Annotated in this window: 46 protein-coding genes and 3 pseudogenes (2 of these 49 cut by a window edge); 17 read left to right on the top strand and 32 right to left on the bottom strand. The window is 68.7% G+C overall.

Annotated features, from left to right (window positions below; all coding sequences use genetic code 11):
• The 4 genes from ACE1OA_RS00775 to ACE1OA_RS00790 form a co-directional block, all read right to left on the bottom strand.
• A protein-coding gene (locus ACE1OA_RS00775; RefSeq protein WP_432752010.1) for a SpoIIE family protein phosphatase crosses the window boundary here: on the bottom strand, positions 1-1,636 show its 5' portion. Its footprint begins 566 nt before the window's first position; the window shows 1,636 of its 2,202 coding nt (coding positions 1-1,636); the start codon lies at positions 1,634-1,636; its stop codon lies beyond the left edge, outside the window.
• A 213-nt stretch (positions 1,637-1,849) separates the two neighbouring features.
• Positions 1,850-2,686 (bottom strand): oxidoreductase, encoded by an 837-nt coding sequence (locus ACE1OA_RS00780; RefSeq protein WP_386542550.1) that lies wholly within the window; start codon positions 2,684-2,686, stop codon positions 1,850-1,852.
• Positions 2,683-2,988: a hypothetical protein gene (locus tag ACE1OA_RS00785; protein WP_384867150.1), complete on the bottom strand. Its 306-nt coding sequence runs from the start codon at positions 2,986-2,988 to the stop codon at positions 2,683-2,685. The genes ACE1OA_RS00780 and ACE1OA_RS00785 overlap by 4 nt, the downstream gene beginning before the upstream one ends.
• Positions 2,989-3,205: 217 nt before the next feature.
• Positions 3,206-4,798: an MFS transporter gene (locus tag ACE1OA_RS00790; RefSeq protein ID WP_384867151.1), complete on the bottom strand. Its 1,593-nt coding sequence runs from the start codon at positions 4,796-4,798 to the stop codon at positions 3,206-3,208.
• Positions 4,799-4,865: 67 nt separating this feature from the next.
• Between ACE1OA_RS00790 and ACE1OA_RS00795 the strand changes: the two genes are divergently transcribed.
• A complete protein-coding gene (locus ACE1OA_RS00795) occupies positions 4,866-5,477 on the top strand; it encodes a TetR/AcrR family transcriptional regulator (RefSeq protein WP_432752011.1) in 612 nt (203 codons plus the stop codon).
• A gap of 97 nt (positions 5,478-5,574) precedes the next feature.
• Here ACE1OA_RS00795 and ACE1OA_RS00800 read toward each other — a convergent pair whose 3' ends face one another.
• The 3 genes from ACE1OA_RS00800 to ACE1OA_RS00810 form a co-directional block, all read right to left on the bottom strand.
• Positions 5,575-6,063 (bottom strand): TspO/MBR family protein, encoded by a 489-nt coding sequence (locus ACE1OA_RS00800; protein WP_386542549.1) that lies wholly within the window; start codon positions 6,061-6,063, stop codon positions 5,575-5,577.
• Between the two features lie 304 nt (positions 6,064-6,367).
• Positions 6,368-7,405, bottom strand: coding sequence for a MerR family transcriptional regulator (locus tag ACE1OA_RS00805; RefSeq protein WP_432752012.1), 1,038 nt, complete (start codon positions 7,403-7,405; stop codon positions 6,368-6,370).
• A gap of 26 nt (positions 7,406-7,431) precedes the next feature.
• The gene (locus ACE1OA_RS00810; RefSeq protein ID WP_386542548.1) at positions 7,432-8,040 is read right to left on the bottom strand and encodes a DUF4383 domain-containing protein; all 609 of its coding nucleotides are present in this window, start codon (positions 8,038-8,040) and stop codon (positions 7,432-7,434) included.
• A 424-nt stretch (positions 8,041-8,464) separates the two neighbouring features.
• Here ACE1OA_RS00810 and ACE1OA_RS00815 point away from each other — a divergent pair, with 424 nt between their 5' ends.
• Positions 8,465-9,793, top strand: a complete 1,329-nt coding sequence (locus ACE1OA_RS00815; RefSeq protein WP_432752013.1) for a glycosyltransferase — start codon at positions 8,465-8,467, stop codon at positions 9,791-9,793.
• A 27-nt stretch (positions 9,794-9,820) separates the two neighbouring features.
• Here ACE1OA_RS00815 and ACE1OA_RS00820 read toward each other — a convergent pair.
• Positions 9,821-10,627: pseudogene (locus tag ACE1OA_RS00820) on the bottom strand (lycopene cyclase family protein); the annotation flags it as partial.
• A 511-nt stretch (positions 10,628-11,138) separates the two neighbouring features.
• Positions 11,139-11,318, bottom strand: a complete 180-nt coding sequence (locus tag ACE1OA_RS00825; protein WP_356606251.1) for a DUF6480 family protein — start codon at positions 11,316-11,318, stop codon at positions 11,139-11,141.
• Positions 11,319-11,598: 280 nt separating this feature from the next.
• On the opposite strand from ACE1OA_RS00825, the gene ACE1OA_RS00830 reads away from it, so the two are divergent.
• From ACE1OA_RS00830 to ACE1OA_RS00855, 6 genes are all read left to right on the top strand, one after another.
• The gene (locus ACE1OA_RS00830; protein WP_432752014.1) at positions 11,599-12,594 is read left to right on the top strand and encodes an RNA polymerase sigma factor; all 996 of its coding nucleotides are present in this window, start codon (positions 11,599-11,601) and stop codon (positions 12,592-12,594) included.
• Positions 12,595-13,029: 435 nt separating this feature from the next.
• Complete coding sequence (locus ACE1OA_RS00835) at positions 13,030-15,177, top strand: MMPL family transporter (protein ID WP_432752015.1); 2,148 nt, start codon at positions 13,030-13,032, stop codon at positions 15,175-15,177.
• Positions 15,178-15,623: 446 nt separating this feature from the next.
• Positions 15,624-16,457 (top strand): DUF4397 domain-containing protein, encoded by an 834-nt coding sequence (locus tag ACE1OA_RS00840; RefSeq protein WP_384867156.1) that lies wholly within the window; start codon positions 15,624-15,626, stop codon positions 16,455-16,457.
• 100 nt (positions 16,458-16,557) lie between these two features.
• Entirely contained in the window at positions 16,558-17,250 is a 693-nt protein-coding gene (locus ACE1OA_RS00845; protein ID WP_432752016.1) for a class F sortase, read from the top strand.
• Between the two features lie 47 nt (positions 17,251-17,297).
• Positions 17,298-17,855: an RNA polymerase sigma factor gene (locus ACE1OA_RS00850; protein WP_356606259.1), complete on the top strand. Its 558-nt coding sequence runs from the start codon at positions 17,298-17,300 to the stop codon at positions 17,853-17,855.
• Positions 17,839-18,570, top strand: coding sequence for an anti-sigma factor (locus tag ACE1OA_RS00855; protein WP_384867158.1), 732 nt, complete (start codon positions 17,839-17,841; stop codon positions 18,568-18,570). The genes ACE1OA_RS00850 and ACE1OA_RS00855 overlap by 17 nt, the downstream gene beginning before the upstream one ends.
• Positions 18,571-19,497: 927 nt before the next feature.
• Here ACE1OA_RS00855 and ACE1OA_RS00860 read toward each other — a convergent pair.
• Entirely contained in the window at positions 19,498-20,136 is a 639-nt protein-coding gene (locus tag ACE1OA_RS00860; protein WP_356606263.1) for a dihydrofolate reductase family protein, read from the bottom strand.
• A 214-nt stretch (positions 20,137-20,350) separates the two neighbouring features.
• Entirely contained in the window at positions 20,351-21,232 is an 882-nt protein-coding gene (locus ACE1OA_RS00865; protein ID WP_356606265.1) for a DUF4394 domain-containing protein, read from the bottom strand.
• A 752-nt stretch (positions 21,233-21,984) separates the two neighbouring features.
• Between ACE1OA_RS00865 and ACE1OA_RS00870 the strand changes: the two are divergent.
• Both ACE1OA_RS00870 and ACE1OA_RS00875 read left to right on the top strand, forming a co-directional pair.
• Positions 21,985-22,242: pseudogene (locus ACE1OA_RS00870) on the top strand (LysR family transcriptional regulator); the annotation flags it as partial.
• 688 nt (positions 22,243-22,930) lie between these two features.
• The gene (locus ACE1OA_RS00875) at positions 22,931-23,245 is read left to right on the top strand and encodes a 4a-hydroxytetrahydrobiopterin dehydratase (protein ID WP_386542542.1); all 315 of its coding nucleotides are present in this window, start codon (positions 22,931-22,933) and stop codon (positions 23,243-23,245) included.
• Between the two features lie 512 nt (positions 23,246-23,757).
• Here ACE1OA_RS00875 and ACE1OA_RS00880 read toward each other — a convergent pair.
• From ACE1OA_RS00880 to ACE1OA_RS00920, 9 genes are all read right to left on the bottom strand, one after another.
• Complete coding sequence (locus tag ACE1OA_RS00880; RefSeq protein ID WP_432752017.1) at positions 23,758-26,418, bottom strand: hypothetical protein; 2,661 nt, start codon at positions 26,416-26,418, stop codon at positions 23,758-23,760.
• Between the two features lie 41 nt (positions 26,419-26,459).
• Positions 26,460-27,200: an N-acetylmannosamine-6-phosphate 2-epimerase gene (locus tag ACE1OA_RS00885; protein ID WP_384867162.1), complete on the bottom strand. Its 741-nt coding sequence runs from the start codon at positions 27,198-27,200 to the stop codon at positions 26,460-26,462.
• Positions 27,197-29,041, bottom strand: coding sequence for an FAD-dependent oxidoreductase (locus tag ACE1OA_RS00890; RefSeq protein WP_432752018.1), 1,845 nt, complete (start codon positions 29,039-29,041; stop codon positions 27,197-27,199). Before ACE1OA_RS00890 ends, ACE1OA_RS00885 begins: the two co-directional genes overlap by 4 nt.
• Positions 29,038-30,570, bottom strand: coding sequence for a DUF4127 family protein (locus ACE1OA_RS00895; protein ID WP_432752019.1), 1,533 nt, complete (start codon positions 30,568-30,570; stop codon positions 29,038-29,040). Before ACE1OA_RS00895 ends, ACE1OA_RS00890 begins: the two co-directional genes overlap by 4 nt.
• 49 nt (positions 30,571-30,619) lie before the next feature.
• Entirely contained in the window at positions 30,620-31,561 is a 942-nt protein-coding gene (locus ACE1OA_RS00900; RefSeq protein ID WP_432752020.1) for an ROK family protein, read from the bottom strand.
• On the bottom strand, positions 31,558-32,328 hold the full coding sequence (locus ACE1OA_RS00905) for a GntR family transcriptional regulator (protein WP_356606283.1): 771 nt from the start codon (positions 32,326-32,328) through the stop codon (positions 31,558-31,560). Before ACE1OA_RS00905 ends, ACE1OA_RS00900 begins: the two co-directional genes overlap by 4 nt.
• Positions 32,325-33,227 (bottom strand): carbohydrate ABC transporter permease, encoded by a 903-nt coding sequence (locus ACE1OA_RS00910; RefSeq protein WP_384867166.1) that lies wholly within the window; start codon positions 33,225-33,227, stop codon positions 32,325-32,327. The genes ACE1OA_RS00905 and ACE1OA_RS00910 overlap by 4 nt, the downstream gene beginning before the upstream one ends.
• Positions 33,224-34,102, bottom strand: coding sequence for a carbohydrate ABC transporter permease (locus ACE1OA_RS00915; RefSeq protein WP_356606285.1), 879 nt, complete (start codon positions 34,100-34,102; stop codon positions 33,224-33,226). Before ACE1OA_RS00915 ends, ACE1OA_RS00910 begins: the two co-directional genes overlap by 4 nt.
• Before the next feature lie 80 nt (positions 34,103-34,182).
• A complete protein-coding gene (locus ACE1OA_RS00920) occupies positions 34,183-35,493 on the bottom strand; it encodes an ABC transporter substrate-binding protein (protein WP_432752021.1) in 1,311 nt (436 codons plus the stop codon).
• 297 nt (positions 35,494-35,790) lie between these two features.
• Between ACE1OA_RS00920 and ACE1OA_RS00925 the strand changes: the two genes are divergently transcribed.
• The 3 genes from ACE1OA_RS00925 (at position 35,791) to ACE1OA_RS00935 (ending at position 40,433) form a co-directional block, all read left to right on the top strand.
• Positions 35,791-37,845, top strand: coding sequence for a glycoside hydrolase family 10 protein (locus ACE1OA_RS00925; RefSeq protein ID WP_432752022.1), 2,055 nt, complete (start codon positions 35,791-35,793; stop codon positions 37,843-37,845).
• 51 nt (positions 37,846-37,896) lie between these two features.
• The gene (locus tag ACE1OA_RS00930; RefSeq protein ID WP_432752023.1) at positions 37,897-39,165 is read left to right on the top strand and encodes a DUF3370 family protein; all 1,269 of its coding nucleotides are present in this window, start codon (positions 37,897-37,899) and stop codon (positions 39,163-39,165) included.
• Positions 39,166-39,389: 224 nt separating this feature from the next.
• A complete protein-coding gene (locus ACE1OA_RS00935; RefSeq protein WP_432752024.1) occupies positions 39,390-40,433 on the top strand; it encodes an acetylxylan esterase in 1,044 nt (347 codons plus the stop codon).
• Here ACE1OA_RS00935 and ACE1OA_RS00940 read toward each other — a convergent pair.
• A pseudogene (locus ACE1OA_RS00940) lies at positions 40,425-41,188 on the bottom strand (transposase family protein). The gene ACE1OA_RS00935 and the pseudogene ACE1OA_RS00940 overlap by 9 nt on opposite strands.
• Before the next feature lie 172 nt (positions 41,189-41,360).
• On the opposite strand from ACE1OA_RS00940, the gene ACE1OA_RS00945 reads away from it, so the two are divergent.
• Both ACE1OA_RS00945 and ACE1OA_RS00950 read left to right on the top strand, forming a co-directional pair.
• A complete protein-coding gene (locus ACE1OA_RS00945; protein WP_386542574.1) occupies positions 41,361-42,008 on the top strand; it encodes a hypothetical protein in 648 nt (215 codons plus the stop codon).
• 153 nt (positions 42,009-42,161) lie between these two features.
• Complete coding sequence (locus tag ACE1OA_RS00950; protein ID WP_384867172.1) at positions 42,162-42,287, top strand: hypothetical protein; 126 nt, start codon at positions 42,162-42,164, stop codon at positions 42,285-42,287.
• A gap of 145 nt (positions 42,288-42,432) precedes the next feature.
• On the opposite strand, the gene ACE1OA_RS00955 is transcribed toward ACE1OA_RS00950, so the two are convergent.
• Positions 42,433-42,873, bottom strand: coding sequence for a hypothetical protein (locus ACE1OA_RS00955; RefSeq protein ID WP_432752025.1), 441 nt, complete (start codon positions 42,871-42,873; stop codon positions 42,433-42,435).
• A gap of 571 nt (positions 42,874-43,444) precedes the next feature.
• Here ACE1OA_RS00955 and ACE1OA_RS00960 point away from each other — a divergent pair.
• Positions 43,445-44,185: a peptidoglycan recognition protein family protein gene (locus ACE1OA_RS00960; RefSeq protein ID WP_384867174.1), complete on the top strand. Its 741-nt coding sequence runs from the start codon at positions 43,445-43,447 to the stop codon at positions 44,183-44,185.
• 240 nt (positions 44,186-44,425) lie between these two features.
• Here ACE1OA_RS00960 and ACE1OA_RS00965 read toward each other — a convergent pair whose 3' ends face one another.
• Positions 44,426-44,857: an MMPL family transporter gene (locus tag ACE1OA_RS00965; protein WP_432754020.1), complete on the bottom strand. Its 432-nt coding sequence runs from the start codon at positions 44,855-44,857 to the stop codon at positions 44,426-44,428.
• Positions 44,858-44,867: 10 nt separating this feature from the next.
• On the opposite strand from ACE1OA_RS00965, the gene ACE1OA_RS00970 reads away from it, so the two are divergent.
• Positions 44,868-45,014, top strand: a complete 147-nt coding sequence (locus tag ACE1OA_RS00970) for a hypothetical protein (protein WP_432754129.1) — start codon at positions 44,868-44,870, stop codon at positions 45,012-45,014.
• A gap of 443 nt (positions 45,015-45,457) precedes the next feature.
• On the opposite strand, the gene ACE1OA_RS00975 is transcribed toward ACE1OA_RS00970, so the two are convergent.
• The 9 genes from ACE1OA_RS00975 to ACE1OA_RS01015 all read right to left on the bottom strand — a co-directional run.
• The gene (locus ACE1OA_RS00975) at positions 45,458-45,871 is read right to left on the bottom strand and encodes a DUF6479 family protein (protein ID WP_384867178.1); all 414 of its coding nucleotides are present in this window, start codon (positions 45,869-45,871) and stop codon (positions 45,458-45,460) included.
• A 327-nt stretch (positions 45,872-46,198) separates the two neighbouring features.
• Positions 46,199-47,506: a diaminopimelate decarboxylase gene (locus ACE1OA_RS00980; RefSeq protein WP_432752026.1), complete on the bottom strand. Its 1,308-nt coding sequence runs from the start codon at positions 47,504-47,506 to the stop codon at positions 46,199-46,201.
• Between the two features lie 186 nt (positions 47,507-47,692).
• Entirely contained in the window at positions 47,693-49,000 is a 1,308-nt protein-coding gene (gene lysA, locus ACE1OA_RS00985; protein WP_432752027.1) for a diaminopimelate decarboxylase, read from the bottom strand.
• A 25-nt stretch (positions 49,001-49,025) separates the two neighbouring features.
• Positions 49,026-50,366 (bottom strand): M20/M25/M40 family metallo-hydrolase, encoded by a 1,341-nt coding sequence (locus ACE1OA_RS00990; RefSeq protein WP_432754021.1) that lies wholly within the window; start codon positions 50,364-50,366, stop codon positions 49,026-49,028.
• Between the two features lie 217 nt (positions 50,367-50,583).
• Positions 50,584-51,438: a M55 family metallopeptidase gene (locus ACE1OA_RS00995; RefSeq protein WP_432752028.1), complete on the bottom strand. Its 855-nt coding sequence runs from the start codon at positions 51,436-51,438 to the stop codon at positions 50,584-50,586.
• Entirely contained in the window at positions 51,438-52,367 is a 930-nt protein-coding gene (locus ACE1OA_RS01000; protein WP_432752029.1) for a S66 peptidase family protein, read from the bottom strand. The genes ACE1OA_RS00995 and ACE1OA_RS01000 overlap by 1 nt, the downstream gene beginning before the upstream one ends.
• The gene (locus tag ACE1OA_RS01005) at positions 52,364-54,097 is read right to left on the bottom strand and encodes a prolyl oligopeptidase family serine peptidase (RefSeq protein ID WP_432752030.1); all 1,734 of its coding nucleotides are present in this window, start codon (positions 54,095-54,097) and stop codon (positions 52,364-52,366) included. The genes ACE1OA_RS01000 and ACE1OA_RS01005 overlap by 4 nt, the downstream gene beginning before the upstream one ends.
• A gap of 963 nt (positions 54,098-55,060) precedes the next feature.
• Entirely contained in the window at positions 55,061-56,284 is a 1,224-nt protein-coding gene (locus ACE1OA_RS01010; protein ID WP_432752031.1) for a C39 family peptidase, read from the bottom strand.
• A 134-nt stretch (positions 56,285-56,418) separates the two neighbouring features.
• A protein-coding gene (locus tag ACE1OA_RS01015; RefSeq protein ID WP_432752032.1) for an N-acetylmuramoyl-L-alanine amidase crosses the window boundary here: on the bottom strand, positions 56,419-57,671 show its 3' portion. The gene runs 742 nt beyond the window's last position; 1,253 of the gene's 1,995 nt are visible here — the last part of the coding sequence; the start codon falls outside the window, past its right edge — the gene reads right to left on this strand; the stop codon is at positions 56,419-56,421.

Here is a 57,671-nt window from a genome sequence, read left to right on the forward strand (position 1 = left end):
GCAGCGACTGCGCCGTAACGTCGAGGTCAGCCAGGAGAGTGGAGTTGTACACCAGGAGGGTGGTGCCTGCGGGCAGGACGCGCTCCATCATCTGGTAGTGGCTGATGCCCTGGCCCAGCGGGGGGCCGGCAGCAACGTGGAGCGTTTCGACGGAGCCGTCCGGGTGCATAAGGACGGGTTCTGGGTGTCCCGCGCTCGCTGCCGTGCAGAGACGGGTGATCGGGTCGTAGACGAGGTACAGACAGCTGGAGGGGGCGGGGTCCGGCGTGGGGCGCCCCGCAGTTTCGGCAGGAACTGATTGCGGGCGGCTGGCGAGGTCATGCACGCGCTCCAGAATCTCCTCGGGTGCCAGGTCGAGATCGGAGAGGACTTCGATCGCGGCGCGCAATTCGCCCATAGCCGCCGGGTCGGCGCCGCCCTGTCCGACGGACGGGCCGCCGGCAACGAGAGCGATCCTGGCGCCGGACAGCGGGATGATGTCGAACCAGGCGCCGCCAGATCCGGCGGGAAGGTAGGCGTGCGCGAGGTCAACCGCCTCAGTTCGAAGTTTCTCGTGATGAGCAAGGCGGCCGGTGAGGATGCGAGCTGCGGAGCGTTCGCGCCCGAACTGCCGCGCATTGTCCAGACACAGGGCGGAGTGCGTGGTCAACTGCTCAGCCAGGGACAGATCTACGTGGTCGAAGGGAATCGGGTTGCGCCACCGGTAGAAGCAGGCGAGCCCGAGGACGAGACCGCGGGCCCGGATGGGGACGAGCAGCATGGAGTGCGCGCCGGCGGCCAGGATCCGGGCGTCGCGCGGACGACGCGCGTCGAGCCATGATGTATCGGGAGTGAGTCGGCGGAGCAGTTTGGGCGCCAACGTCTCCAAGACAGCCCGGAAGGGCGTGGCGGGCGGATAGGTGTCCACCTCACCCACCCTGGGGACACCCTGCTGTTCGGGGCCTGCGGCAGAGCGAAATCCGGCGCGTCTCAGGGCTGCCGCTCGTTCTCGGGAGTTCGGTGTGGGGGCGTGGCCTCGTAGGACGGTGTCGTAGACATCGACCGTTACGGTGTCGGCCAGACGGGGCACAGCAAGGTCGCAGAACTCGTCGGCGGTGCGAAACACGTCCAGGGTGGTGCCCACTCTCGTGCCCGCCTCGTTCAGCAGCCGTAGGCCTGCCTCGGCCCTTGTGCGGACGGTGATGTCAGTCAGTGCGCCAGCGACTCCGAGCACCTTGCCGTCAGGCCGCTGGAGTCGGAACACAGAGGCTGAGACGACAGCCTCGGCCGCGGGCTCGGTGCGGCTGCGGACCCGAATGGGCAGCTCGAAGGCGGGACTGCCTGATTCCAGCACCCGCTGCACAGTGTGCTCGATGACGGCGCGATCGGCGATGTCGAAGGCGCCAAGGATCTCAGGCAGTGTCCGCCCGAGCATGCGGTCGACGGGGAACTCACGCATGAGGCGTGCTGCTGTGTTCACCTGGAGAAGTCGCAGTTCACCGTCGAAGACGTGGAGACCGTCGTGCGACCGGGAGAAGAGCACGTCCAAGAGCGCGTCACCCATCTCGTCGCCCGCCGAGTAGGTATGTGAACCGAGCCGATCCGCCACGACGAATGCCTCTTCGTTGAATCCGTAACCTGCGTCGAACCGATCCAACTCCTCGACTGGGACTCATGCCACCAGAGTGAGCCACCCGGGCAGCTCAATCCCTGCGTGGCTGGGTCTCGACCGGTGAAGCAAGCCGTCGTCACCGCTGACGCATCGAAAAGCCAGCGGTGCCCGTGGCGCACACAAGGTGTGGTCAGACAGCTTCAGGGGAGCGGCGCGTGGACTGGTTCCGGATCTGGAGTGCGGGTTCACAGGTGCCGTTCATCGTGGTGCGCGGAACTGCATGCGCAGATAGGCGTCGAAGAGCTTGGCTCCGAGCAGGCGGCGGGCGTGGACCAGGGTCTTGGCCGCGGGGGTGACGACGTAGCGGGTGCGGGGCCGGGTGGCGGTGGCGGCACGTTCGATGGCGGCTGCTACCGATTCGGCCGGGGCCGAGAGGAGCTTGGACCGGTAGGAGGCGGCCATCTGCTGGTCGACGGCGGTGTTGAGACGGTCGTAGGGGCCTGCGGGATGGGCCGCGTCGGAGAGAGTACAGGCGGCGGTGTCGCCAAAGGCCGTGCGGATGAGTCCCGGTTCGATCAGGCTGACCTTGATACCGAAGGGTGCCGTCTCGAAGCGCAGTGCGTCACTGAGGGCTTCGACGGCGTACTTGCTGGCGTGGTAGTAGCCGCCGCCGGGGAAGACGAGGCGGCCTCCCATGGATCCGACGTTGATGACGCGCCCCCGCCCGGCGGCGCGCATCGCGGGCAGGACCAACTGGGTGAGGCGCGCCATGCCGAAGACATTGGTCTCGAACTGGCGGCGCACACCGTCGAGGTCGGTCTCCTCGACGGTGCCGTACTGGCCGAAGCCGGCGTTATTGACCAGCACGCCGACGGAGCCGTGCTGGGACTGGATGGTGTCGACGGCTTCGGCCATGCATCGCTCGTCGTTCACGTCGAGCGCAAGGAGACGGGCACCGGCTTCCTCCAGGTCGGCGATGGTGTCGAGGCGGCGGGCCGTCGCATAGACGGTGAAGTCATCGCGGCGGGCGAGTCGCACGGCGGTCGCACGGCCGATACCGGAGGAGGTGCCGGTGATGAGAACAGGCGTGGTCATGTGACTGTCCTAACTTGAGAAGAGGCGCCTGGCGCGTTCAGTCCGGCGACGATGAGCGGGATGGCGCGGTCGAGGCGGCCTGCCGCTATGGCAGCGTCGGCAAGGCTCGCCTCGAGCCCGCAGGTGAGAGCGAGGAGGATCTCCGCGACCTCCCGGGCGTCGGTGCCCGGGTGCTCGGTCTCGATCTCGCCGGCCAGCAGAGCGACCATGCCGTCGTCGAACGCCCGGATCATGTCGACCGACAGGCGGGTGTCCGGACCCAGGAGCCCCGGCGCGTGGGCAGGACTGTCGGCCGGTGCCATGCGTGGTGCGGAGTCGTCCAGCTGGTTCGAGCCGAGGATGCGTGCGGGTGCCGACCACGGAAGAACCCCCTCAGGACGGCGCCGGCGATCAGACCGCCGAGGACCTGGCCCAGGCCCGACTGCCGAGCGGGCAGCAGCGCGGGGCGCCCAGCCGGAGCGGGCTGGAAGGTTGTGGTGCTTGTCGTCCGTCAGGGGAGACCGCCCATCAGGTGCAATCTCAGCGACGGGCCGGGGCGGCGGCCCGGATTCCCTCGGCTTCGACGCCGGTCCGGCTGGGACGCCCGGGAAGGAAAGCAGCGCCCCATACGCCGAGCAGACAGATACCGGCCGCCACGACGCAGGAGAGGTGAAAGCCCGTCATGAAGCTGTCTCGGACTGCGTCGAGCAGCTGGGCACGGTCGGATGCGGGCGCGCGTTGCGCGGTGGCCAGTGCCGCGGCCACGGATTCCTGGGCGCTGTGGAGCGCCGGGCCGGGGAGCAGGCCGAATGCGGTGTGCGGCAGGTGCCCGGCATAGAGGGAGGTGAAGATGCTTCCCAGGACTGCTACACCGAGGGTGCCGCCTGTTTCGCGGGTGGCGTCGTTGACTGCTGATCCGATGCCGGCCTTCGCAGGGGGAAGGACGCTGAGGATGGAGTCCGTCGCGGGAGCGGTGGTGAGCCCCAAGCCGAGGCCCATGAGCACCATCTGCCCGACGATGACGGAGTAGCTCATGTCGGCCGGTGAGACGGCGATCCAGCCGAAAGACGAGGCCAGGAGCGTCAGGCCCGTCATGACCGTCGCGCGCGTCCCGACGCGCACCGCAAGGGTGGCGCCGAGGAGGGACCCGATGGCGATCGTGACGGCGACCGGGAGGATCCGCACGCCGGTCGAGAGCGTTCCGTGGCCTCGGATGAGTTGGAAGTACTGCGTCACGAGAAAGATGAATCCGAACAGGGAGAAGAACGCTACGGTCACCGATCCGCTCGCCGCGGAAAAGGCCGGGGTGCGGAAGAGCGTGACGTCGATCATGGGCGCGGTTCGGTGCCTCTCGACCGCTACGAAGACGACTGCGAGCAGCGCGGAAGCGGCGAATCCGGCGATGCGCGCGGGGTCGCTCCATCCGCTCTCGGAACTCTCGATGATCGTGTAGACAAGCAGGCCGATGGCGGCCGTGGACAGGATCAGTCCAGGGATGTCGATGCGGGCCTGGCTGCGGCGGCTGGACTCCGGGACCCAGATGAGGGCGGCGAGGAAGGCGACGGCCGCGACCGGGACGAGAGCGAAGAACACCGATGGCCAGGAGAAGTGAGCGAGGAGGACTCCGCCGACGATCGGCCCTATCGCCACCCCGAGACCTGTCACGGCTCCCCAGATCCCGATGGCCTGCGCTCGCTCGCGACGCTCGGGGAAGGTGTTGGTGATGATGGACAGGGTGGTCGGGAAGATCACTGCGGCGCTCGCTCCCATGAGGAAACGCATGGCGATGAGAGCGTCGGCGGAGTCGACGAGCCCGCCGACGAGGCTGGTCAGGGCGAAGCCGGCCAGACCCGCGAGCAGTGTGGGCCGACGGCCGAAGCGGTCCCCCACGGAGCCTGCGGTGAGCACCAGGGACGCGAATGACAGGTTGTAGGCGTCGACGATCCACTGAAGCTCGCGCGTGGAGGCGCTCAACTGCCGGCTGAGCTCGGGGAGAGCGACGTTGATGATCGTGGTGTCCAGCGTGATGGCAAGGGCGGCCAGGCACACGGTTGCGAGAACCAGTCGTCGCCGTGAAGTGGAGAGGGAGGACATCTCGGCCTCCAGCCTTGTCAGAATGTTGACATCGGCCACATAGACATAAGCTAAGAATCGCACCATATGGTGACATCGTCAACATGGCTTTCCCGAGGGAGCAAGGATGGAGAAGCAGGGCTACCACCACGGAAACCTCCGCCACGCCCTCGTGGAAGCGGGGTTGTCACTCGCCCGCACGGGCGGGCCGAGGTCCGTCGTACTGCGCGCGGCGAGCCGGGCGGCAGGCGTCTCCCACAACGCCGCCTACCGGCACTTCGCGGATCACGACGCACTTCTGGCCGCGGTGTCGGATCGCTGCATGGAGGAGCTCGGCGCGCTGATGAACCTCAGACTGTCCGCCGTGACGGAGGGCGCCGAGCCCTCCCGCTCCTGGGCACGGCTCAATACGTTGGGCAGGGCCTACGTGGAGTTCGCCCGGACGGAGTCCGGCTGGTTCCAGACGGCGTTCGCCGCGACCGAGTCGCACGCCCTGCCGCTGCCGACGCCGTCCGTGACCGCCCCGCACCCCTTCCTGCTCCTGACCCAGTGCCTCGACGACCTCGTGGACGCCTCGGCAGTGCCGGCCGACAGACGACCTGGCGCCGAGTACGCGGCCTGGTCGGCGGTACACGGGTTGAGCCACCTGCTGATCGACGGACCACTCCGGGACCTCCCCGAGCAGGAGGTGCAACTCGCCCTGGACGTGACGCTCTCCGTGATCAGCCGCGGACTCTGATCACCGGTCGACCGCAGGCCCGCAGGGTGAGCGGAGCCGCACCAGGAGGGAGACGTTGACCTGACGCGCGGGCCGGCGGGGGCCGGGGCGCGTCTGATCAGGTGTTCGCCAGCCAGATGGACAGATTCAGTGCGGAGGCGAAGGCGACCCAGAGGGCGTACGGGACGAGCAGCAGAGCGGCACCCCTGCTCGTACGGGAGAAGCCGACGATGGTCACGACGACGGCTGCGAGGAGCAGGCAGATGTCGGCGAACGCGAGCCCGTATTCCCCGGCGGCGAAGAACAGCGGTGTCCACGCCAGGTTCAGTGCGAGCTGGGCCGACCACCAGGCCATCGCGACGCGCGGCGCGGACCCCGGGCTGCGCAGGACGATCCACGCCGCGACGGCGATGGTTCCGTACAACACCGTCCACACCGGGCCGAAGAGCCAACCCGGGGGTGCCCATGTGGGGCGATTCAGGTTGCCGTAGACCTCGCCGGCGTCGGCCGACGCCCATCCGCCGATGCCTGCCACGGCGTAGCAGACGACGAGCAAGCCGGCCAGCACGAGCGGACGCCTGCCGCTGTGCCGGGGTTGCTCCGTCATCGCCGGACTCATCTCCATGTTGCCGCCTCTCGTTCGCCGTCTTGCTCTCGTGCCCGGTCCGCTTGCCTTGAGGCCGCCGCATGCGCGGCACCCGTCCGAACTCGTTCCGATGGCCGGGCGCCGCTGGATGCAGAACAGTGCTGGAAGGAATCCGCGCGGCGGTCCGGACCCGACGGCAACCGCGCGAAGCGCATGGGCCGGAACTCAGGCCGACCACGTGTCCTCCTGAGGGGCCGGCTCGGTGCTGGTTCTGCTGAGGACGACGGAACCGACCAGGACGGCTACGACGATCAAGCCGCAGCCGTCACTCCCCCTGGCCGGCCATTCGCTCCGAGGTCCCACCCAGGTCACCGGTCGTGGCGTCGATCACCGCGTCATAGAGCTGAAGGAGCACCCCGCCGGCTTCCACGAGGCCGTGGGGCCGCACCAGGCCCGCAGCGAGCGGGGTGCCCGCCCAGCCGTGGCCACCGAGCAGGACAAGTGGACGCGTACGGGCCCCCTGAACCCCGAACGCGGTCCGCGCGACGTGCGACGCGAGGGCGTGATCGGCCGTGGCCCGGGTCTGCGACCACAGCACGACCGCTGCCGGGCCCACACGCCGCACAGCGGCAAGGAGGGCGTCGGCCGGCATGGCCGCACCGAACATGCGGTTCGGCACGCGCTGCTGGGCGAGGTGGGCGGTGAGAGCCTCCAACGGCAGCGCGTGCTGCTCGCCGGGAAGGCACGCGAGCAGAACGGGTGGGACTCCGGCCACGGGCGGCGGTCCGGTGCCGCTGAGTTGGCGGAGCACGGTCGAGATGTGCCACGACAGCAGGTGCTCGACTTCCACATAGCCGTCCCCCGACGACTCCCACTTGCGACCGGCCGCGTGCAGCGTCGGAACCATGGCCTCCTGCCAGGCCCGTACGAGACCGTACCGGGCGACGGCTTCCCGGAGCAGCCGATCGATGCTCGGGCTGTCCAGTCTCACAGCGGCCCGGGCGAGGCCCCTGTGTCGATGCTCCACATGCTCCAGCCGCATTCCGTTCCCCGACCCGGGACTGCGTGCCGGTTCCGGGTCGGGAACGGGAGAGGGAGTGGGGCGACCGGCGCGTGACAGAGCCACCCGAGCGGCCTCCGCGGGGGGAACCCCCGATGTGGTCATCCTGCACATGTCCTCGAGCATCGCTATGTCGCGAGGACTCCAGCGCCGATGCTTGCCGTGCTGCCGGGCCGCGGGCCTGATCCCATACCTCTGATCCCACGAGCGCAACGTGGTGGGGGTGACGCCGAGTCGGCGTGCCACGGTCCCGGTTGCCATGCCCGGCTCCGCCGGTTCGTCGGACGACTCATGGCGAGCCATGGCCTGCGCCCCTTCGTGTACGACCGTCAGGAATGGATCTCACCGGTCTGTGCGTCCGGGGTGCGCTTCGCATCTCGCGCGGGCGGTTCCCGGTGGGGGTGCGCCGGCGCCTGGGCGAGGGGGGAAGGTTCTCGTGTGATGGCCCGGCGGCGTGCCAGGGACTCCTGAGCAGCCTCCCGTGGATGACGCTGCCGCCAGTAGGGGTTGTCGTGGGGGAGTTTGCTGGAGACTCGCCCGTACATGCCGAAGGTGACGATCAAGAGCCCCATGACGAAGCTGAACATGACGTTCGTCATTCCGAAGTCCAGGAAGTTGGCGGGTCGGTCCAGCACGAACAGGTGGTAGAACCCGCTGAGGACGAACAGGGTGCCCACGATCATGTTCAGGGTGGACGCGACGTTGCCGCCGACCACGGCGCCTCCCAGGAGGGCGAGCCCCACCAGGACGGAGATGATGCTCAGCGTCGTGTTCGTCGTCATCCCCGCGATGCGGTCCCCCGAGGTGTCGAAGGGGCTGAGAGCGTTCGCGAAGCCCAGCGAGCCGAAGGCCAGGAGGATCAGCCCGCACACCGCGGCTCCCAGGCGGTAGACCAAGGCGAGATGATGATCGATGGGAAGTTCGTCCTTGAGTTTCACTGACCTTCTCCTCGCTGGACGCAGCAGGCGTGGCGACGACGCCGCTTCCTCGTGGTCGGGACGACGGTGGCGGCTCCCTGGCGGAGAGACCTGCGGACAGCCGTTTTCATCCGCTTTTCCCTTGCTCCTGTGGCAGCGGATGCAGCTCACGACGTCGTTGTGTGCCGGCTTGCTCCGGCCGGTGCGCGACAGTGATCGGCCTGGGCTGCCGCCAGGGCGGCGGAGTGCTGGTGGCGGACCACGGCCTGAGCACGACGGGCCCATCGGCTCCATCATGTGATCACCCGCCGCAGCCCCGTCCTGGGCTGCGGCGGGACGAAGCGGTCATGCATCCGGCGGGGGCCGCATCCGCTCGCCCTTCTCTGCGCGAAGGCCAAGCCACTGGGCCGGTCAGAGGCGGCCCCACCCTCGATGGAGTCCGCAGATGCCGCGTGTCGTGGTGATCAGTCCCCCCTTCAGCTCCCACGCCCAGCCCCTGTCGGTGCTGGCGGGGGCACTCGCCCGCGCGGGGGCGGAGGCGCATCTGGCCTGCGCGGAGCCGTTCTCGCCACTGGCTGCGCAGGCGGGGGTGGGCTTCGTTCCCCTCACGGTGACCCGCAACGCCAATACCGGAATCGCACGCCGCACCGAGCAGGGGGAACGGGAGGCCGCACGGCTCGAGGAGTTCCTCGAGTCGACCCGGCAGGGCGCCGTTCCCGCTCTCCTGACCCAGGCCCGGCACCGCGGTGAGGACATGCTGGCGGATCCCGAGACCGTCCTGGCGGAGGTGCGCGCCGTCCAGAAGAGCCTCGCCCCGGACTGGTACGTCGTGGACCAGCTCAGTTACCCCGTGACACTGGCCCTGCACTGCCTGGGGCTGCGGTTCGCCACCTTCTGCCCGGGCCACCCGAGCTATCTGCCCCACCGGCCGGAGAACCTCTTCGGGGTGCCGCAGAACTGGCCCAGCGCCATCAGGCCGGCGCCCGAGGACCTGGCACGCCTCGAGGAGGCCGCACGAGCCAACGATCAGGCGTTCACCGACAGCTTCGCGCGGACGGCCCGCCGGCACGCTCCGGACCTGTCGGGCCCCGGACGGGCCTTCGCGCTCGCCTCGCGACACGCGGTGGTCTTCAACTACCCGCCCTTCCCCTGGCTCCCCCGGCGGAGGACGCCCGGTCGCCGCTACCTCTACGGCGGCCACTGCGTCCCCCTGGCGCCCGAGAGCCCGGGTCGTGTCTGGGAAGGCCTGGTCAGGCGGCTGCGGACGCAGTACCGGCACCTGGTGCTGGTCGCCCTCGGCACCTTCCTGTCCGCTCGCGACGACGTGCTGGCCGCACTGGTGCGCGGCATCCGGGCGCATCGACCGGATGCCGCCGTGATCGTGGCGGCCGGCGACCGCGTCACCGCGATGGCCGGTCTGGCCGACTCGGCGGTGCACATCGCCGAGACGGTCCCCCAGCGCTGGCTCCTGGGCCACGTCGACGCGATGGTGCACCACGGCGGCAACAACTCGTTCACCGAGTGTCTCGCCGCGGGTGTCCCCGCGGTGGTACTCCCCTTCTCCAGCGACCAGTTCTCCATCGCCCATGACCTTGAGCGGGCGCAGGTGGGCCTGTGCCTGGACCCGACCCGCATGGCGGACGAAGAGGCCGGGCGGGCGATCGGAAGGCTCTTGTCGCATCGCCCCGCGGGCCTGGCCCGATGGATGGGCACGGCGAGGTCCCTCGGTCCGGATTGGACTGCCCGCCACCTGATCGAGGCCATGGGGCACTGATTCCGGGCCGCTGCGCAGGCGGTGTCGTCAGCGGCGAAGTGCGGTGAACGTGTGGGTGATACCGGTCTGCCGACCGGGAAGGGGCAGCGCCCGCCCCTGGGTGAACCCGGCCACGGCCCAGTCGATCGGCGAACTCCTGCGCTGTGTCGAAGTCCAGCACGCTGCGGCGTAGGTGCCGGTAGAGGGAGGCGTCGCCGTGGAGTCTGCCCCACGGGAGGACGAGTCCGTTCATGACGGCGGACCAGATGACGCGAGGGGCGGGCCGGCCGCCGAGGGCGTATTCGTGCACGACGAGTCGGCCTCCCGGGCGCAGGATGTCGCGGACGAGGCCGAGGACGGCATCAGGGTCGCCGAGATTGCGGAAGAGGTAGGCCGCGAAGACCACCCGCGACGGTGTGGCTCGGGGAGGGCGGGAGTCGAAGACCCAGCGTGCGCGCAGGGAGAGCGGTCGGCCGTCGGGTGTCCGGCAGGTGACCTGGGCCCCCTCCTCCAGGTCTCCGATGTCGGTGCCACCGCGTCGATGCGGGCGAGTCCGCCCAGTCGTGACAGCAGACCGCCGACGAGGTCGGACGAGCGGAGCATCTTGTACCGCAAGGACCCCTTGCCGCGCACGGGCCCGGACCCTTCGGAGTCGCGCACCCGCAGGGCCCCCCAGGACGCGGTCAGCAGATCGTCGTAGGCTCCGCTGCCGCGCTCCCAGTAGCACCAGGTGCGTTCGGGAGGCCGCCAGGGGCCTGCGGGAGCATCGACGAGAACGACCCCGGGCACGGCGATGCCGGCCGGAGGGTTGAGCAGACGCCAGGCAAGCGACAGCCAGGCGGCTCCTGCTCCGACGATGACCACGTCGGTGAAGGTCGGCGCCATCTGCTCTCCTTGGACGACTGGCTCGACTGTGAGGCGTGGGGCAGGCCCTTCCCTGGCATCCGAGCGCGGGCCAGCCTCCGCAGGGTGAGCATCCGGCGCCTTCACGTCATCGTCGCGGGGGTGGTCTCGAATATCGCGCTCGACGCGACCATGCGAGCAGCGACCGACAGCGTTGGCACGTCGTCGCATGAGCGTCTCCGAGCGCGAGGCGTCACAATCCTTGGGACCCCTTCGTACAGCAGACTCGCATCGGATGCGGTCCGCCTTCCGGAAACCATTCGGGCGCGGGTCAGGATGCCACCGGATCCTCTGCACGACCCGCCGGCGTAAGCCGGCTTGTCCTACAACGCGGCCGGTCCGCGGCCAGCGCGGAAGGCCGTGGCGGTGAGCTCGGTGGACTTCCCCCCGCTTGATGGGGTCTGCGTGCGCGCGCCTGGTGGAGCACGTGCTTCCGGCCGTCAACCATGCGCCGTGGACTGGGTCAGAAGGCGACTACTCGGGCGATGAAGAACCCCGCAAAGAGCACCGCGCCGATGACAACGAGCCAGACCCAGATGGCGGGGTGCTCCCAGATTCCCCCATCAGGACGTTCTTCATGGGCCTCGGCGGTGGAGCCCTCGACCGGCGGGGTCTCTTCCGGCGGGACGAGTGGATCAGTCATGTCTCGAGCATCCTGCACTCAGGTGTCGCGCGCATGCTGACGACGAGGCCGCTGCCACAGATCTCCAACCGCCAGGCCCTGAAGGTATCGAACCGCGTCGCCTGATGATCTCCATGACGTCTCGGCCGCCTGGACGGATCGCCGCGCATGGCGCCCTACCTCGTCACGTGTTCTGCTGCTCCTGGGCATTCTCACGCCGCGACTCAGTCCTGAGGGACTCCACCGCTCGACGGCGACCTCGACCCGCCATTAGTTGCCGGTCTGCCGTGCGGAGAATCGCGTGTCCGACAAGGACGCCCCATGCACCCTCGATACACGACACCCCCCTCGACCACACACTCAGGCGCAGCTCGATCAGCCGCTCGCCGACGAGGCGCCGCCCTCCACCTCGGAGGACCGCTCGCCGGTCCCGCTCACCGCCGACCGCTTCGCCGAGATCCACGGCCGGTGGTCGGGGCAGGTGCTCCGGTGGGCTCAGGTGCGGCTGCGCGGGGCGGACGAGGCCGAGGACGTCGTTCAGCAGGTGTTCCTGGACGCCTGGCTCCGCTTCGACCGCTATGACCCTGAGCGCGGGAGCCTGGGAGCGTGGCTGTACGGCATCACGGTCCACAAAGCCACCAACGCCGTGGTGGGTGCGGCGCGTCGGCGTGCTCGTGTCGAGAGGTGGATGGGCGAGGGTAGGCACCTGGAGAACGCACTGGACGCGGACTCGCTGGTCCCTCAGAGGCTGGCCCTCCGTCAGGCTCTGGCAGCCTTGAGTGAGCAGCAGCGAGAGGTGCTCTTCCTGGCCTACTTCAAGGATCTCACGCACGTTCAGATCTCAGAGCGGCTCGGGATCCCCCTGGGCACGGTGAAGAGCCACTGCAGGCGCGCTCTCCTCCGGGCCCGGGGAAGGCCCGCAGGGCTTCCCTGGCTCCTTCGGGTCGGCAGCGCCTCGGTCGCTCAGCCACCCGCCATGGACGCACCCAAGCGTGACCGGAGTACGAGGAGGACCTCGGACTCGTCGTCGAACGATTCGGCTTCCGATTACTGGATGCCGCGCACCCAGGGGGCGTACCCGCACGGAGACGGCACCTTCCTGGGCCTGCCGCTGCTGCCTGGGGTGGCCGCGGTGACACCCACCGCGACGGACCCTCCCTCTGGGCACCACGACGTCGCGCTCTGCCGCATGCGAATCAGCCGACTCCTCCAGCGCGGGAAGGTGGCAGATCCGGCGGGCCACGCCACCCCACACCCGGGGCCACTTCAAGCCGTCGAACTATCGGTTTCGTCATAAACCGGGCCGCTACGGACCGCCCGGCAGGGGCCGGCTCAACCCGGCACGACCGCTCCACCGCGGCGCGGACACGGCTGGTGCGAGGGGAACGCCCCAGCCGATCGAGGCAGGCCGTCACCGCCCCGGCGGTGAGGCCCTGCTGTTGCTTGAGGCGCGAGGGAGTCACGGGCTCCCCACAGCTCGTCGCGGCGTCCATGATCACCGAAGGTCACAGACGTCCGTCGCACGGAGCTGGTGCTGTTGGGCGCAGTCGGGAGTGCTGCAGTTCAGCTCTCGTTGGAGGTCGCGCAGCAGCGCTCCGTAGGCGGCCAGGCCACTGGTGCGGCCTCCGGGCCCCGAGGACAGTTGGCTGCATACCTCAAGCATTGTTTTACTCAATCATTGAGATAGTTTACGGTCAAGATTCTTTGTCACGCCTTTCCCGTTGGGGAGCTCATGAACAGCACGCGTCAACCCATCCGATGGCTGATCCCCCTGGTCCTGGTGGTCGTCTGGCTCGGCCTGGGAGGAGCCTTCGGGTCCTACGCCGGCAAGCTCGGCGAGGTGTCCACCAACGATCAAGCAGCCTTCCTGCCCCAGAACGCGGAGTCGACGAGAGTGGTCGAGGAACAGGCGGCGTTCGATCAGCAGGAGTCACTTCCCGCGATCGTCATATGGACCACGAACGACGGCAGCAAGGTGTCGGAGGCGCAGCTGTCAGCGGCGACGGGAGCACTGCAGTCGCTGGTAGGCACCGACGGCGTCGAAGGCCGGCCTTCCCCTGCGTTCCGCTCGCAGGACGGTTTGGCGCTGCAGGGAGTCGTGCCGCTGCGCACGGATCTGGGCGACGAACTCGCGGTCGCCCTCGAGGAGATCGAGGTCGCGGCGAGCAAGGTTCCGGACACCCGGATTCAGCTGGCCGGACCTGCGGCGACTCAGCGCGATCTCGGCAAGGCGTTCGCCGGCATTGACGGCCTCCTGCTCGGCGTTGCCCTGGCAGCCGTGCTCATCATCCTGCTGCTCGTCTATCGCAGTGTCTTGCTCCCCTTCGTCATCATCATCAGCTCTGTCTTCGCGCTCGGTGTCGCGGGCGCCATCGTCTACGTGCTCGCCGATCACGATGTTGTACGCGTCGACGGCCAGGTGCAGGGAATCCTGTCCATCCTGGTGATCGGCGCCGCGACCGACTACGCGCTGCTCCTGACAGCGCGATTCCGTGAGGAGCTCGCCCACAGCGGTGACCGCACGGCGGCTGCCTGGGCGTCTCTGCGTGGATCCTTCGGCGCCATCACCGCCAGCGCGGCGACCGTGGCCTTGGGGCTGCTCGCTCTGCTCCTGAGCGACCTGGCCAACAACCAGGCGCTGGGCCCGGTCGGCGCCATCGGCATCGTGTGCGCCGTGCTGACGACGCTCACGTTCCTTCCTGCCGTGCTGGCCCTCATGGGAAGGGTGGCCTTCTGGCCCGCGAAGCCCCGGTCGGTGGACGCCGCATCAGGTGGTCACGGAGTGTGGCGCAAGGTCGCGCGCTGGGTCGACAGGCGGCCCCGTCAGCTACTGATGGCGAGCACGGGCTTCCTCCTGCTGGGAGCGGCCTTCTTCCCTGCCCTGCAGTCCAAGGGGGTCCCTCTGGACGAACTGTTCGTCAACGACGCACCGTCCGTTGCGGCGCAGCAGACACTCGGCAAGCACTTTCCGGGCGGGTCCGGCCAGCCGGCCGTCGTCATCGCCGGCGCCGAGGACCTGGCGGCAGTGCGCGCCGCAGCTGCCGGAACTCCCGGCGTGGCGGGTGCGCAAGTCGTCGCCGGGACGTCCGACGGGCAGCCCCTCGTCGTCGACGGCCGAGTGCGCATCGACGCGGTCCTGAAGGACGCACCGGACAGCGACGCAGCCAAGCAGACGATCGACGACCTGCGCGACCGATTGCATGCCACCGCGGCGGACACCCGCGTGGGGGGTTACACCGCGCAGCAGGTCGACACGCAGCGCACAGCGGAGCACGACAAGAACGTCATCATCCCCGTCGTCCTCGCGATCATCCTCGTCATCCTGATCGTCCTGCTTCGCTCTCTGCTGCTGCCTCTGCTGCTGGTGGCCACGGTCGGCCTCAACTACCTCACCACCCTCGGTATCGCCGGGCTGGTCTTCGAGCACGGCTTCGGGTTCTCAGGGACGGACGCTTCCGTACCCCTGTACGGCTTCGTCTTCCTTGTCGCCCTGGGAGTGGACTACAACATCTTCCTGATGTCTCGCGTTCGCGAGGAGACCCTTCGGCTGGGAACTCGGCAGGGGATGCTGCGTGGTCTCATCGCCACCGGCGGCGTGATCACCTCGGCAGGCGTGGTCCTGGCAGCCACCTTCGCAGCGCTCATCGTCATCCCGCTCGCGTTCCTGGCGCAGATCGCCTTCATCGTCGCCTTTGGCGTGCTGCTGGACACCCTCGTGGTGCGTTCGCTCCTCGTCCCCGCACTGGTGAGGGCGATCGGTCCAGCGGTCTGGTGGCCAAGCCGCATGGGGCGCGCCATCGCGCGAGAACACCCCGAGCCCGCACACACGCAGCCCTTCACGCAGAACCAGAAGGCCGAGGTCAAGGCCTCCATCGATTAGGGAGGGCGCGGGCCCGCGTCCGGTTCGCCGATGGGCCGGACGCGGGCCCTCGACCACCTGACTCGACCCGCCTGCCACTCCGATAGGTCGGCAGACTCCCGGACTTCAAAGCCTCGGGGACGAGCACCCGTTCACATGAGCAGAGCTGATCATCACGCGGCCACCGGGGCGCGCCGGTTCACGCCCCCTCCGCAGCACGGCCGAAGACTCCGCCCCCTGCACCCACGGTCGTCGGCCGGATCCTCCAGCAAGCTTTGCCGATGGCCTGCGTGCGATCGGCGCGCGTGGTCAAGGAGTGACCTCACCCCCGGCACATGCGGTCGCGTACGCCCCAATTCCTGACGACGTCGAAGATTCAAGCATGGGTGAAACCGATCTGCGGTCCGTCGTGGAATGCATCCCCACACAGAGTTCGAGACCTTCTCGACCGGATGAGGATGATCGCTATGAACACTCGTTCCGTTGGTGCGGCTCTCACGGCAAGCACCGCCGTCGTACTGGCCGTCACCGCCGCCGCTCCCGCCTTCGCTCAGCCGCAGGCTGCGGGCGAGCAAGCCACGGTGACGGTGCTGCACGCTGTTCCCGGCCTCACCGTGGACGTCTATGCGGGGGACAAGGAACTGCTCCCCGACTTCACTCCGGGCACGCTCACCGACCCGATGAAGCTGGACGCCGGCTCGTACGACATCAAGATCTTCAAGGACGGGGACGGTCCGAAGGGCACACCGGCGATCGAGAAGACCGTGGACGTGCCCGCCGGCGCCAACGCCACACTGGTCGCCCACCTGACGGCCGACGGCAAGCCCGCGCTCGACGCGTTCGTCAATGACACCTCCAAGATTCCCGCCGGGAAGGCGCGGCTCACCGTGCGCCATGTCGCCGCGGCCCCCGCCGTCGACGTCCGGGCCAACGGTGCGGCGGTCTTCAAGGACCTGCAGAACCCGAAGGAAGCCAAGGGTGAGGTCGCCGCCGGCACAGTGTCGGCAGACGTGGTCCTGGCCGGCACCGACACCGTGGCGATCGGGCCTGCGACCCTCGACCTCGCCGAGGGAACCAACACCGTCGTCTACGCCTGGGGCAGCGCCACCGACAAGAACCTGGCGCTCAAGACACAAGCCATCAGCGGCATGCACTCAGCACCGTCCGGGGTTCCCGCGGGCGAAACGGGCCAGGCCGCGGCTCACAACCAGAGCATGACCCTGGGCGCGCTGTCCCTGGGTGCCGTACTTGCCCTGGGCGCATCCGCCGTCCTGCTCCGCCGCCGCAACGACGCAAGCTGATCCGCGACATCTCTCACCATGGACGTGCCGTCAGGCGGTGGTTCCCATCCACCCGGGTGACCACACCTGACGGCCTCCAGCATCGAAGGGTCGACCGACCATGGGCATGCCCACCGCAGGAGGCCGCAAGATCCTCGGGATAGCTGCGGCCCTCATCGGCCTCACCATGTCCGCAATCCTCCTTCTCATCGCCACCGTCTGGGCTCAGGACCCCTCCAGCGCAGATGACTTCGGATCTCCCCAGCGCCGGACGAGCCCGAGCGCCGACGCGCGACCAAGATCCTCACCCCCCAAGGCGACCGACCCCGCCCGACCATCGACCCGGACGGGTTCGCCCACCGCCTCTCTGCCGAGCAGGCTGTCGATTCCGAGGATCGAGCTCCAGGCCCCGATCGATCCGGTGGGCGTGGACCGCGACGGCCAGATGCAGGTCCCGGAGGATCCGGAACGGGTCGGCTGGTACCGCTTCTCCCCAGCACCAGGTACCGGTGGCGGCTCTTCGGTCGTCGTCGGCCACATCGATTCCCGAGGCCGCGGGCTCGGGGTCCTGCTGGGCCTCACCCGTGTGCGCAGTGGAGACAGGGTGCTGGTTGAGCGCAAGGACGGCACCGTCACCACCTACGAGATCATCGCCCGGAAGACCGTGCCCAAGAAGGTCCTGGCCGAATCCGGAGTGTTCGACCGATCAGGTCCCGCCGTGCTGACGCTGATCACCTGCGCCGGACCGTATCTGCCGAATCAGGGTGGCTACCAGAACAATCTTGTCGTCACGGCAGCGGAGGTCAGCAAGTGACGACGGCATGGGGCGGCGCACAGGTGCTTGCGGCTAGTGTTGCGGTCGTGACCACAGTGTCGGAAGACCAACTGGGCGAAGGGTTCGCCCACGGCGACGAATCGTCCCTCAGGGAGGCGTACCGCCGCTGGGGCGCGCTTGTCTTCACCATCGCCTCGCGCAAACTCGGAGACGCCGAAGAGGCCAAGGACGTCACCCAACAGGTCTTCGTGGGGGCCTGGAACAGCCGAAAGACCTTCGACAAGAGCCGCGGCTCTCTGAAGACCTGGCTGGTCGGCATCACCCACAAGAAGGTGGCCGACGCGCTCAGCCGTCGAACTCGGCACCTGCGAGACGTCGAAGCCGCCACCGCGGCCGCAGAGGTCTCCCCACGGTCGGCAGCAGCGACTGAATCCGTCCTCGACTACGTGGTACTGACCCAAGAGATGGAGTGCCTCACCGAGCAGCAGCAACTCGTGCTCAAGATGGCCTTCTACGAAGACATGACACAGTCACAGATCGCCGAGCGCACGGGACTGCCGCTCGGAACAGTCAAGACCCATACACGGCGCGGTTTGATGCGTCTAAAGAAGCGGCTGGAGGTGGACGGTGAAGCACACCGATGAGGAGACCTTGGCGATGATGGCCCTCGGCGAGGAAACGGACCCCGCGGCCTCTCTCCACCTGCGCGAATGCGATCGGTGCCGACAGGAGTTCGACACGCTGCGCCGGGTGGTGACGGCCATGTCGACCACCGACGCCGCCGGCGGCGACCTCTTGCCCCCTTCGGACGCCATCTGGAACTCCATCGCCTCGGAGCTGGACCTCTCCACTCAGCCCGACGCGCCGGCAGCCCCCGACCACGAACAGACTGTCCGCGACTCCCGGCCCAAGCCACTGCAGCGCGTGCGCCGCTTCAGCGTCGCTCTGGCAGCCTGCGCCGCACTACTGGGCGCGGCATCCGGCAGCGCTGTCACCTGGTGGGTCACTCAGAATTCATCGACGAGCCAGACGAGCTCCGAGGGCAGACGTCTCGAATCGTTGCGCAGCCCGTCGGCCGGCTACGCCAGCCTGAACGGCAAGGGTGAGAACCGGGCGCTGAACATCACCGTCAAGGACCTGCCCAAGAGCTCCGGCTACTTCGAAGTCTGGCTGATGGACCGCACGCACACCAAGCTGGTATCCATGGGCGTCCTCAACGCCGACGGCCATGCCACCTTGCCGATCCCCGACAACATCGACCTGAGCGAGTACTCGTTGGTGGACGTGTCCGTACAGCCCTACAACGGAAAACCCGATCACTCGGGCGACAGCATCGTCCGAGGCAGCTACTCCGGCTGAGCCCTCCTCAGAAACACTGTTGAAAGCACGTGCCTCGGGATGCACGCAGGGGACCGGTGTCCCGAGGAAGAAGCTCGATACTCCAGACCATGGAGTCTTGACCGGCCCGTGACCTCCTCTTGAACGCGCGGTCACGGCCTGGCCCCCTCGCCGACCCGGTGGAGACGGCGGCGGGAGCCGGTCCCGAATCGGGGCCGGTCGGCACCGAGCGAGTCAGTGGGCGCACGCTCAAGCCCACCGTGCCCGATCCCACGGCACACCCTGATCCCCAAGAACCCGACAATGGCGACCTTCCGCGCTTATTCTCTGCCTGAGAACGGACGACCACGGCCAGGCACTCGGACAGATGGGACACCCCTCCGCCCCTGGCGGACGGCGGCTCGACGCCGCACAGTGCCACGCTCCTGGCCCAGCTGGTGAGCGAGGGACCAGAAGGCGTGCCGCGCCTTCCGGCCACGGAATTGCTCCACCGCCCGACCTGCGGTCCCCAAGGAGCTGCGACGTCTCGTCCGGCACGGCGACCTTCACCGGCTTCGACAGCCCGCGCCGGGCACCAGCAGAGCCGTGGCCCCCACACCTCCCGACGGCCTCGAAGCCCTGGCGCTCGCCCGGAACCCGTACGGCGGCCCCCGCGGCACCTGTCGACGGAGTCGTCTTCGACGGGCTACTCCGCGGGAGCGACGTTCCTCGCGAAGGCTTCGAAGGCTTGGTCGCCGCCGCTCTGCGCTGAGGCCCGGGCAACTCCGGCGGAGCCTGGGACTGCCGACCCGGGATGCCCACGGCTCAACGTACGGCGCTCGGTTGCCGGTTCCTGGCGACAGCGATGCGCAGAAGACGGAGGCATCCCAGCCAGGCACGTGAAGTGCCTTGCCAGTTCAACGAGAAGAGCGGCGGACTCGGGATGCCGACAGCCGGGCTCCCCTGCCCTCAGTTCTGTCGGCTGCCGGTGTCAGGACCACGGTCGAAGGCAGCCCCGTCCGACGAGCTCGGGGAGCGGAGGACCCGGAAACGCAGATGCGTGACGAGCGGTGACGACAGAAGTCTGGTCCGCTCCAGCTCGAGCTGATCCGTTCCCAGATGCTCGAAGAGTAGACGTCCTTCGCCCAGGAGCACGGGTGCGAGCTGGAGGTTGATCTCATCGAGGAGTCCCGCGCCGAGCGCCTGCTGGGCGACGTCCGCCCCCATCAGTGTGACGTCCTTCCCGTTCGCCACCGCTTCCGCCTGCTGAAGCGCGCTCTCCAGGCCACTGGTGACGAAGGTGAAGGCCCCGCTCTTCATGACGCGCGGGCTTCGCGCGTGGTGCGTCAGTACGAAGCAGGGCACCGGGAAGGGCGTGTCCTGCCAGACCTCGACTCCCACGTCGTAGGTCCTTCTGCCCAGTACGACGGCACCTGTCGAGGCTGAGATCTCCTCGCTCACCGTGGCGTCGACGTCGCTGGTGGGTGTGTGGAGAATCCAGTCGTGCAGGCGCATGCCACCCCGGCCCATGGGATGTTCCACGCTGACATCGGGACCTGCCATGAAGCCGTCGAGCGACATGGTGACGTGCAGGACCACCTTGCTCATGTGAGGAGTACCTTCCGCGCGGTCGTGATCGGGCGTTTGAGCATGCAGACCGGGCAGCGACGCCGAATTCATCGGCCGACGGGGTGAGCACCTCGTTTCGCCGACTCCGCCGCCGACACGGCGTCGACGGGCACCCGCCCACTCGGACGGCACCGCCTGCTCCCCCTCCCCCCGCCGGCGAGCCCGCTCGGCTCGCCGGCGGGTTGGAGCGTCGTCAGCGCTGGTCGAGCGGGAGGGCGACGTCGACGACCTGGCGCGCGGCCGGGAAGGAGCCGACGAGGCGGGCGCTGCCGTTGAGCGGGTTCACACGGTAGAGGCGCTGCTTGCCGTCGGTGGCGAGGGTGGCGAACCCCTGGTTGGAGCCGTCGGAGGCGCGGTAGTAGATGTCGAACCCTGCGGAGGGACCGGCGTTGACTCCGAGGCCGCCGGTGGGGGCGAGGGTGCCGGCGTTCGCCGGGGACTGCAGGGAGACGCGGTCGTTGGTGGTGTCGATGTCGAAGAGCGTGGTGGCGGTGGCGGCGTTGAGGTCGTTGTTGGTGTAGGCGGCGCCGGTCACGCCTAGGGCGGTGGACGGCGGGGTGGTGGGGTTGGTGAGGGTGCCGTCGACGGTGGTGGTCTGCGGTGCAGCGGGGTCGTCGACGTTGTGGCGCAGGTTCTGGCCGGTGTCGCTGATGACGCGCAGGCGGTTGGCGGCCGGGTTGAAGTCGATGCCGTAGTGCCGGCCCTGGAGGGCGACGGTCAGCTGGGAGACCTTGACGGCCTTGGCGCCGTTGTCGAGCGTGTAGACGCCGCCCTTCTCGCCGACGCCGTACAGCTTGCCGTTCTGGACGCGGAAGTCGATGCCGACCAAGACGGTGTCACCGGACAGACCGGTGATCTTGCCGAAAGACCAGGTGTCGCCGGGGTCGGCCACGTTGAAGCCGACCAGTCGCTGGTCGCCGGTCAGTCCGACGCTGACGAGTCCGCCCTTGGTGCGCAACCCCTTCGGCCCGAACGCGTCGGTCGCGTCGGTACCGGTCGTGGCCAGGGCAGGGGCGATGCAGGATACGCAGACCGCGGCGGCGGCTGCGGCAGCGACGGCAATACGAGTGCGCACGAAACGCTCCGTTCGATGGTGGCCCGCCCGTTGGTCGAGGCGAGTCCACGGATGTTTCGACGCCGCTCCCAAACTGGACGGGTGGATGTGCGCATATCGACCCGAATGGCTCGCATTAGTCCTATCGCCACGCCCACGATCGCCCCCGTCAGCGGTGACGATGCCGCCCGCCCACGACGGTCGCCTCGCTTGCCGCGGGCTCCGCGACGACGACGCCCACCGGACCGGCCCGGGCGGGCTCCAGGTTCGGGCCCCGTCGGAGCGAAGAGGAAGTACGGCCGGGCAGCGGTCGCGAGGACTCCACGGAGTGGACCGATGAAGTCCTCGCGACCCGGCCGCGACCCTCGCCACCGCTCCGAAGCGAGGGACACGACCTACGCGCCGCCAAAGGGCCGGTGGTGACGGCGCGCCATCGACCCCGCCATCCCCAACTGGACGGTGTCGACGTCCTCATTCGCGGCTCCCGTCGTTCCGGACTGGTCCGGCAGGCCACAGCCACTCCTTCGAGTGAGGGTCGATCGCCACGTTCGATCGAACGACCTGCCGATCAAGGTACTCGGGGTGCATGCGCACGACCGTCGAGCTTGCGTGGCCGGGGCTTCTGCGCCACCGTCGCCGAGACCGGCCACGCGACGGAGCAACGTCGCCAGGTGTGCCGGCCCCGATGCGGGTGCCGCGTATGGGGTGACCGGCTCTGCTGGAGCCGGGAACAGCTGGCCGCCTGCATCCTTGCTGCCTCTAGAGTTACCGGGATGCAACTGGATCTGAACCTGCTCACGGCTCTGGACGCGCTGCTGGAAGAGGGAAGCGTCGCGGGAGCCGCGGCCCGCCTGCACGTCACCGCACCGGCGACGAGTCGCTCCCTGGGCCGCATCCGCAAGGTCACGGGCGACCAGATCCTGGTCCGTACCGGTCGCAGCATGGTTCCCACCACCCGCGCGCTGGCCATGCGCGCCGAGGTCCAGGCCCTCGTGCAGCAGGCCCACTGCCTCTTGTCCGCGCAGCAGGACCCTCCTCGCCGTCGGCCGCCACCACGACATCACCGGCATCGTGCACCTGGCCGGCTCCCGCCCCTGGCCACCCGTCCCCGACTCGCCCGGCGAAGCGACCCGGCAGGCCGTCGGCGGACTGCTCAACGTCGTCGAGGCCGCACAGGAGTGGGGCGTACGACGTCTCGGCATCGCCAGCACGATCGGCGCCCCGCCCTGGCAAGGTCCCGACCCCTGCAGCAGCAAGCTCACGGCGCCAGCCTCACCAGCGACCGACGGGCGGTCGACCAGCTCATCGACACCGCTGCGGGCCTTCTTGAGCGAGTGGACGACGACCTGCCCTGGGGCAACGCCTGCAAACGGACGCCCGGCTACCTCGAGGTGCAGCGCGCGACCGCTACGGACGTCTCGGGCTCGGAGCGGAAGCAGGCGCCCTGTGGTAGCAGATCCTCCACATCGTCCCTGCAACGGCCCGACGGGACCGCGGCGTGTACATGGCCCGCCACGCCACAGCTGTGGCGACCACGGGTGACCCGGAGCAGGCACTGGAGATCGCACGGGCCGTTGCCACGATCGCCGTGGAAACCGGCTCTGCGCGCATGCGACGGGAGATGACCGCCCTTCAGCAGGCCATACTGCCGTGGCAAGATGCCACCGTCGGGCGCGAGCTGGCGGAAGTCCTCACGCCCGTGACCGGAGGGACCTGACCATGGACGTACCACGGCCGTTGACAGAGGCAGAAATCAGCGCAGAGCTGGCCACCGTTCCCGGATGGCTGCGGGACGGCGAAACCATCCACCGCACCTACCCGCTCCGGTACCACGCAGGCGTCGCGGTCATCGTGCACGTCGCCGACCGTGAACGCCGAATAGGCCACCACGCCGACATTGACCTGCGCATGGACCACGTTCGCTTTTCGATCACCACGCACGACGCGGACTACAGGCTCACCCGAGCCGACTTCGACCTCGCCGCCCGCATTGACGCCATCGTGGCCGCTCACCAAGCGCTTCCCCTCGACTGACCCCCGGACTGGCGAATCCACCCGCCAGGCAATGGCGAGCTTGTGACCTCGGGATCTGCATGCTGACACACGGCCGCCCATTCGATAAATACTTGGCTCATGGACAGCTACGGAGGGCAGCGCAGCTCTCGAGTGGTGGGCCAACCGATCGACGTGTTTGAGCCGGCTCCCTGTGCGGATCTCAGTCAGTACCGCTAAAGACAAGTGGACGTACGAGGTGACCCTCGAACCCCCTGTGACTGCGGAGGTCAGGGAGAGCTTCGACTTCCTGATGCGGCTCGATCCCCGCACTTCACCTTGCGCTTCGATGACTCGTTGCTGGCCAGTGTCGTCGGATCAGGAGTCGAGGGACGGCTCTTCCTCAGCGCAGCCGGGACGGACACTGCGGAACCGACCGGAATGAGACCTGTGCCGCGCCAGTAGCCCGAACCTTCTTTGAGGCGCAGGTTCTGTTCGACGGACGGTGGGCCGGATCGATGAAATTGGGGCCCACCACCGTCTGCGTGCGTTGTTCAGCGGCTAGAACGTGTCGTCCCCTGCAGTCGCAGGGTCAGGAGTTCGAACGGACGCAGGAGGACGGTGTCGCCCACCGGCCCTTCCGATTCGGCTTCGGGGCTCTCGTCCAAGCGGACCCGAGACCTGGTGACGGCTCCGGGGGTGTCGATCTCGGTGAGGACCGGTTCCGCCGTCGGGTTGGACAGGCGGAGGATGGTTCCGTCGGCGTCCTCCGCGACCTTCAGGGTGGTCATGAGTCCGCCTCGGATCCGGGGTGCCCGCCCTGCGGGGGTTCCTTGAGTGCCCGGGCGCAGCTGCCAGGTTCGCATCGGTGCGCGGGTGGCGGCGGCGAAGCCGGCGAGGTCGAGGTCGTCGGCCACGGCCCGGCCGACTGAGGTGGCGAAGGCGAAGTGCTGGGGGCCGCGGCACTGCGCTTCGGGGGTTGCCAGCATGGGACCGGCTCCGGTGGTCCGGCTGGTGAGGTCGAAGCGGGAGAGCCAGCCGACGGCACGCAGGAGGGTGACGACCAGTTCCGGGTTGCCGGCGCCCCCTGTGACGGCTCGGACTTCGGGCAGTCCCGGAGCGCTGACGGCGATCCGCGCGGTGCCGCTTCCGATGGCGGCGACGCTCTGGACGGGTGCGGATCCGCAGACGGCCTCGTGTCCGGGAAGCTGGGGCAGGGGACCGAGGTCGTCGGTGACCGGGCGGTCGATGAGGGAGAAGTGTCCGTCCGCCAGCCAGGTTGTCGCCTGCTCGAGAGCGGGGAAGTGGATGCGCAGGCGGTGGTCGTCGGCGGTGTTGTCGAAGCGCAGGTCCCAGTCCAGGGTGCCCGGTGTGTAGCCGTGCCAGGAGGTCACGGACAAGGTGAGGGGCACGGAGGTGTCGGTCCGGTCGCGGGCCGCACGGTCCTCGGTGAGTGCGGTGGGAATGTGGAGGACGGCGTCGATTTCGAGAGTGCTGCGCACGGCTGAGTCGACGCAGCGGGCGGCCCGCAGGACAGGACTGATGAGCTGGTCGGCGGCCGGCGGGTCGTAGTTGTAGGTGTCGCCCCGGTCTCCTCCGTCGACCAGTCGGCCGAAGCCGGGAAGGGTCGTGCCGTCCGGAAGGGTGAGGGTCAGGGAGGCGTCGGAGGCCGCGGTGAGTCGGTGTCCGGTGCTGGTGTGCAGGGTGTGGGCGTCTTCGTCGATCTGCGGGGCGTGGGCGGCGGATGGTTCCGGTGCGAGGTCGACGGTGTAGACCGCGCGGCCGAGTCCGGGCACGTCGCGGGCGAGGAAGCGGATGCGGTGGCGCATCGCCGGCTGGGAGTCGGGGAGCAGGTCGAGGTCTGCTTCGAAGTGGGTCTCCGGACCCAGCGGGCTGCTTTCGAAGGTGAGGGCGAATCCGGCGTCGTCGAGCAGGCGACTGGGGAAGACTCCCGGCGCGGTGAGGAGGTCGAGCGTCACGGGTCCGGTGTGCGGTGCGGCATGGGGGTTGACGACGGCGAGAGCCGCGTGCCGGTCGGGGAGGGCACCGTGGAGCCGGGTGTCGATACCGGAGGCCGCCAGGGCACGGTTGATCACGTGCTCGCCGACTTCCTGGACGCGGTCGAAGCGGACCGCATTCTCGCGGTGGACCTCGTCGACGCTGCATCCGCAGATGGAGTCGTGGGGTGCGTTCCGCAGCAGGAGTTCCCAGGCGTGACGGAGTTCGGACCGCAGGGTGTCGTCGTCGGGTGCGTGGAGGGCGACCAGGGGTTCGGCCCAGCGTTCGAGCAGGGTCTGGGCAGCGCTGTTGGCCTGCTTGAGGTAGGTCCGGGCGGAGAGCGTGCCGGGGAGGATGAAGGTCAGCCGGTCGCCGGGTGCGCGGAGTTCGCCGGTGACGACGGGCAGGTCGTCGGGTGCGGCAGCTCGGGCCGCGGTGAAGAAGTCCTCGAGGGTGCTCTCGCGGAGGCGGACGGCGTGCTTCGCGGCCTGGTCGTCGGCGCGGTGGATGTTCTGGGCCGTGTCGGTGGGGGCCAGGTGGTCGCCGCCGTTCATCAGCAGCCACGGTCCGTCCGGCAGGCGCTTGATCTCGGTGGTGAGGAAGTCGCTCAGACGCTGGTCCTCGTCGCCCTGTGCGAGGGAGGGCCAGAGGACTTCGGCCTCGTGGTAGCCCTGGTTGACGGCGAACACTTCGGAGCCGTCCGGCGAGCGCCACCGGAACCGGGCGTGTTGGGGCGGCGCGCCGCGCCAGACGAGTGCGGTGTCCATGCCGAAGCCGTTGAGGATGCGGGGCAGGTCGGCGGGGTGGCCGAAGGCGTCGGGTGAGTAGCCGACGCCGGCGAGTGAGGAGTGCGCGGCCCAGCGGCGGGCGGCGAGCAGGTTGCGGATCAGGTTCTCGCCGGAGACGAGTTGGTTGTCGGCGAGCACGTGCCAGGGACCCATGGTGAGCCGGCCGGCGCGGGCGTGGGCGGTGAGTCTGTCGGCGAGGTCGGGTCGCAGCGCGGCGATGTCGGCGAGGACGATGGTCTGGCCGTCGAGGTGGAAGGCGCCTATGCGGTGGTGGTCGAGTTCGCTGCATATCTGTTCGGCGAGTTCGACGAGGCGTGCCCGGAACGCTTCGAAGGGCCGATACCACTCCCGGTCCCAGTGCACGTGGGTGACGACATGGCAGGTGGACGTGCGGCCGGAGATTCCCTCCGGCTGGGGGAAGGGGCCCATGGCGGATCCTCGCTTGTGGGTGGGGAGTTCGGCGCGGTTGGTCACTGTGCTGCCTCGCGGGGCAGGCGGCTGCTGCCCAATGCGGCCGCGAAATGGCTGGTGATGTCGGTGGGGCGGGTGATGGCTCCGCCAACGACGACGGCGTGAGCGCCCAGGAGTAGTGCCTGTGCTGCCTGGGCGGGGGTGCTGTAGCGGCCCTCGGCGAAGACGGGTGTGTCGGTGGCTTCGGCCAGCTCGGCGACGAGGCCGAGGTCGGGGCCGGACTGCCGAGGGCTCTGGGGTGTGTAGCCGGAGAGGGTGGTGGAGATCATGTCGGCGCCGGCCGCGGCTGCGGCCAGACCTTCCTCGAGGGTGGCGATGTCGGCCATGACGAGGGCTCCGGCGTCGTGGATTGCGCCGATGGTCTGGGCGAGAGTGCGCCGATCGCGCCGCGGACGGATGGTGGCGTCGAGGGCGACGATGTCCGCTCCCGCCTCGGCGACGGTCAGTGCGTGGGCGAGCGTGGGCGTGATGTAGACGCCTTCTTCGCCGTCCTTCCACAGGCCGATGACGGGCACGTCGACGGCCTGTCTGACAGCGGTGATGTCCTGGGGCTCGTTGACGCGAATGGCGCCGGCGCCGCCCAGGACGGCGCTGCGGGCCATGGCCGCCATGAACTCGGGGCCGTAGAGAGGTTCTCCCGGGCGGGCCTGGCAGGAGACGACGAGGCTCCCTCTGAGCTGCTGGAGGAGCGCGGGATGACGGGGTGATGCCGTCGGGTTCACGATGGGGCACGAGTTCACTTGGCTGCTCCTTGCGAGGACGGTGCGTCAGCGGTGCGGGCAGCGTGTGGCGCGTGGTGGGGACGCGGTGGTGCGTCCGGGTCGACGGCGCCGGCGACGAGGGTTCCGAGTCGGTGTGCGAGCTCGCGCCAGGTCGGCTGTTCGCCCGTGGTGGTCCGGGTGAGGTGCCGCTCGTCCAAAAGGCGGGCGGCCGCGGCAAGGAGGGCTTGCTGTTCCTGCTCGGTGGCGGTGTCGTCAGGGCGCAGGTGGAGGTCCTTCTCGCGTGGTCCGGTCAGAGCGCCGGCGGCGGCGAGGAGGTGGGCACTGGGGCCGAGGGGGTCGGTGGGCTGCAAGTCGGTGAGCCAGGCGAGCGGGACGCCTGCCGTGGTCAGTCGCATCTGCAGCCGGGTGAGCATGCGGCGGTCGGCGAGGACGGCGCGAGGGGTGCGCGTCTGCTCGACGCTGAGGGCCGCCAGGGTTCCGGCTGCCTCCCCGACGGCCCATTCGCCATGGTGGACGCGGTAGGCGGAGGCCGCGACCTGAGTGGCCGCAAGGTTCTTGGCAGCGGCGAGGAGGTTGACAGTGGTGTCGCTGACGAGCGCGGAGAGGGGGACCTGGAACGGCGCGGTCGGCGCGTAGGCGCTGGCGGGGTGGCCGATGCGTGCGTGCAGGTCCATGTGGTAGCTGGCCAAGCCCGCCGAATCGGGCTGGTTGATGGCACGGGCGGCGCCGGGGGTGGGTTCCAGGTCCTGCTGCCGGATGGGTGCGTCGTTGCGCAGGCGGCGGGATTCACGCAGGTAGGGCTCTTCGGCGTATCCATCGGGGGTGCCTGCTGTGCTGGGCGAGAGGTGGAGGCCCGAGTATCCGGTGCCGGTTCCGTCGTCGCGGGGGCAGTCGGTGCGCAGCCAGTGGAGGAACGCGGCGGAGAGTTCTTTGGCCTTTCGGTAGGCGGTGTCCGGTTCGGCCAGGCTGGACACTCCGGCGTAGTCGTTGCCTGCCCAGTTGATGAGGGCGATGTCGGGTCCGGCGAGCTGGGCGCTGTCGCGCAGGCGTCGGTAGGTCCAGAACGGCGGGTGCCCGTCGGGTCCGTCGGTGAACATGCGGTAGCGGTGCAGGCGGTCGTCCCAGCCGGCGATCTCCAGGGTGAAGGGCTGCGAGCTCTTCAGGTCCGTGTAGTCGGCGGGCGGCGGGCCGATTAGGGCCGGTGTGTGGGGTTCATAGGAGACGGCGAAGCCGACGGTGCAGGACTGCACGGCGTCGGGGTGGGGGCCTCCGTCGAGTGCCAGGGCTTCACCGAAGGCGTCCTGGCCCTCCGACCCCGCGACCCAGGGGGTGGAGGTCAGGGGCAGCAGTCGGCCGTCTTCGGTGGCGTCGAGGAACAGTTCTGCGGTCACCTCGAAGCGACCGCCCGGGCCGGCCAGGGTGACGGTGTCGACGCGGTCGTTGCCGCGCTGGGCAGCGATGGGCTGGACCGAGCGCAGCACGGTGATACGGCCGGTGGCCAGGTGCGGGGCGAGGAGGGCGTCGATCGCCTGCTCGGCGGCGCGTGGTTCGAAGCACAGCCGGCTGACCCAGCCTCCTCCCGGGTTGAGGATGCCGTCGTAGTGGGCGCGGACGAGGTCACGGAAGGCCCGGTAGGAGGTGGATACGCCGGCCGTCTCGACGTGGGGGTGCTCGTCGAGGGCGGGGACGAGCTGTGTGGTGGCCTGTCCGCCGAGGCGGCCGAGGTGGGCGGCGAGGACGACGCCACGGCCTTCGCGTGCCGCGGCGAGCGCGGCGGCAACGGCGCCGAGGCCGCCTCCGATGACGGCGATGTCCGTCGTCAGGTGGACCGTGGTGCCGGTGCGGTCCTTCGGGGTCATCGGGATTCCTCGACGTGGTGGGCTGACGGGCGGTCCGTGAGACGGAAGTCGACTTCGAAGGTTCTTTGCCAGGGCAGACGCAGGGAGCCCGGTGCAAGGCCCAGGCCGCTGAAGGCGGGCAGCTGTTCGCGGCAGTGCCTCAGCTCGGCTTCCACGGGTGCGAGAAGGGGATGGCCGTCCTCCACGTGGTCGTGGCGGGTGGGGTCGCTGCCCAGCCGGGCGCGCAGCTCGGAACGGATGCGCGTCATGTAGGCCCAGTCCTCGAGGAGGCGGTGCAGGAGCAGGCTGTGGTGTGCGACCTGGTCGAACGTTCCTGCCTGCTGGGCCGTGAGGACGGCGACGGCCTGGGCGAGGGTGGTTCCGAGCGTGTTGCCGGCGGTGTTCCAGCCCGCGTAGCCGGCCAGCCGCTCGAGCACCTGGTGGCGGATGAGGGAGGCGATGAGCAGCGGGTCGGCGCCGTTGGGCTGGGCGCAGTCGGCTATCGCGACGTGGTGGCCTGCGTCGAGGAGCTCGGCTGCTCGCAGTGCGAGCTTGTCGGCGCGGGCCGAGGCGGCTGGGTCGCGTCGTGCCGGTGGTGAGGTCGCCCAGTCTCCGGCTCCGTCGGGGGTGTGGACCAGCAGGTGGATGTCCGCCTGCTGTGCGGTCCGGGCCGGCTGGGCGCCGCAGGCGTCGATCTGCCCGCGGGCGGTCTCGGCGACGGTGACATTCTCGTAGGGGGCGATCTTCCGCAGGCCGTCGGCTTCCACCGCTTCGACGACGACGGTGGGGCGTGGTCGGGCGAAGTGGTCGACGAGGACGCGGGCGACCAGGGTGGAACAGGCTTCGTCCGCGCCGGGCCGGACCGCGACGTGTCCGCGGGCGTCCATCCAGTCGGTCCAGTTTCCGAGCCATCCGAGTTCCGCGGTGGCCAGGGCGAAGGGGGCCGTGTCGTCGGCACCGATGACGAGTGAGGTGAGTGTGTGGTCGGCGACGAGCTCGAGCGCGGCGAGGTTGAGGGTGTGGTTGCGCAGCCGGCGCATCAGGAAGTCGCGGCGCACATCCCCTGGTATGTCGGCGGGTGGCTGTGCGGTTCCGGTGTGGCGATGGAGCTCGGCGGACCAGCGGTGCAGCGCGGGGCCGTGGGGATCCCAGTAGGGCGGCTCCTCGCCCGCGTCGGCCGAGTCGGGGGTACGGGTGACCAGGGTGACGGCGTGGACCGGGTGGTCGGGGCGGGCGAGGTGCCGCAGGGTGTCGAACCGGGCGGTGATCTCCGCGACGGTCGCGTCCTGGGTCCGGGAGGCGATCAGCCCGCCGTAGCCCAGGGTTTCCAGGGCGACGACGCTGGCGAAGGACGACCGTGCCCGGTCGGACAGCCAGCGGCTGATGGCCCCGGGTGCCCCCGGGGCACGCCCGGCGGGCAGGAGCGGCGCCGGCGGCAGCTCGACGTGCACGCCGGCGATCCGCGCGATGGCGGCGGGCAGCGTGGTGCAGGCGGGACGCTCGTCGAGCGGCACCAGGGTGATGGTGGGGCGAGGGTTTTCGACCGTCATGAGCTTTCCGGAGAGAGGCACGAACAGGAGACAGGAGGGTGCCGGCGGCCTACGCGGGTCCGGGGATGCAGCGGGCTGCCGTGGCCGCGCCGATGAGGACGGCGTCGGCACCCAGCAGGGACGGGTGGACGTCGACGTGCGCGAGTGCGGGCAGGCTGTGCCGGATGAGAGCCTTCTTCAGGCCCCTCAGGTACCACGGTCCGGAGTGCATGACTCCACCGGCGATCACGACGCAGTCGGGATCGATGGTGCTGACCAGGCCGGCCAGAGCCGTCCCCAAAGCCTCTCCCCCGCGGCTGAGTATTTCCTGGGCCCGGTGGTCTCCGGCGTGCGCGAGTGCGGCGACGTCGCGCAGCGTGGTGACCGGGGTGCCGGGCCGTTCGGCTGCCAGGGCCGCTGTCATGGCGGGTCCGGACGCGATCGCTTCGACGTGGTCCGGTGCACCGCACGGGCAGGTCAAGCCGGCGGCTTGTGGGACGGCGATGTGCCCGATGTGGCCGGCCGCGCCGTGGGCGCCGCGGAGCACGGCTCCGTCGGCGAAGACCGCTCCGCCTATTCCGGTTCCGGCCATGACACCGATGGCGGAAGCGCATCCGGCGGCGGCGCCGGGGGGTGCGGTCTCTCCCCTGAGGAAGGCCTGAACATCGCCGAGGACGGTTGTGGGCAGGCCCGTGTGCTGTTCGGCCCGTTCGGCGAGCGGGGTGCCGGCCCAGCCGGCCAGCGCGCTCGTGGCGTGGGTGATGGTACGGCCTGCCGGGTCGACGACGCCGGCCGTACCGATGCCGAGCGATACGGGATCGGCATGGCCTTCGTCGACGGCCTGACTGTGGGTCCGGCTGAGCAGTCGCATCGCCGTGGTGAGGACGGCTTCGGCTCCGTCGGTCGCCGGGGTGGCGGCGGATCGGCGAGCGTGGACCTCGTGGTCGGGCCCGATGTAGGCGGTGGTGGTGCTGGTTCCGCCGATGTCGATGGCGAGGACGCCGTGTGTCATCGGGGCTCCCTGCTGATCGTGAGCTTGAAGTCGTAGCGGTCGGCCCGATAGAGGCTGACGGCCCGCTCGATGGGGCGGCCGCGGGTGTCGCGGGTGACGCGTTCGACCTCGAGGGCCGGGAAGTGGGACGGGACGTCGAGGAGGTTCGCCTGTCGGACGTCGAGCACAGTGGCCCTGATGGTCTGGTCGGCGCTCTGCGGGGCGGCGCCGGCCTGCTCCAGGAGCTGGTAGAGCGAGTGGGGCTCGTCCTGGTCCATCAGACCGGGTACAAGGCTTTCCGGCAGCCAGACGTTCTCCAGGCACATCGGTTCGCCGTCGGCCGTCCGCAGCCGTTCCAGGTGGACGAGCATCGTTCCCGGGGTGAGCCGGAGGTCGCGCGCGCAGACGAGGTCGGCCATGACCCGCTCGCGCATCAGCAGCCGGCTGTCGGGGACCATGCGGCGGGCACGGATGTCCTCGGAGAACGAGCTGAGCGTCAGGGACTTGGAGATCGTGGGCTGTTCGGCGACGAAGGTGCCCGCTCCCTGGACCCGGTAGACCCGTCCTTCCTGGACGAGGCGTTCCACCGCACGTCGCACGGTCATCCGGCTGACGTCGAAACGGGACATCAGTTCACGTTCGCTCGGCAAGAGTTCGTGCGCCGAGAGTCCTTCGTCGATCATCGCGGCCAAGGCGAGCCTGAGGGCCTCATGCTTGGCAGGCTTGCGGTCGCCTGCCTCGCGCGGGCTGCCGAAACCGGCCTGCGTGTTCGCGTCCGAGTGGTTCATCCCTTTACCCCGCCTTCGCCGACGCCACGGAAGAAGTACCGCTGGAGCGCGAAGAAGAGCGCGAGAAGAGGTACCACGGCCATCATCGTGCCTGCGGCGATCACGCGTTGATCATTGGTGAAGGTGCCCGACAGGTACTGGATGCCGACGGTGAGGGTGTAGTTCTCGGGGTCGGACAGGACGATGAGGGGCCACAAGAAGTCGTCCCAGGCGAAGACGAAGCTGAAGATGGCGACGACGGCCAGGGTGCCGCGCACCGAGGGCAGTGCGATGCGCCAGAACCGCTGCCACTCCCCCGCGCCGTCGAGGATGGCGGCTTCCTCGACCTCGCGTGGCAGCGCGAGGAAGGCGTTGCGCAGCAGGAGCACGGACAGGCCGCTGACGGCGAGCGGGATCAGCACGCCGATGAGCGTGTCGTTGAGCCGCAGGGAACGGACGATGAGGAACTCGGAGACCATGATGGACTCGAACGGGATGATCATGGTGGCGAGGAAGATGCCGAAGGCGATGCGGCGTCCCCCGAATCGCATGCGGGCGAGCGCGAACCCGGCCATGGCTCCGAACAGGCAGTTGGTGAGTGCGCAGCTGACGGCGACCACGAACGAGTTGGTGGCGTACTTCAGCACGGGGACGGTGTCGAAGACGGCACTGTAGTGATCGGCGGTTGGCTGGTGCGGCAGGAGCTGGGGCGGGTAGCCGTAGACGTTCTCGCCGGCGCCCTTGAGGGAGGTGGACAACTGCCACAGGAAGGGACCGACGGTGACGAGGGTGACGAGGAGCAGGAGAAGGTAGCGGGCGCCGAGCGCGGCGGTGTGGCGGATCTGGATCCTCCTGCGGGACGGGGCAGGGCCTGCGGGAGCGATCGTGGCGGTGCCACGGTCGGTGAGGGTCGTGGTCACGCGCGCTCCTCGCGGGTGTTGAGGCGGGTCACGAAGACGGACAGGCCGAGTGTGGCGAGGAACAGCACGATGCTCATGGCGGAGGCGTATCCGGCTTCTCCGCTCAGCCCGAGTCCGGTCTCACGGATGGTGAAGACCAGGGTGCGTGCCTCGGCGCCGGGGCCGGCGCTGCCGTTGCTGAGGGTGTAGATCTCGGCGAACACCTTGCCGGAGGCGATGGCGGCGAGGGTGGCGACGAGGACCATGGTGGGCCGGATGACCGGGATGGTGACGCTGAAGAACCGGCGGACGGGTCCGGCGCCGTCGACCTCGGCCGCCTCCAGCAGTGAGCGCGGGACGTTCGCGAGGGCGGCGAGGTAGACCACCATGTAGTAGCCGAGGCCTTTCCAGATGGTCATGACCATGGCGCTGACGAGGAGGAGGCCGGCATCGGTGAGGAACGGCAGGGGCTCGTCGAGAAGGCCGATGGCGCGCAGGGCAGCGTTGACGAGGCCGTCGCTGGACAGCAGCCAGGACCACAGGAGTCCGGCGACGACCATGGAGGCCACGACCGGGGAGTAGAAGATGGCGCGGAAGAAGCCGATGCCGGCGACCCTGCGCTGGACGAGTACAGCCAGGAGCAGCGGGAGGATGACCAGCGGCGGTACGACACCGACGACGTAGAAGGCGGTGTTGCGCAGCGAGAGCCAGAAGGCGTCGTCGTCGAGGAGCCGCTCGTAGTTGGCAAGGCCCGTGAAGGTGCCGCCGCCGAGGGTGCTGGCGTCGGTGAACGACAGCACGAGCGTGTTGGCGAAGGGCAGGATGAAGAACACCACGGCGAAGAGCAGGGCCGGGGTGAGGAAGAACCAGGGGACATACCAGCGGCGGCCGGTCACGGGATCACTCCGTACTTGTCGGGCGTGGGGAGCAGGCGGCGGGCTCCGTGTCAGGGCGGAGCCCGCCGCCTGCCGGCCTGTTACTTCGCGGTGATGGCGTTGGCCGCGGCGACGGCCTGGTCGAGGGCCTGCTTGGCCGTCAGGTCACCCTTGAGGGCGAGCTCGATCTTGCCGATGACCGCCTTCGTGACCCGCTCGTCGTACTGGACGGGCACGAGGTTCTTGGCCTTGGCGATCTGGCCGGCGGAGATGGCGCGGGCCTTGCTGGTCGCGGTGCCGTCCGAGGTGTCGGTGAAGTAGGGGTCCTTCAGCGAGGCCGTGGTGCTGGGCAGGATCGTGACGATCTTGCTGAAGGCGAGCTGGTTCTCCGCGTTGGTCATGAACTTCGCGAACGCGAGTGCGGTGGCGCTGTTCTTGCTGGCCTTGGGAACCAGGAGGCCCATCACCGACATGTTGGTGACGTTGTCAGGGCCGGTGATCTGCGGACCGACGCCCGTCTGGTCGGCGATCTCCTTGGCGTTCTCCTTGATGATCTTCAGGAAGTTCGGGCCGGAGGGGAACAGGCCGATGCGGCCGGCCTGGTAGGCCTCGGTCTCCTTGCTGTGGTTCTGCGTCAGCGAGTCCTTGGGGTAGACGCCCGAACGGTAGGCGTCGATGAGCTTGGTGAGGTAGGTCTCGGCTTCGGGAGTGTTGAATGTCCAGGTCTTGCTGTCGTCGGCGAGGATCGGGACGCCCTGCTTGGCGAGGTCGGTGATGAAGCGGTTCTCCAGAGCGGGGTGGATGCCGTAGTAGGCGCCCTTGCCCGCTGCGGAGATCTTCTTGCCGGCTTCGAGGAGTTCGTCGAAGGTGGCCGGCGGGGTGTCGGGGTTGAGGCCGGCCTTGGTGAAGAGGCCCTTGTTGTACATGGTGACCTCGGAGGTGAGGTACCAGGGCAGTCCGTACGAACCCGTCTTGCCGGGGACGCTGAACGCGTTCCAGGCACCGGGGACGAAGGTGTCCTTGACGTCGGCGGCCGCCTTGTCCGTGTCGACGAACAGGCCCTTGGCCTGCAGTGCCTGGGCGAACTGCGGGTTGAGGTTGACCACGTCCGGGAGCGCGCCCGCGGCAGCGTCGGCCGTGATCTTCTCCTGGGCTCCCTGGAAGGGGATGTCGACCCACTTGACGTCGGTTCCCGGGTTCTTCTTCTCGAAGTTGGCGATGACGCCTTCGATGTACTGGGTGAAGTCCGGCTTCAGCTGCAGGGTCTGGAAGGTGATCTGACCCTTCACCTCACCCTTCGCCGCGTCGCTGGTGGAGTCCGCGCTCTGTCCGCTGCCCAGTCCGCAGCCGGAGGCAAGGGTGAGGGTGACGAGTGCGAGGGAGGCGTGACGCAGACCTCTGCTGGCGGACATGGGGCTCCTAAGCTCTGGCAGATCAGGGGAGACGGTGCGGGTGCTGTGCGCGGGGTGGCGGCGCGGGAGCCGCTGAACTCCGCACCAGCCAAGTGGTTCGTACCACTTGCTTGCCAGAGTGTTGGCTGGTCTCTACCACCTTGTCAATAGACCTGGTAAAACCGCATTCACCTTCGTCCAATCCGTTGACTTGTACGGACCTCTTGCTGATAGTTCGAGCGTTCATCTCGTTCACGCGAAGGGTCCTTCATGCGCAAGAGGCGTCCCACCGCCCGTCTTGTCCTGTCAACAACACTTGTGGCGACCGCAGTAGCCCTCAGCCCTCTCCCGCTGACGCCCGGCGCCGTGTCCGCGGCCGCCACACCGTCCCAGAACTCAGCCGTCACCCCCGCTCCGGCGACCCGGACACTCGACGCAGTCGACCCGACGGCGGCCAACAACCCCGGCGGACTCGACACCAACGGCGCCTGCTTCCCCGGATGCCGCGGAGCCGACCAGCTCCTCGCCTATACCCCCGCCTACGGCAAGCCCTCGACCCAGACGAACCCGTACGGAACCGAAGTCGTCGTCGAAAAGGGTCGCGTCACGGCGATCGGCGGCAACAACCGCGCCATCCCGGCCGACGGCCTGGTCCTGTCCGGCCACGGCACAGCCTCGAAGTGGCTCGGCGACCACGCCGTCGTCGGTGCCGCCGTCACGCTCGACGGCCGAGAACTCACCCTCACGATCGACGGGCTCACCCGCGTGATCGCCGCCGAAGCCGCTCAGAAGGACGCACGCAGCCGCATCACCACCGCGCGAGCAGCCTGCACCGACTTCCCCGAGACCTCGGCCACCCGCAACCTCACCCAGGCCGACACACTCATCGCCCGGGCCCGCCGGCAGTACGACGCCGGCCAGCAGGAATCAGCCGCGCAGACGGCCGGACAGGCGCTGACGCTCGCCCGCACAGCCGCCGACCAGAGCCGCGAATCGCGCCCCGTGGAAGGCCGTGGCGTCTGGGTGCGCCCCACCGAGACGACACCTGAAGCCATCGCCGCAACAGCGGACCGCATCAAGCAGGCGGGCTTCAACATCGTCTTCCTGGAGACGGTCTGGCAGGGCTACACCATCTACCCGTCCAAGGCGGCCCGAGCGGCCGGCATCGAGGACCAGCGCCCCGGCATGAAGGGCTTCGACCCGCTGAAGGCGTGGATCGAAGCAGCACACGCCCGGGGCCTCGAGCTTCACGCCTGGACACACACCTTCTTCGTCGGCGCCGACTCAGCCGAGAACCCCGGCCCCGGCCCGATCCTCCGCGCACACCCCGACTGGGCCGCAGTGGAACGCGAGGACGTAGGAGTCGCGGGACCCCGCCCCTCCTCCCAGGAGAAGGGCTACTACTTCGTCGATCCCGCCATACCGGCCGCCCGGCAGTACATCGCCTCCGTCTTCCAGGAGCTGATGAACGACTACGCGATCGACGGCCTTCACCTGGACTACATCCGCTACCCGGTCTCCCTCCCCTACGACGCGGGCTTCTCCTACAGCGACGCAAGCCGCGCCGCCTTCCAGCGTGAACACGGCGCCGACCCATACACGCTCACCGAGCAGAGTCCGCTGTGGCCGGTGTGGAACGCCTGGCGGGAGCGGAACGTCACCTCGTTCGTCGAGCAGATCCGCGACCTGCAGGAACGCACCAAGCCGCACATCGCCCTGTCCGCCGCCGTCTTCGCGGACCCCGTCGACGGGGTGAAGAAGAAGTTCCAGAACTGGGCAGCCTGGGTGGACGCCGGCTCCATGGACTTCCTCACCGGCATGTCGTTCGGAACCTCCGCCGACTCCGTCGCCCACGACACCGACGTGATGCGCCGACGGGTCGGCGACGTGCCGCTCTACACCGCGACCTACGGCCCCTTCCACGGCTCGGACCCCGGCCTGATCGGCGACCAACTGCGAGCGGTGAACGACGCGAACTCCGACGGAACAGCCCTCTTCGCCTACAACCAGCTCACCGACGAGCAGGCGACATCCCTGTCCAACGGCGTCTACCGGGATCCCGCCACCGCACCGCACGCCGCACCGGAGGCCGCCACTCGTGCATTGGCGCTTCACTTGGGCCGGCGCGTCGCAGAGGCGACCGGCCGATGCGTCACGACCGCGGACGCCGCACCCGTCCGCGGCCGGCTCGCCGCCGCAGCCACCCTCCTGAAGCTCGGTCGCCCCGACGCCACCGCGGCAGCAGCACGGCTGATCGACTCCGCGTCGGAACAGGCCCAGGCGTGGGAGACCCACGGCAACGACGCCTTCCGCAACACGATCACCAGGGACCTGGGCATGGCCCAGCGCTGGCTGCACACACCCGGCAGCTGACGCGAGCGGCCGCGATCGCCGCACCTCCGGCTCGACAGAAAGAGGCCCACCATGGCCATCGCATTCTCCCGGCGGACCGTCCTCGGCCTCGCCGGCGCGTCCCTGGCGGGCGCAGTCCTGCCCTCCGTACCGGCCTCGGCCCGATCAGCTTCGGCACCTGCCGCATCCTTCATCGGCGCCGGCGAGTGGAGGGCCGGGACGCCGACCGCGCCCGGCCCCACCGTTCCGCGCGACCTGCTCCTCCCGTTGCCCGGAGCCATGTCCGGGCCGGAGATGGTCGTGTCGAACAATCCCGAGACGGTCACCAGCACGGGCTGGCTCACCCAGCACTCGCGGGTCAGCGCCGCACGTGGCGGCAAGGCCCGAGCCCTGGCCGGCACCTTTCCGCTGTACGTCTACCACCAGAACAGCACGGGTGCCACGGCCTACCTGCATGTGCTGATCTCCAACCCCCAGTCGTCTACGGTGAACGTCTCCATGCGGGGAAGCGCGTGGACGAACGCCGACAAGCCGCTCGTCCAGGACCCCGCTTCCCGGGCGGGCACCGGACCGTGCTACGCGACTTCGCTGGACTGGCTCAACGGCTCGACGAAGACGAGCCTGAGCAGCACCTCCATCGCGCCGAACCAGGCCGTCCAGGCCGCCCGAATCCCCATGACGGGATCCATTCTCGACGGCAGGTTCGAGATCACCGCCGGCAACGGCGTGTACGTCTACACCGTGGTCACCAGCGATGGAAACCCCGTCACCGCCATCAACCTCTCGCAGACGGACGGCTCCTGGGCACGAGGCAACATCGCCTCCCAGACGGCCACCACCTACGGAAGGGAATCCGGTGTGTACGCCGGATCCACCTGGCAGACCGGCCAGGTAACCATCGACGCGGGCCCTGCCGGCAGCTATCTCGGGCTCGCCGTCAACACGACCGAACGACAGGTTCCCGCGCTCGACCAGACGACCCCCGCGACGGCGGCACTCGCCGATTCATCGCAGCGAAGCTGGGGCAACTACGGAGCCCGCTACGACCTCGATTTCGCGCTTATCAACACCTCGTCGCAGGCGAGGACCGTCCGAGTCACCTTCGGCTCCAACGTGACCGGCACCCAGGACGTGCCGGGCAACACCTGGAACGGTGCCATGGCCGTCAGCGCGGACGGCGGCCCCCAGGAGATCCAGACGATCTACGTACGGCCCACCGTCCCCCGCGACACCATCGGCCAGTACACCATCCCGGCCAACGGACAACGATCACTGCAGCTGGCCTTCTACGTTCCCGGTTTGATCACCGCAGGCTCGCAACTCCTCCTGGAGAGCGTCTGACGCGGTCATGCCCGTCGTGCTGCCCCGCGTCCCCGGGCTGGGCAGCACGACGTCCGCAGCGGCAGCGGCTGTCCCGCACGCCTCACCGACGACACCGCCCGGCCGTTCATGACGGCCGGAATCCCGAATCCGTGTGATCACACCGTGGCGTTCACTGGGCGAACGTCATCCAGCCCACCAGTCGCCACCGCGGTCACCCACCAGATCGCCCAGAAAGAACCACCATGCCCCTCACCGACCTCCCACTCGACCAACTCGTCGACTACCGGGCTGCGCACGGTGCGCCGGCAGACTTCTGGTCCTTCTGGCAGGAGACACTCGCCGACGCTCGCTCCGCCGTCCAGGGTGTCCGCGCCACTGCGGTCCGAGACACCCTGCTGTCCTCCGTGGACGTCTTCGACGTGCGCTTCCCCGGCTGGGCCGGGGAACCAATCGCCGCGTGGCTCATCGTGCCCGCCGGGACAACAGTCCCCCTGCCCACCGTCGTCTCCTTCGCCGGATACAGCAGCGGTCGCGGCCTGCCCACCGATCACCTCCTGTTCCCTTCCGCCGGGCTCGCGAACCTCGTCGTGGACAGCCGCGGCCAAGGACACGACACCCCTGACCGAGACCCAGGACGATCCACGCAATGGGTCGAAGGCTTCATGACACGGGGAATCGACAAACCCCACCACCACTACTACCGGCGACTGATCACCGATTGCGCACGGGCGGTCGACGCCGCCCGATCGCTCGCTCAGGTGGACCCGGACCGCATCGTGGTCCAAGGAGCCAGTCAGGGCGGGGGCCTGGCGCTCGCCGTCGCCGGGCTGACCGGTGACAGGATCGCGGGAACGATCTGTGACGTCCCCTTCCTCTGCGACTTCCGAAGAGGAGCGGACACGGCATCCGCGGGACCGTATGTGGAGTTGGTCAACTTCTTCCGCCACCACAGCCCCCGCCAGGTCGATCGTTCGTTCGCCACCCTCGACTACTTCGACGCAGTCCATTTCGCGGCCAGGGCCACCGCGCCGGCACTCTTCAGCGTCGGTCTGATGGACCCCACCTGCCCCCCATCGACCGTCTACGGCGCGTTCAACTCCTACGCGGGAGACAAGCACATGGAGACATGGCGCTTCGGGGACCACGGCGGTGGCTACGGCGCAAGCCGACCTGGACACCTGGCCTGGCTCCACCATCACGACCTTCTGGCCACCTCAGGCCGCCCGCGACTGGAAGCCGGAGGCGTCCATCACCGTGCTAGTGAGCCCTTTCCATCCTCACCCTGAGCTGGCCAGATGCAGGGCGAGGACGGCCTGGACGAGGCTGGTGATCCGGGTGGTCGAGCACCGGAGCTTGCGAAGGAGCCGCCAGGACTTGAAGGTGGCAACGGCCTGCTCGACGAGGTCCCGGATCTTTGCGTGGGACCGGTTCACCGCCTGCTGGCCTGCGGAAAGGGTCTCCCACCGTCCCCAGCACGGGATGCGGACCATGCCGCCGGCACCTCGATATCCCTTGTCGGCCCGGCACGGGATGTCAGCCTCGGCGAGGGCGTCGACGATGCCGTGTTCGCGGGCCGCTCGGACGTCGTGGACGGCTCCGGGCAGGGCCGGTGACGCCCACAGTAGGCGGCCGAGGAGGTCCGCAAGGATCTGCACCTTCATCCCGTGCTTCTTGTGCTTGCCGGAATAGAACGGACGGTCCGCGGCGATGCGGTCGATGGGCAAGAGGGTGCCGTCCAGGAGCAGGTATGCCTTCGCCGACGCGGTCCGCACCGCGTCGGCCAGGCCCGGGGCAAGAACGGCCAGGAGCTCGACCGCCTCGGTCACACAGCGGTAGGCCGTCGTGGTGCCGACGCCGCCGACGGCGAGCTGGGCATAGGTGTGTCCCACCCGCAGATGAGCGAGGGTGAGCAGGAACTGGCGGCCGGCGCCCCCAGCCGCCGCCACCGGGAGCCGATCGTGCGGCGGTGCCGCCCCAGCTGCTGCGTGAGGAACCGGAGAGCGGAGCTGGACACGTCGAGACCCGACGGGTAGACAGGCAGGTGAAGCCTCTGGTGAAGAAGGTTCTCTTGGTCGAAAACCCATCTACAAGGGGCTTCATCGCGTTGTCAAGCCAACTGCCGCACATCGGAGCCAGGTTGGAGAAGGCTCACTGCGGGCGTCACCGCGGAGATGTTCGAGCTGGCGGCATGGTGGCCGAACTGAAGGAGAGTGATGATTTCGCAGAGCGCTTGGCGCCGGCGCTATGTCGTGCCCGTGGCCAAGGAAGCGGGGCTTGTACCGGACGGCAGTGTGTTTCGGATGCTGGGGGAACGCGGCGACTGTGCGGTGCTCGAATTGCAGGCGCATCCGATGGATCCAAAGCTCCAGAGCTTCTTCGTCCGGGTGTCCGTCGTTCCGCTGACGGAACGTGCCTGGACTCAGCGCCAGCACTGGGAGCAGGCCAAGGACCACCTTCCCGGTTCGGGTTTCGGGATGCTCGGGTGGGAGGTGACGCCACCTGCGGTCGTGGCTTTCGATTCCCCGGGTGACAGTTCGCTGGACGGTCTATGGACGTACGGAGCTGGCGTCGAACCGGAAGAGTGCGCCGAGCAGTTGACTGCGGTGCTGCACAAGCACACGTTTCCGGCCATGAGGCGATTCCTGGACCGTGATGTCCTGGCGGCCGAGATGCGGCAGCGTTCCGGTCACCTGCGACATCACCGTCCGCCCGGTTGGGCAGCCGTCCTCCTCGACGTGGACCTGGTGTCACCGGCGGCCCTGGAACCCCTGCTTCAGGCGGTGGAGACCGGCTACCCGCTCGCGGACGAGTTCGTCGCCTGGGCCCGTGAGTACGCGGCACGGCGCAGTACGGCTGGCTGACGGCCTCTTGCCTGCAGGGGTCTTCAAGGCCCTTGCGCCGGGGGCGCGCTGTCAATGGACAACGCGATCCCCTTCTGGTGTCGGCAGGATTCTCTGGCGGATGGCCGGCGCACGTACTTCCACAAGCCACCCCGGTTCCGAGATCGGCCCCCCGTGCCGGGCGGCGCAGCCCCCTACATCAGCAACCGCTACGCCTTCAGCGGCGGCAACCCGGTCAGCGGTGTGGAACTGAACTGTCACCTGGTCTGGTTCGGCATTCCGCTCGCCTCCTACGGGTAGGCGGCGCTGTTCAGCACCGCCGCCTACGCGGCGACTCCGAACGGCACCCAGCGTCTGCAGCACCAACCGCATCACCGTGATCGTCCAGGCCGTTCTTGTCCTCCATCACTCGTCAGCGGGAGGTTGGAAAAGGCTCAGTGGCCCGTCACGCAGCCTTGGCGGAGGAATGCGTCCAGGCGCGGATGGGTGAGTCGGGGGCGAGGTTGGTCTTCGGTTCCGCGCGGGTGCTGCGCCAGCGGACGTAGGCAGCAATGGTGGCGTGCTCGTCGTGGCTGCCGTGGCCAGTGCCGTTGAGCGCGAAGTAGCGCAGGGCCGCGAACTCGACCTCGATCCAGGTCAGCCAGGAGCCGCAGGTCGGCAGGAAGATCAGCTCAACGCCGTTGTCGACCACCCAGGCCAGAGCTTGGCCTGCTTGTGCGGGAGAAGCGGACGAGTCCTCACCGACCTGCGTCGGCGCGGTGATGTCCCTGCCCTTTTGCCTTGGGCGGACATCAGCACCGCGATCACCCGACGGAGTTTCACCGGGTCCTTCGAGGTCCGGCTGATCCGCTGCAGCCTGCGGCCATCCTCCATGCTCACCGGCCACACGAACACACTCGGTCGAAGCCCACGACCACGTCCAACACGATCGCCCCTGCGCACGTGAAGGGTGCTGCAGAAGGTCGTGTCTACCCGACCTCGCCGGGTCGACGTCGGGCGCTGCGGGTACGGGGGTGAGGGTGCCGGCGGGGCGGTCACGGGCGAGGGTCGAGGCCGCGCCCCCGTACAACAGCTGTGCGCTCGCCGGGAAATGAGACTGCACCAACTCCGTTCAGAAACAAGGCTGTTGAACCGATCCGTAACCTTGACGGGGACTCGTCAAGGTCTGAACAATGTGGGCGATCTCCCCGTCCACCTGGAGGACTGTTGACTCACGGCCCCTCTCGCCGCGTCACTCTGCGTGCGGCAGTCGGCAGTGCACTCGCACTGCCCGTCATTCATTCGGGAACAACTGCACACGCCTCCGCTGTCCCGCTTCCGCCGGGGAGCCAGGAGCCACCCGTCACGAACCCTCGCGAATCCGGAGCGGTCTACGGCTCCGACGCTGCGCGGGGCGCTCATGCCGAGCCGTTGAACGCCGCTGTCGGCTGCGCCTTGGGCCGCGGAGGACGCAGCTGATGGCCACATTCGTCACTCGCGCCCAATGGGGAGCTCGCGCTCCCGAGAGTGTCAGCAGCACCATCACCCCGGGGCAGGGCGGCGTGGTCGTCCACCATGTCGACGGCGTGAAAGTGGCCCGCGCCAATCACGCTGACTGCGCCGGTCAGGTGCGGGGCATCCAGAACCATCACATGGACTCCAACGGCTGGTCGGACATCGCCTACAGCCATCTCGCGTGCGTCCACGGATACCTCTTCCAGGGCCGGGGCGAGAACGTCCGTACCGCTGCTCAGGGCACCACACAGGGCAACGACGACTGGTATGCGGTCTGCGCCCTGACAGGTGGCACGAGCAGCAGCTACGACGTCATCACCGCCGGACTGATCGATGCCATCCGCTACGGGATCAATCGCCTGCGGGTGTCCGGCGGCGCCGCGCAGGCGATCACCGGTCATCGCGACCACCATTCGACCGACTGCCCGGGCAGCCTGTACACGCGGGTACTCAACGGCGAGGTCAACCCTGGTGGCGGCCCGTTGCCCTACCCCGGGGTCGCCTTCCGTCAGCCGCCGGCCCTGGTTCACGCGAGCGTGTCGACCTGGCAGTACCGGATGAACAGCGCGCACGGCTACACGCTCACCGTGGACGGCCAGTACGGACCGGGCTCGGACACGGCCTGCCGCAACTTCCAGTCAAGGAAGGGGCTGACCGTCGACGGTGTCGTCGGGCCGGCCACCTGGAGCGCCACGTTCGCCTGACGGTCCGGCAGGGGAGCGGCCCTGAGAGGTCCGCTCCTGGGCAGGCGCAGGCCCCCTCCCGGTCGCGGGTGGGGGCTCAGCTCGTGTCGGGCCCCTGACGACTTCGTCTCTCTGGCTGGCGCCGCCCGGAGTGCCCGGAGCTCCCCTGCAAGGCATTCGCAACGCCCTTTCTCAACGGCTCGTTCCGTAGCTGTCTCGCCGATGCGGACCAGCGCCGGCGCTGTTGCTGGTGGCTCGTCATCAATGGCGTCGGTGATCGGGGCTATGGTTCCCGGTCATGGGGTTCCAACCAGCGGCCGGCTGTGAGCAGGAGGGCGGCAACAGGGTCAGGGCGGCGATCACGCTGACGAGCGGAATGAGCAGACCGGTGAAGCCGACACTGCGCAGGAAGGGGACCGGCAGGACGATGAGTGCGGCGAGGATGACGGCAACCGTGATGCCGGAGAACAGGACGGAGCGCCCGGCCGTGGTCATGGTCGTGTCCATCGGCTCCCGGCCTGCCGCGGGATGGCTTCGTTCCTCGCGCCAGCGGGTGACAATGAGCAGCGAGTAGTCGATGGCGACCCCGAGCCCGATGAGGGCGAGCAGGTACTGCACGATGAACGACACGTCGGTGAGGCCGCTCAGCCCCCACAGGATCAGGGAGGTGGCGAGGATCGAGGCACCCGCGATGAGGAGCGGCGTGAGAGCGAGCGCGGAACCGGATACGAGGGAGGAGCACGACCAGGGCGCCGATCCCGCCGAAGAGGGTCTCGGCGAGCACGCCGGCGCCCCCGCCTTCCTGCCGCTGCAGGGCGGCCTGCCCGGTGAGTGTCGCCCTCCCGGCTGACTGTTCGGCCACCCGCTCCACGGCGGGCAGGGCGACTGCGAAAGGGTCCTCGCCCGGGACCGGGCGCGGATGGACGACGACGACCCCCGTCCTGCCGTCCTCGGACAGCAGCGCCTCGTCGTCGGCGTAGGGTGCCACCCGCGCTCCGGGTACAGCGCCTTCGAGTCGCGCCACCAGCAGTCCGCGTGGGGGCTGGGGGCGGGGCCCCGATCTCGGCGGCTGCGGCGGGTCAGCCTCTCGCAGGACTTCACGGACAGGCTGACACCGCAGGTGCGCCGGGTGGGGCAGCCACGCCGCCGGAAGGGCGAGGTCCGTGGTCAGCGGCTGAAGGGCCTGCCCTCGACGCTGCCGGGACGGTCGTTGGCCGCCGCCAGACAGAGGCGATGCCCGGGGCCGGCCGAGAATCCGGCGCCCGCGCGTCGCCGCTCCGCGGTGCCCGGCGTTCAGTCGCCGTGGCCCGTGCCTCCGCTGCCAAAGCCTCCGCTGGAGATCCCGCCCCACTTCCGCTTCTCCTCGGTCGGTGGTTCGGTCGAGGTCTCACTGCCCGAGGCCTTGAGCTGGTACGGCATGAGTCGGTGCTCTCCGTCGGTTTGCGGCATCTCTGCTGGTCGGCGGTACTCGGACACCTCCCCCGGTAGGGCGCCGTTCTCCGGGCGGTGAGGCTGCTCCTCCGGCTTCGGTGTTGGGGATTCCTTGTCCCGGACACGCATGCCCAGGAAGAATCCGCCGATCAGTACAGCCACGATCACGAGACCGCCGAGAACCTGCCCCAGGCCCGACTGCCAGACACCGGCGAGTGCCACACCTCCTGAAGAATCCGCGATGAATGGGTTCATATCACTAGATACCTGCTTCATGACGGTTTCGGATGCTCAAAGGTTCGAGCATCGTGAACACGCGTCCGCGACCGAAGGGCGAGACGGGACGCGCTCCCGTACCGGGGGAGCCCAGAGGGGCGCCGCCAGACCACGTCAGAGGCGATACATGGGTGCACACCATGACTGCGGCTGTCGCGGGCAACGATCAGTTGCGAGCGGCCTGAGAGTGGCCGACGCCCTTACCTCCGGACGTGATCCAGGCTGGGGAAGCGGCGCAGCGAGGACGGCAAGGGCGCACAATGAGCGGCATGGTCGCTCACGAGATCCGGGACAAGCTCGGAGACGCTCCTAGGTGCCGGCGTCGAGTCACGTGAGGAGGGCGTCCGCGTGAGAGACGCCGCCTTCCTCCCCTATCTCGCTCATCGACTGGGGCGTTCGGACGGTGGTGAGTGAGACATGTCCGCCCTCGGTCAGGAACCCGTAGGCGCCGGGTCGGGGAAGACTGTTGTAGGACCAGGGCGAGGAGAAGTAGTAGGCCCCGGTGTCGTGGAGGACGATGAGGTCCTGCTCCGCGAGCTCAGGCAGGTGTCGTTCGTGGGCGATGACGTCTCCGGCGAAGCAGAGCGGGCCTGCGACGTCCTGCGGGATCACCTGGAGATGCTTGGGGGTGCCGTCGGGCTTGTGAGCGGTGATGCGCAGTGGCCAGGAGTCGGGCATGAACACGGTGCGGACGGCCACCTGAGCGCCGGCGTGGGTGAGCGCGATCCGTCGGCCGCCCGCGTCCTTGACGTACTCGACGACCGCTGCGGTGAAGCCGTTCTTGGCAAGGAGCGATCTGCCGAACTCGGTGACTATCTGATATCTCCCATCCAGAAGTGCCGGTTCGGCGCGAGTCAGTGCACGGACGTACTCGTCATACGTCGGGGTGGTTGTGTCGTCCGTGAAGTTCACGGGGAGCCCGCCACCGAGATCGAGGCTCGTGACCTGCCGTCGGCCCACGTCATCGTTGATCTCCTCCGCCAGCCGGTGCAGGGCAGCGAGGCCCTGCGCGATCAGGGGCAGGGGGCAACCTTGCGAGCCGACGTGGGCATGCAGGCGGGTGAGCCAAGGACGGTGCCGGAAGGCCTCGAGGATCTGATCCCGCACGCCGGGGTCGCCCAGTGCGACTCCGAACTTGGAGTGCGCCGTCGCCGTGCTCATGGCATCGATGGTCCCGGCCCCGACTTGGGGGTTGACGCGGAGGCCCACGACGGACTGGGATCTTCGGGGACGCAGCACGTCAATGCGTCGAAGTTCGGCGAGGTTGTCGGCGTTCACGGCGACCCCCTGGGTGAGGGCGTCGTGGAGTTCGGCACGGGTTTTCGCCGGCGAGTCGAGCACGATGCGGTCCGGGGTGAAACCCGCCGCCAGCGCGAGGTGGGTCTCGCCCGGGCTGGCTACTTCGCACGCCATGCCGGTATCGGCGAGAAGTCGCAGAACGGGGACCAGAGGGCATGCCTTGACGGCGAAGGCATGAAGAACGTCCGGTACGTGTACGAAGGCGTCGTGAAGTGCCTTGACGCTCTCTCGTACCCCTTGGACGTCGATGAAGCCGGCAACCGGAAACCTCTCGCCCAGGATGCCCTCGATCACCGCTTGCTTGAGTACCGCTTGGAGCACGTCAGGGTGCGGCATGCCTCTCCCTTCACACGAGGTCCGTAATGGTGTGTCGTTCGCACTGCCCTGCCGTGGGTCGCGGTGTTCCGCTGCCGATCCGAGGAGGGGGATGCACCGCCCGAGTCATCAGCCCGGGGCGATATTCCATGTGCCGCTGTACCGCCGGCTCACGAGTCGGCTGCCTGGTCAGGTCGATGCGCGCCTTCACGACTCGACGTCCAGACGCAGTACGTCTTCGAGGGTCTCGCCTCGGACGAGGGTGCGGGCGGTGCCGTTGCGGACCGACACGACGGGCGGGCGAGGTTGACCGTTGTAGTTGTTGGCCATGGAACGGTGGTAGGCACCGGAGGCCGGAATGGCCAGGAGGTCCCCTACCGCCAGGTCGGCCGGCAGGATCACGGAGGGAACGAGGACGTCACCTGCTTCGCAGTGTCTTCCGCAGATGGCGTACGACTCGACCGAACCGCCACCGACGGCTCTACCGGCTACTGAAGCCGTGTAGGTCGCGTCGTACAGGCTCGGTCGCATGTTGTCGCTGAGGCCGCCGTCGACGGACACCCATGTGCGCAGTCCGGGCTGTCGCTTGATCGTGCCGACCGTGTAGAGCGTCACTGTGGTCGGTCCTGAGATCGCTCGGCCTGGCTCGACGGCCAGTCGCGGCATGGAGAGTCCTGCCTGCTCGCATGCCTTGCGGACCCTGGCGACGACCAGGGGAGCAAGATCGCCGACGTTGAGCGGAGTCTCACCGGGAAGGTAGGCGATACCCAACCCGCCCCCGAGGTCGAGACGGTGCAGGAGTGCACCGTGTGTGCGTGCTGTGTCAGCCATCAGGTCGACAAGTCGCTCCGCCGCCGTCTCGAAGACGTCAGGACGGAGGATCTGCGATCCGAGATGGCTGTGGAGACCGACGAGTTCGAGGCCTGGGGTCTGCAGGACCTGGGCGATGGCGCGGTGGGCGCTTCCGACGGCAAGGGAGAAGCCGAACTTCTGATCGTCGGTGCCGGTGGTGATGGAGGAGTGGGTGTGTGCCTCGACGCCGGGGGTCACCCGGATGAGTACCTGTTGGCGAACACCCTGCCTCTGCGCTACGGCAGAGAGTCGCGCGATCTCGTCGTAGGAATCGATCACGATCAGCGAAACGCCGTAGGCGACGGCCTCTTCCAGCTCGGCTGCCGACTTGTTGTTGCCATGGAAGATCAAGGACTCGCCAGGGACTTCGGCGCGTTGCGCGATGCGCAGCTCCGCGGCGGAACAGACGTCAAGGCCCAGCCCTTCTTCCTTGATCCATCGAGCAACCTGGTGGCAGAGGAAGGACTTCGCCGCGTAGAAGACGTCGTGGTCGGTGAAGGCGGTGCGCCAGGTGCGGCACCGGATGCGGAAGTCCTCTTCGTCCAGGATGAATGCGGGTGTGCCGAACTCATCCGCGAGGTCTCGCAGGGGGACTCCGCCGATCTGGAGTCCCCGCGGGGTGGGGACGGTCGTGGCGGGCCAGAGATGGTCTCGACGCTTCACTTTCGGTCCTTCCGGGCTGAGGGGGTCAGTAGGTGGTCAGGAATCGATGCAGAACCCGGACTCCGAAGGCGAGACCTGCAACGGGCACGCGCTCATCCACACCGTGGAACATGCCGTAGTAGTGCTGATGCCGATCGAGTAGGACGGGCGCGAAGCCGTAGGTGCTGATGCCGATCTCGGCGAAGGACTTGGCGTCCGTTCCGCCGGACTGGATGAACGGCACTGGGCGGGCATGGGGGTCCTGGCTGCGCAGCGCTTCGGTCATCGCGGCAAAGGCAGGTCCGTCGTGATCGGCGGCCACGGCTGCCTCGCAGTTGATGAACTCCCGCGTGACTTTGGGCCCAAGGAGTCGGTCTACCGTGTCCAGGAAGGCGTCTTCGGTCCCCGGCAGGAAGCGTCCGTCCACTTCGGCGCGGGCATGCGAGGGAATGACGTTGACCTTGCATCCCGCATTCAGCACGGTGGGATTGGTGGTGTTGCGGATCGTGCAGTCGAACAGCTCCCCGAGTTGACCGAGACGCCTTGCCTCGTCCTGGAGCCTGTCTCGGTCGATGCGGATGCCGAGCACCTCGTCGAGCGCGGTCAGCAGAGTGTGAACGGCCGGGGTGAGGGTGACGGGCCAGGTGTGACCCGCGAGGCGGGAGAGTGCGTGCACGAGGTCGGCGACGGCGTTGTCCCCTCCCGGTCCTGATCCGTGTCCACCGGTTCCACTCGCCGTGAGGCGCATCCAGGCCGTGCCCCGCTCGCCGACGGCGATGGGGTAGACGCGCGCGTCCGCGGCCGCACCCTTCGGCCTCACTGTGACCGAGAAGCCGCCGGACTCACTGACGGCCTCCTTGACGTCGGCGAGGAGATCCCTGTGTTTGGCCACGACGTGGCGGGCTCCGTGTTCGCCGGTCGACTCCTCGTCTGCGAGAAACGCCAGAACGAGGTCGCGGCAGGGCCGTTGTCCCGACTTGGCCCAGGCCCGCACGAGGGACAGTGTCATGGCGACGGTCCCTTTCATGTCCACCGCGCCGCGCCCCCACAGCTGACCTTGATGGAGGTCACCGGACAGGGGATGCCGTGACCACTCGTGGGGGTCTGCCGGCACCGTGTCGAGGTGCCCGTGGATCAGGAGTGGGGGCAAGATGGTGGACTTGCCCGGGATCCGGGCCAGAACGCTGGTGCGTCGGTGCTTCGGCTCGGTGAGCGTGGCGGAGATCCCTGCCTCTTCCAGCGCGCCGGCCACGTATTCGGCGGCTTCGCGCTCGCCTGGCCCCGCGTCATCTCCCGCGTTGGTGGTGTCGATCCGTAGGAGGTCCGCGCACAGAGCGCCGACATCGGCTGCGTACGTGGCGTGCAGACCGGGCAAAGGGTGGGCTATCACGGGTTCTCCACGAAGAAGGCGGGTGAGTCGACTGCGTTCGAAACGCGCAAGGTCGAGGTCGACCGGAGGGCACACCGGTCGCGTCGGTCCGGGAGCTCGCATCCGGGCTTGCGCGGCAACAGCAGGCAGTCGCCCGGGCCCCGAGGAAGGCCGTCACGTGCGGGCTGATGACTTCGGGGTGAGGTCTGTGCCGCGCTTGCGCCAGGGGTGTCGATCAGTCGAAGTGCTCCTCCATGGCTGCGCCTGCGACGATGGTGCACACCTTGAAGGTCCTGGCCGCGGTCGTTGCGTCCGGTGCGGTGAAGGCGATGCCGCACGGACCGTTCGGCTCTGTGGTCGGCACGGCAAGCACGGCCGCAGCCAGGTGGGGCGCGTGGAAGTCGAGCTCGAACCGGTGGTGCCGAACCCCGCCTCGCCGTGATCCCGACGAACTGTCCTGCGCGCTCGACGTGCCATGGTCGCGAGCCGCCTCTTCTGCTCGTGTTCTCAGCAGTTCGGCGCTGCGGAGCGGGGGAAGGCAAATGGCGGCGTACCTGCTCACGCACTCCTTGACCGCGGCAGTCCGCACACCGGGGACCCAGACTTGTGCCGCCTCGCACACCAGGTCGTCGCCCGTGACCAGGATGACGGGCACCTCGTACTGCTCGGCCAGCAGGGCGTTCATACGGCCCTCGTCGGCCGGCTCACCGTCGATGCGGAATGCGGTGAGTCCGGCCCCGAGGTAGGTGTGCGACAGAACTCCCTGCTGCCCGGCGCCTGTGTGATAGCCGAGGAAGACAACGGCGTCTGCGCGATCGGCACCTTGCATCATGCCCAACGGCTTGTGCCGGCCGGTCAGGAGTCGGGCTCGGGGGTCGAGGGCTTCGAGGAGCAGGTTGCGTTGCATGTAGTGGGCGTCGTTGACGAGAACGTCGGTTGCTCCGCCGGCGAAGAGTCCTTCGACGACGGCATTCACGTCGCTGGTGAACAGCGGGCGCATACGCGTCCACGAGTCGGTGCCCGGTTCGACATCGGCAGGGCAGGTGACGCCGGTGGCGCCCTCCATGTCCGCAGAGATGAGAACGCGCATCAGCACAGAGTCCTTTCGGGCAACGGGATGGTGATGCGGTGCACGGCCGTGTCGAGCACGGCGCACGAACCGAGGGGAAGCGTGAGCTGACGGGTCCCGTGTCCGGCAGGTAGGCCGGCGATCACTGGTACCCCCAGATCTGAGAGCCGGTCGTGCAGGAGAGTGAGGACCTGCTGAGGGGGACCACATCGGGTGAAGTCACCGAGGACGATGCCTGCGGCGCGTTGGAGGATGCCCGCGCGCCGAAGCTGTGTCAGCGATCGATCCAGACCGTAGGGCTCTTCGCCGACCTCTTCGAGTACCAGGAGTTGCCCGTCCGCTGTGGGGGCGGTCCGCGTTCCTGTCGACGAGGCGAGCAGGGTGAGGTTTCCGCCCGTGAGGGGCCCCTGGGCGCGTCCTGGAACCATGGCGGGGCCGGCGAGACGGATCGCCTGCGGGAGGGGTCCGAACAGGGCGTCGTGGAGGTGCCGGGCGGTCTCCGGATCCTCCCTCACAGGCCGGCAGGCAGGCATGGGACCGTGCAGCGTGATCAGGTCGAGCTGATCGCCGACGGCTTGCAGAAGACAGGTGATGTCACTGGAGCCGACGAGAAACTTGGGGCCTGCCGTTGCGAGGAGTCGGTAGTCGAGTCGGTCGGCGATGCGCTGGGTTCCGTACCCGCCGCGTGCACACAGGACAGCTCGCACCGCAGGGTCGAGCCATGCTTCGGTGAAGTCGGTGAGACGCTCGTCGTCGGAGCCGGCGAGGTACTCGTGGTGGGTACTGGACAGCCGAGACGTGGAGCGTACCTGCAGGCCCCAGGCCATCAGGTGTGCTTGGGCGGCAGCGATTTCCTGGCTACTGACGGGGCCGGCCGGCGCGATGAGAGCGACTGTGTCACCCGGCCGGAGCAACGGCGGGTACACGCGTCTCCGGGTGGCAGCGGTCATGATCGCTCGAGAGGAGTGGGCGAGGTGCACCGCTTGCCGGGTCCTGCCTGCAGACGGCCGGGACGACTGGTCGGCGCGAAAAGCTGCTGGTAGAAGTCGATCTCGGCTTCAAGGGCTGCACGGATGGTCTCAGCACGTCGCCAGCCGTGGCGCTCGCCGGGGAACTCTGCGTGCCGGTAGGGCAGGCCGGCGACGCGCATGGCCCGTGCCATCGCGGCGGACTGGTCCGGGTCCACGATCGCGTCTTCGAGTCCGTGCAGCAGAAGTGCGGGGCCGTTCGCGTTCCGGGCAGCGAGAACGGGAGAGCGCTCCTCGTAGAGTGCGGCGCTCTCCGGCAGGGGACCGATCAGTCCGTCCAGATAGCGGGACTCGAAGTCATGAGTAGTGGCTGCCCAGGCGAGGGGATCGGTGATGCCGTACATGGAGACGGCGCCGGCGAAGGTTTTGGTGTGGGTGAGAGCGGCGAGGGCGGTCCAGCCCCCGGCGCTTCCCCCTCGAATGGCAAGGCGATCGGGGTCAGCGAGCCCTTCATGCACCAGTGCCTGCGCGACGGTGACGCAATCCTGGACGTCGACGACACCCCATGTGCCGTTGAGACGTTCACGGTACGCGCGGCCGTAGCCCACGGAACCGCCGTAGTCGACTGCGGCAACACCGATGCCACGGCTCGTGAAGTAGGCGATCTCCAGGTCGTAGACCATCGGGTAGTCCCCCGTGGGGCCGCCGTGAACGAAGATCACCCAAGGAGGGCGCTGGCCCGCCGTGGGGGTGTGATGAGGGTTCGTGGGCGGAAAAGTATGGGCGTGCACCGGCGGCAGGTCGTTCACCCCACCCCTGGAAGGTGTCTCGCCGATCTTGCCGGGATGAAAGGTGCGAGACGTGGGTCGTGGGAGCCAGGACGGGTCGACCGGGGGAAGCGCGGAGGGAGAGACGAGGCGCAGCTCGGGGGTACGTTCTCCCGCTGTCGGTAGGGCGATGGTGAAGACCCGATAGGGGGTCGTCGTACTCGCGCCGACCGCGGCAACGACGCTGCCGTCCGTCTCGATGGTCTGGGCAAAGTCGGTGAACGGCAGATCCAGTGGGGTGAGCCTCCGGCGGCCCGGTCCTGCGTCGGGGTCGACGAGAGAGAGCCGGCGCCCGGCTCCCGTCCCGTGGATGGCGACAGCCCGACCATCCGGTAGGGGAGCAAACCACACGGCACCGGGCTTCCAGAGGGCTCCGCCGAATTCTTCCGCGGATGGGTGGACCGGCTGAGCGGGTCCGGAGCGTGCCGGCACGATGTGCAGGTTCCACCATCCGTCGGGGTCGGTGACCGCCCAGATGCTGTCCGGGTCCCGCCACTCGGCCTGGACAACGGATTCGCCGCGCCCTCCGGCCCGTACACGGTGCGGGCCGGCTGTTCCATCTGTCCGCAACGGGGCGACGCACAGCTGGGAGCTGTCCCACGGCATGTGCGGATGGTCCCATCCGATCCAGGACATGTGACGGCCGTCGGGTGCCAGGCGGGGGCATGCCATGAAGTGATGAGACGCTGCAAGGGTTCGTTCGGCGCCCGTGCTCAGCGAGATGGCCACGAGGGCGCGCTCCGCGTCGCGCACTCCGTTGCGCTGCCGTTCGCGTACGGCCCAGACCTCGTCCCGCGCAGCGGGCACGTACAGGTCTCCGTAGGTGACGCCCTTCTGGACGGGGGTAACGGGGCGAGGAGCATCCTGGTTGTCGGGGTGATACACGTAGACACGCTGGTCGGCCCAGTGGGTGAAGACCAGGCGATCACCCGTGTGCCGCCAAGCGCGTCCTCCGTACTCGTGGAGGCGGTTACGAGCGTCGAATCCCGGCGGCAGCGCGTCCTGGACCGTTCCGTCCGGCCTCGCACGCACGACGCACCGACGACCTGCTTCGTGCGGCCTGGGCTCGTCCCACCACACGTCCCCCGCAGCGAGGGCGACCCATCCGGGCGCCCCGTCATCCCGGGCGACGTCTGCGGCGCTGATCTCGGAATCCCAAGCTTCAAAGGCTGTGGTTGTCGGCTGGACGTCAGCAGTGTGGCTCATACAGTCACCGCCTAGTGCCCCCGTACGGAGGCGTGGAGATCGAGTGAGAGTCGAAGGAGGACTGAGTAGGCATGGCGAAGAAGGGGACCTGCAGCGGCGTACGCGCACTGCGACGGACGCCTGGTGCAAGCGTTCTGGGAACCCTGAGCTGCGATACGAGACGCCGACAGGGTTCAGAAGGAACTGCGGTGTGCGCGGGCCGGTGCGACAGGCGGACCGCCCTCGACCAAGGCGAGCTCGATGGGCATCGTGCGAAGGCAGGGTTGCATCGGCTCTGCCGGTGAGAAAGGGGCAGCAGATCAGGGTGACGGACGGCGGAAGGCCAACCAGCCGCACAAGCCGCGGTCGTGGTCGCGAAGCGTTCTCATGAGGAACACGCTAGGGAAGGACCTCGGCGCAGACGATCAACAAAAGGTCCTGCCCCTGCGGCCGAGCGACGACATTTCGTCGCCCACGTCTCGATCCTTGTCTCGAGGGTCAGGAGCGGAGGGATCCACCCTGTCGGGCGCGGCACGCGGATCGTCCAGGACCAGGGTCAACGGCGGCGCGCCGCCTCCCCGCCCGGCGTGATCGGCGCGGTCAGCGGTCTGTCCCTCGACCCATCCGACAGGCCCGAGAGTCGGCAGGGAGGATGCCCCCGAACTACCAGTTGGGCTCGAGGCCGGGAACGTTGTCGGGGAGCGGCAGGCTCGGCGGGTGGATGAGATAGACGACTCCCCCACCTCCCGACGCCGACAGCCACACGTGCTCGAACTCGCCCCGCGGGTAGGTCCGCCGTACCTGGTCATCGGTCTCGGACAAGGGGTCGTTGACCACCACGTCGCCGTCGATCGTGAAGCCGCAGACGATCTTGATGCTCCCGGCAGGTGAGTAGCCTGCTCCCGCGAGCTCGCCTATGCGGAAGCTCTGTGCCGTGGCAACGGGAATGCCGGCGGTGATGAAGCGTTCGAGCTCGTTCAGCGAGCGGAGTCGGGTGACCAGACCCGCAAGGCCGTAACGCGCGGGATAGGCGGCGTTGAAGGCCCAGTTGCCGCAGCCTTTGTATGCGTAGTCGTAGACCGCTCTTGCGGTGAAGTCCACCTGGGGTGCTGTGTCCGCGGGATCGATCCAGAGCATTTCGGAGTCGGCGGGTCCGCAGCCGAAGTACTCCGTGAGCATGGCGGTGCAGGCCGGAGCGGACCAGGCTTCTCCGCCCCCGTCCCATTGGGGGCTGTGACCGGTGTGCAGCTCCTGGGAGCGGCGCGGGACGTCCAGCACCGTTCCCCACGCCCCGCCCGGCCCGCTGACTGTTTGTCGACGGTCAGCGGGGATGGCCGATGCCGAAAGCTGAAGGGCGCGTACCGAGGGGCCCTCGGGAGCGTCATCGGTGCGTGCGAGGCGGACTTCGAGCTCGTAGGCCAGGACCGGTCGGCCTGCGGCCGCCACGAAGACGTCCACGTCCGCCGTTCCGAACGAGCCGGTCTGTCCGGGCACGGTGGTTCGGTGGACGACTTCGTCACTCGACGCCCAGTGGCCCATGACGAACCAGGGGGATTCCCCTCCTTGAGCGTCACGCACCCGGAGGCGCACTGTCAGGCGAGTGGCCGCGGGCGTGTCGGCGGTCCACGAGGGGATGAGCTCCTGGGCGGGAAAGGGCAGGTCCTGCCAGCCGGTCGAGTAGGTGCCGTACTTCCACGCGACGGTCGCGTGGCCGTGCTGGTCGACGAAGGTCTCGCTGCCCTCCGGAGACCGCAGACGCAAGGCTCCGTCCCACCAGGCTGTGCTTCCGAGAGGAGCGTCGGCGAATCGGCGAGCGTCTGCCCAGCGGTGCAGGACCGCCTTGAGCGTGGATGGATCAGTCTCTTGCCCGCGATTCTCGCCTGTCACGGTCTTCCTGCCGTCTCTGTAGATCCGGGTGTCCTCCGGTGAAACCCGGCCTGGCGCTGTCAGCGGGGCGGGGCCCACATGCTATCGGCCCGGAGCTCCGCGGAAGGGTCTCCGGGCCTCACCATCAGCAGCTGCTAGTCCAAAGCTCGAGGCAGGCGTTCGGAGGACCTGACCAGCACGTCGTCCGCCCGGACGAACATGATGCGGTGGCCGTACTGCACCTGGTGGTACCGGATCGATCCGCGGACCACGGTGTGGCCGGCAAGCTCGAAGGTCTTGGAGTGGTAATACTCCCCGTTCACGCTCTGGCCGACGCTGTAGGACTGCCCGGGAAGAAGCGTGTACTGGAGCGGTACCAGCGGCTGGACCGGGATGTCCGACGGGTACGCCTCGGCCTCCGGGTAGGCGCGACCATAGAGGGGAGCGCTGTCGAGACCGGGACGAAGCTGGGCCACCAGCCCCTTGGCGGGAAGAGTCTTGCCGCGCCCGGCGTCGTCCTTGAACCAGCCCTTCTGCCCCAGGTACCACAGGGCCGTCCACGCGCCGCGTCGCTCCGCCACGACGTATCTCTGGCCTGTGCTCACCCGGGCGGCATGGTTGTAGACGGACCACGAGCCGGGGGACGGCCTGATGCCGATGTCGGTGACCAGCGGCGCGTCGTCACGCGGTTCGGTGCGCAGCGTGATGGACGCGGATCCGTGGACGGGGCAGAGGTCGGCCGGGGTCGCTCCGCAGTAGTACGGCTCGTTGTTGCTGCCATAGTCGGGATGGATGGTGACGAGCTGCGAGGTCGACGGGCCTTGGGCTTTGAACGGCTTGCCCAGCAGGTCGAAGTAGTGGTCCCAGTCCCAGTACGGTCCGGGGTCCTGGTGCATGCCCGCGACGTTCGCGGGGACGGTGCCCGGGACATTGTCGTGCCCGATGATGTGCGCCCTGTCGAGCGGGATGGCGTACCTCTTCGCCAGGTAGCGAACGAGCCGGGCGGACGTTCGATACATCGCCTCGGTGTACCACTGGCCGCCCTGGGCCAGGAATCCTTCGTGCTCCAGTCCGATGGACTTGGAGTTGACGTACCAGTTGCCGGCGTGCCAGCCGACGTCCTTGGCCCGTACGTGGTTGGCGATATGGCCGTCCGCCGAGCGGAGACTGTAGTGCCAGGACACGTAGGTGGGGTCCTGGACCAGCTGGAGGGTGGTCTTCCAGGTGGCTTCCGTGTCGTGGATGACGATGTAGTCGATGGCTTGATTGCCGGGGCGGTCGGAAAGGTCGTGGTTGCCGAAGTCGCCCGCGGTTTCGGACAGCATCTGGTACGGCGCGGGGAGCCATTCGCAGGCCAGTTCGCGGGGGCACTCAGCGCCGGGAGCCGTGGTCTTCAACGCGAGCTTGT

This window comes from Streptomyces sp. JL2001, assembly GCF_050917515.1.
Taxonomy (GTDB): Bacteria; Actinomycetota; Actinomycetes; order Streptomycetales; family Streptomycetaceae; genus Streptomyces.

What these genes read in the sequence shown, in the direction of transcription:
- ACE1OA_RS00780 (WP_386542550.1), bottom strand. Translation starts at nt 2,686, where the DNA reads ATGACCACGCCTGTTCTCATCACCGGCACCTCCTCCGGTATCGGCCGT.
- ACE1OA_RS00785 (WP_384867150.1), bottom strand. Translation starts at nt 2,988, where the DNA reads ATGGCACCGGCCGACAGTCCTGCCCACGCGCCGGGGCTCCTGGGTCCG.
- ACE1OA_RS00795 (WP_432752011.1), top strand. Translation starts at nt 4,866, where the DNA reads ATGGAGAAGCAGGGCTACCACCACGGAAACCTCCGCCACGCCCTCGTG.
- ACE1OA_RS00800 (WP_386542549.1), bottom strand. Translation starts at nt 6,063, where the DNA reads ATGACGGAGCAACCCCGGCACAGCGGCAGGCGTCCGCTCGTGCTGGCC.
- ACE1OA_RS00805 (WP_432752012.1), bottom strand. Translation starts at nt 7,405, where the DNA reads ATGGCTCGCCATGAGTCGTCCGACGAACCGGCGGAGCCGGGCATGGCA.
- ACE1OA_RS00815 (WP_432752013.1), top strand. Translation starts at nt 8,465, where the DNA reads ATGCCGCGTGTCGTGGTGATCAGTCCCCCCTTCAGCTCCCACGCCCAG.
- ACE1OA_RS00825 (WP_356606251.1), bottom strand. Translation starts at nt 11,318, where the DNA reads ATGACTGATCCACTCGTCCCGCCGGAAGAGACCCCGCCGGTCGAGGGC.
- ACE1OA_RS00835 (WP_432752015.1), top strand. Translation starts at nt 13,030, where the DNA reads ATGAACAGCACGCGTCAACCCATCCGATGGCTGATCCCCCTGGTCCTG.
- ACE1OA_RS00840 (WP_384867156.1), top strand. Translation starts at nt 15,624, where the DNA reads ATGAACACTCGTTCCGTTGGTGCGGCTCTCACGGCAAGCACCGCCGTC.
- ACE1OA_RS00845 (WP_432752016.1), top strand. Translation starts at nt 16,558, where the DNA reads ATGGGCATGCCCACCGCAGGAGGCCGCAAGATCCTCGGGATAGCTGCG.
- ACE1OA_RS00860 (WP_356606263.1), bottom strand. Translation starts at nt 20,136, where the DNA reads ATGAGCAAGGTGGTCCTGCACGTCACCATGTCGCTCGACGGCTTCATG.
- ACE1OA_RS00875 (WP_386542542.1), top strand. Translation starts at nt 22,931, where the DNA reads ATGGACGTACCACGGCCGTTGACAGAGGCAGAAATCAGCGCAGAGCTG.
- ACE1OA_RS00880 (WP_432752017.1), bottom strand. Translation starts at nt 26,418, where the DNA reads ATGGGCCCCTTCCCCCAGCCGGAGGGAATCTCCGGCCGCACGTCCACC.
- ACE1OA_RS00890 (WP_432752018.1), bottom strand. Translation starts at nt 29,041, where the DNA reads ATGACCCCGAAGGACCGCACCGGCACCACGGTCCACCTGACGACGGAC.
- ACE1OA_RS00895 (WP_432752019.1), bottom strand. Translation starts at nt 30,570, where the DNA reads ATGACGGTCGAAAACCCTCGCCCCACCATCACCCTGGTGCCGCTCGAC.
- ACE1OA_RS00900 (WP_432752020.1), bottom strand. Translation starts at nt 31,561, where the DNA reads ATGACACACGGCGTCCTCGCCATCGACATCGGCGGAACCAGCACCACC.
- ACE1OA_RS00905 (WP_356606283.1), bottom strand. Translation starts at nt 32,328, where the DNA reads ATGAACCACTCGGACGCGAACACGCAGGCCGGTTTCGGCAGCCCGCGC.
- ACE1OA_RS00920 (WP_432752021.1), bottom strand. Translation starts at nt 35,493, where the DNA reads ATGTCCGCCAGCAGAGGTCTGCGTCACGCCTCCCTCGCACTCGTCACC.
- ACE1OA_RS00930 (WP_432752023.1), top strand. Translation starts at nt 37,897, where the DNA reads ATGGCCATCGCATTCTCCCGGCGGACCGTCCTCGGCCTCGCCGGCGCG.
- ACE1OA_RS00935 (WP_432752024.1), top strand. Translation starts at nt 39,390, where the DNA reads ATGCCCCTCACCGACCTCCCACTCGACCAACTCGTCGACTACCGGGCT.
- ACE1OA_RS00945 (WP_386542574.1), top strand. Translation starts at nt 41,361, where the DNA reads ATGATTTCGCAGAGCGCTTGGCGCCGGCGCTATGTCGTGCCCGTGGCC.
- ACE1OA_RS00960 (WP_384867174.1), top strand. Translation starts at nt 43,445, where the DNA reads ATGGCCACATTCGTCACTCGCGCCCAATGGGGAGCTCGCGCTCCCGAG.
- ACE1OA_RS00975 (WP_384867178.1), bottom strand. Translation starts at nt 45,871, where the DNA reads ATGAAGCAGGTATCTAGTGATATGAACCCATTCATCGCGGATTCTTCA.
- ACE1OA_RS00980 (WP_432752026.1), bottom strand. Translation starts at nt 47,506, where the DNA reads ATGCCGCACCCTGACGTGCTCCAAGCGGTACTCAAGCAAGCGGTGATC.
- ACE1OA_RS00995 (WP_432752028.1), bottom strand. Translation starts at nt 51,438, where the DNA reads ATGCGCGTTCTCATCTCTGCGGACATGGAGGGCGCCACCGGCGTCACC.
- ACE1OA_RS01000 (WP_432752029.1), bottom strand. Translation starts at nt 52,367, where the DNA reads ATGACCGCTGCCACCCGGAGACGCGTGTACCCGCCGTTGCTCCGGCCG.